At 71.7% G+C, this 56,409-nt stretch carries 47 protein-coding genes and 1 pseudogene; 28 read left to right on the top strand and 20 right to left on the bottom strand.

The window, feature by feature from the left end; all coding sequences use genetic code 11:
* Positions 1-57 precede the first annotated feature (57 nt).
* Positions 58-1,344 (bottom strand): hypothetical protein, encoded by a 1,287-nt coding sequence (locus tag ACIREE_RS25075; RefSeq protein WP_404156221.1) that lies wholly within the window; start codon positions 1,342-1,344, stop codon positions 58-60.
* Positions 1,345-1,696: 352 nt separating this feature from the next.
* Here ACIREE_RS25075 and ACIREE_RS25070 point away from each other — a divergent pair, with 352 nt between their 5' ends.
* Positions 1,697-4,036, top strand: a complete 2,340-nt coding sequence (locus ACIREE_RS25070) for a GH92 family glycosyl hydrolase (protein WP_404156924.1) — start codon at positions 1,697-1,699, stop codon at positions 4,034-4,036.
* 29 nt (positions 4,037-4,065) lie between these two features.
* Here the strand turns inward: ACIREE_RS25070 and ACIREE_RS25065 are convergent, their stop codons facing one another.
* A complete protein-coding gene (locus tag ACIREE_RS25065) occupies positions 4,066-5,451 on the bottom strand; it encodes an FAD-binding oxidoreductase (protein ID WP_404156218.1) in 1,386 nt (461 codons plus the stop codon).
* A gap of 143 nt (positions 5,452-5,594) precedes the next feature.
* Between ACIREE_RS25065 and ACIREE_RS25060 the strand changes: the two genes are divergently transcribed.
* Positions 5,595-6,464 carry a SigB/SigF/SigG family RNA polymerase sigma factor gene (locus ACIREE_RS25060; protein WP_404156215.1) on the top strand — a complete coding sequence of 290 codons (870 nt, stop codon included), beginning with the start codon at positions 5,595-5,597 and terminating at the stop codon, positions 6,462-6,464.
* A gap of 34 nt (positions 6,465-6,498) precedes the next feature.
* Here ACIREE_RS25060 and ACIREE_RS25055 read toward each other — a convergent pair whose 3' ends face one another.
* On the bottom strand, positions 6,499-6,948 hold the full coding sequence (locus tag ACIREE_RS25055; protein ID WP_404156212.1) for an ATP-binding protein: 450 nt from the start codon (positions 6,946-6,948) through the stop codon (positions 6,499-6,501).
* Positions 6,949-7,110: 162 nt separating this feature from the next.
* On the opposite strand from ACIREE_RS25055, the gene ACIREE_RS25050 reads away from it, so the two are divergent.
* Both ACIREE_RS25050 and ACIREE_RS25045 read left to right on the top strand, forming a co-directional pair.
* Positions 7,111-9,066 carry a hypothetical protein gene (locus ACIREE_RS25050; protein ID WP_404156209.1) on the top strand — a complete coding sequence of 652 codons (1,956 nt, stop codon included), beginning with the start codon at positions 7,111-7,113 and terminating at the stop codon, positions 9,064-9,066.
* Positions 9,067-9,680: 614 nt separating this feature from the next.
* A complete protein-coding gene (locus ACIREE_RS25045) occupies positions 9,681-11,054 on the top strand; it encodes a cryptochrome/photolyase family protein (protein ID WP_404156206.1) in 1,374 nt (457 codons plus the stop codon).
* On the opposite strand, the gene ACIREE_RS25040 is transcribed toward ACIREE_RS25045, so the two are convergent.
* Positions 11,029-12,027, bottom strand: a complete 999-nt coding sequence (locus ACIREE_RS25040) for a MerR family transcriptional regulator (RefSeq protein ID WP_404156203.1) — start codon at positions 12,025-12,027, stop codon at positions 11,029-11,031. The two genes, ACIREE_RS25045 and ACIREE_RS25040, sit on opposite strands and share 26 nt — an antisense overlap.
* Positions 12,028-12,183: 156 nt before the next feature.
* On the opposite strand from ACIREE_RS25040, the gene ACIREE_RS25035 reads away from it, so the two are divergent.
* On the top strand, positions 12,184-12,801 hold the full coding sequence (locus tag ACIREE_RS25035; RefSeq protein WP_404156200.1) for an RNA polymerase sigma factor: 618 nt from the start codon (positions 12,184-12,186) through the stop codon (positions 12,799-12,801).
* A 171-nt stretch (positions 12,802-12,972) separates the two neighbouring features.
* Positions 12,973-14,205 carry a GNAT family N-acetyltransferase gene (locus ACIREE_RS25030; protein ID WP_404156197.1) on the top strand — a complete coding sequence of 411 codons (1,233 nt, stop codon included), beginning with the start codon at positions 12,973-12,975 and terminating at the stop codon, positions 14,203-14,205.
* A 38-nt stretch (positions 14,206-14,243) separates the two neighbouring features.
* Here ACIREE_RS25030 and ACIREE_RS25025 read toward each other — a convergent pair whose 3' ends face one another.
* From ACIREE_RS25025 to ACIREE_RS25010, 4 genes are all read right to left on the bottom strand, one after another.
* Positions 14,244-14,612, bottom strand: coding sequence for a peptidase inhibitor family I36 protein (locus tag ACIREE_RS25025; protein WP_404156195.1), 369 nt, complete (start codon positions 14,610-14,612; stop codon positions 14,244-14,246).
* Between the two features lie 46 nt (positions 14,613-14,658).
* Positions 14,659-15,177: a hypothetical protein gene (locus tag ACIREE_RS25020; protein ID WP_404156192.1), complete on the bottom strand. Its 519-nt coding sequence runs from the start codon at positions 15,175-15,177 to the stop codon at positions 14,659-14,661.
* A gap of 5 nt (positions 15,178-15,182) precedes the next feature.
* Positions 15,183-15,542, bottom strand: coding sequence for a hypothetical protein (locus tag ACIREE_RS25015; protein ID WP_404156190.1), 360 nt, complete (start codon positions 15,540-15,542; stop codon positions 15,183-15,185).
* A 104-nt stretch (positions 15,543-15,646) separates the two neighbouring features.
* The gene (locus ACIREE_RS25010; protein ID WP_404156187.1) at positions 15,647-16,060 is read right to left on the bottom strand and encodes a hypothetical protein; all 414 of its coding nucleotides are present in this window, start codon (positions 16,058-16,060) and stop codon (positions 15,647-15,649) included.
* A 256-nt stretch (positions 16,061-16,316) separates the two neighbouring features.
* Here ACIREE_RS25010 and ACIREE_RS25005 point away from each other — a divergent pair, with 256 nt between their 5' ends.
* The 4 genes from ACIREE_RS25005 (at position 16,317) to ACIREE_RS24990 (ending at position 20,558) form a co-directional block, all read left to right on the top strand.
* Positions 16,317-16,817, top strand: a complete 501-nt coding sequence (locus ACIREE_RS25005; RefSeq protein ID WP_404156184.1) for a DinB family protein — start codon at positions 16,317-16,319, stop codon at positions 16,815-16,817.
* Between the two features lie 186 nt (positions 16,818-17,003).
* A complete protein-coding gene (locus ACIREE_RS25000; RefSeq protein WP_404156181.1) occupies positions 17,004-18,713 on the top strand; it encodes a chitinase in 1,710 nt (569 codons plus the stop codon).
* Between the two features lie 145 nt (positions 18,714-18,858).
* Positions 18,859-19,491 (top strand): HD domain-containing protein, encoded by a 633-nt coding sequence (locus tag ACIREE_RS24995; RefSeq protein ID WP_404156921.1) that lies wholly within the window; start codon positions 18,859-18,861, stop codon positions 19,489-19,491.
* Entirely contained in the window at positions 19,488-20,558 is a 1,071-nt protein-coding gene (locus tag ACIREE_RS24990) for a GlxA family transcriptional regulator (protein WP_404156179.1), read from the top strand. Before ACIREE_RS24995 ends, ACIREE_RS24990 begins: the two co-directional genes overlap by 4 nt.
* Here ACIREE_RS24990 and ACIREE_RS24985 read toward each other — a convergent pair.
* Both ACIREE_RS24985 and ACIREE_RS24980 read right to left on the bottom strand, forming a co-directional pair.
* A complete protein-coding gene (locus tag ACIREE_RS24985; protein ID WP_404156176.1) occupies positions 20,545-20,985 on the bottom strand; it encodes an OsmC family protein in 441 nt (146 codons plus the stop codon). The two genes, ACIREE_RS24990 and ACIREE_RS24985, sit on opposite strands and share 14 nt — an antisense overlap.
* 64 nt (positions 20,986-21,049) lie before the next feature.
* Positions 21,050-21,835 (bottom strand): GntR family transcriptional regulator, encoded by a 786-nt coding sequence (locus tag ACIREE_RS24980; protein ID WP_404156173.1) that lies wholly within the window; start codon positions 21,833-21,835, stop codon positions 21,050-21,052.
* Here ACIREE_RS24980 and ACIREE_RS24975 point away from each other — a divergent pair.
* Together ACIREE_RS24975 and ACIREE_RS24970 are read left to right on the top strand one after the other, a co-directional pair.
* Positions 21,788-22,486: pseudogene (locus ACIREE_RS24975) on the top strand (family 20 glycosylhydrolase); the annotation flags it as partial. The gene ACIREE_RS24980 and the pseudogene ACIREE_RS24975 sit on opposite strands and share 48 nt — an antisense overlap.
* Positions 22,483-23,922, top strand: coding sequence for a cellulose binding domain-containing protein (locus tag ACIREE_RS24970; protein ID WP_404156170.1), 1,440 nt, complete (start codon positions 22,483-22,485; stop codon positions 23,920-23,922). The pseudogene ACIREE_RS24975 and the gene ACIREE_RS24970, both read left to right, overlap by 4 nt.
* A gap of 293 nt (positions 23,923-24,215) precedes the next feature.
* Here the strand turns inward: ACIREE_RS24970 and ACIREE_RS24965 are convergent, their stop codons facing one another.
* From ACIREE_RS24965 to ACIREE_RS24955, 3 genes are all read right to left on the bottom strand, one after another.
* Complete coding sequence (locus ACIREE_RS24965) at positions 24,216-24,710, bottom strand: cupin domain-containing protein (protein ID WP_404156167.1); 495 nt, start codon at positions 24,708-24,710, stop codon at positions 24,216-24,218.
* Positions 24,711-24,733: 23 nt separating this feature from the next.
* Positions 24,734-26,290, bottom strand: a complete 1,557-nt coding sequence (gene murJ, locus ACIREE_RS24960; protein ID WP_404156918.1) for a murein biosynthesis integral membrane protein MurJ — start codon at positions 26,288-26,290, stop codon at positions 24,734-24,736.
* Between the two features lie 71 nt (positions 26,291-26,361).
* Positions 26,362-27,159 carry an alpha/beta fold hydrolase gene (locus tag ACIREE_RS24955; RefSeq protein ID WP_404156164.1) on the bottom strand — a complete coding sequence of 266 codons (798 nt, stop codon included), beginning with the start codon at positions 27,157-27,159 and terminating at the stop codon, positions 26,362-26,364.
* A 186-nt stretch (positions 27,160-27,345) separates the two neighbouring features.
* Here ACIREE_RS24955 and ACIREE_RS24950 point away from each other — a divergent pair, with 186 nt between their 5' ends.
* From ACIREE_RS24950 to pgm, 4 genes are all read left to right on the top strand, one after another.
* The gene (locus ACIREE_RS24950) at positions 27,346-31,659 is read left to right on the top strand and encodes a discoidin domain-containing protein (RefSeq protein ID WP_404156161.1); all 4,314 of its coding nucleotides are present in this window, start codon (positions 27,346-27,348) and stop codon (positions 31,657-31,659) included.
* A 167-nt stretch (positions 31,660-31,826) separates the two neighbouring features.
* Positions 31,827-32,861 (top strand): aldo/keto reductase, encoded by a 1,035-nt coding sequence (locus ACIREE_RS24945; protein WP_404156158.1) that lies wholly within the window; start codon positions 31,827-31,829, stop codon positions 32,859-32,861.
* A 76-nt stretch (positions 32,862-32,937) separates the two neighbouring features.
* A complete protein-coding gene (locus tag ACIREE_RS24940) occupies positions 32,938-33,690 on the top strand; it encodes a Clp protease N-terminal domain-containing protein (protein ID WP_404156155.1) in 753 nt (250 codons plus the stop codon).
* A 107-nt stretch (positions 33,691-33,797) separates the two neighbouring features.
* A complete protein-coding gene (gene pgm, locus ACIREE_RS24935) occupies positions 33,798-35,420 on the top strand; it encodes a phosphoglucomutase (alpha-D-glucose-1,6-bisphosphate-dependent) (RefSeq protein WP_404156152.1) in 1,623 nt (540 codons plus the stop codon).
* On the opposite strand, the gene ACIREE_RS24930 is transcribed toward pgm, so the two are convergent.
* Both ACIREE_RS24930 and ACIREE_RS24925 read right to left on the bottom strand, forming a co-directional pair.
* The gene (locus tag ACIREE_RS24930; RefSeq protein WP_404156149.1) at positions 35,413-36,096 is read right to left on the bottom strand and encodes a phosphonatase-like hydrolase; all 684 of its coding nucleotides are present in this window, start codon (positions 36,094-36,096) and stop codon (positions 35,413-35,415) included. The genes pgm and ACIREE_RS24930 overlap by 8 nt on opposite strands.
* A complete protein-coding gene (locus tag ACIREE_RS24925; RefSeq protein ID WP_404156147.1) occupies positions 36,093-36,884 on the bottom strand; it encodes a GntR family transcriptional regulator in 792 nt (263 codons plus the stop codon). Before ACIREE_RS24925 ends, ACIREE_RS24930 begins: the two co-directional genes overlap by 4 nt.
* A gap of 126 nt (positions 36,885-37,010) precedes the next feature.
* Here ACIREE_RS24925 and ACIREE_RS24920 point away from each other — a divergent pair, with 126 nt between their 5' ends.
* Positions 37,011-38,186 (top strand): TIGR03364 family FAD-dependent oxidoreductase, encoded by a 1,176-nt coding sequence (locus ACIREE_RS24920; protein WP_404156144.1) that lies wholly within the window; start codon positions 37,011-37,013, stop codon positions 38,184-38,186.
* Positions 38,187-38,269: 83 nt separating this feature from the next.
* Here ACIREE_RS24920 and ACIREE_RS24915 read toward each other — a convergent pair whose 3' ends face one another.
* Entirely contained in the window at positions 38,270-39,142 is an 873-nt protein-coding gene (locus ACIREE_RS24915) for a phosphotransferase (protein WP_404156141.1), read from the bottom strand.
* A 333-nt stretch (positions 39,143-39,475) separates the two neighbouring features.
* Between ACIREE_RS24915 and asnB the strand changes: the two genes are divergently transcribed.
* Together asnB and ACIREE_RS24905 are read left to right on the top strand one after the other, a co-directional pair.
* Positions 39,476-41,317, top strand: coding sequence for an asparagine synthase (glutamine-hydrolyzing) (gene asnB / locus ACIREE_RS24910; protein WP_404156138.1), 1,842 nt, complete (start codon positions 39,476-39,478; stop codon positions 41,315-41,317).
* A gap of 126 nt (positions 41,318-41,443) precedes the next feature.
* Positions 41,444-41,833: a VOC family protein gene (locus ACIREE_RS24905; RefSeq protein WP_404156135.1), complete on the top strand. Its 390-nt coding sequence runs from the start codon at positions 41,444-41,446 to the stop codon at positions 41,831-41,833.
* An 88-nt stretch (positions 41,834-41,921) separates the two neighbouring features.
* Here the strand turns inward: ACIREE_RS24905 and ACIREE_RS24900 are convergent, their stop codons facing one another.
* Together ACIREE_RS24900 and ACIREE_RS24895 are read right to left on the bottom strand one after the other, a co-directional pair.
* On the bottom strand, positions 41,922-42,158 hold the full coding sequence (locus tag ACIREE_RS24900; protein WP_404156132.1) for a hypothetical protein: 237 nt from the start codon (positions 42,156-42,158) through the stop codon (positions 41,922-41,924).
* 211 nt (positions 42,159-42,369) lie between these two features.
* On the bottom strand, positions 42,370-45,570 hold the full coding sequence (locus ACIREE_RS24895) for a cytochrome P450 (protein ID WP_404156129.1): 3,201 nt from the start codon (positions 45,568-45,570) through the stop codon (positions 42,370-42,372).
* Positions 45,571-45,799: 229 nt separating this feature from the next.
* Between ACIREE_RS24895 and ACIREE_RS24890 the strand changes: the two genes are divergently transcribed.
* The 3 genes from ACIREE_RS24890 to ACIREE_RS24880 all read left to right on the top strand — a co-directional run bounded on the left by ACIREE_RS24890 (position 45,800) and on the right by ACIREE_RS24880 (position 48,809).
* Positions 45,800-46,432, top strand: coding sequence for a PAS domain-containing protein (locus ACIREE_RS24890; protein ID WP_404156915.1), 633 nt, complete (start codon positions 45,800-45,802; stop codon positions 46,430-46,432).
* Positions 46,433-46,645: 213 nt separating this feature from the next.
* Positions 46,646-47,617 carry a glutathione S-transferase family protein gene (locus ACIREE_RS24885; RefSeq protein ID WP_404156127.1) on the top strand — a complete coding sequence of 324 codons (972 nt, stop codon included), beginning with the start codon at positions 46,646-46,648 and terminating at the stop codon, positions 47,615-47,617.
* Between the two features lie 37 nt (positions 47,618-47,654).
* Positions 47,655-48,809: a dihydrofolate reductase family protein gene (locus tag ACIREE_RS24880; RefSeq protein WP_404156124.1), complete on the top strand. Its 1,155-nt coding sequence runs from the start codon at positions 47,655-47,657 to the stop codon at positions 48,807-48,809.
* Here the strand turns inward: ACIREE_RS24880 and ACIREE_RS24875 are convergent.
* Positions 48,806-49,738, bottom strand: a complete 933-nt coding sequence (locus ACIREE_RS24875; RefSeq protein WP_404156121.1) for a DMT family transporter — start codon at positions 49,736-49,738, stop codon at positions 48,806-48,808. The two genes, ACIREE_RS24880 and ACIREE_RS24875, sit on opposite strands and share 4 nt — an antisense overlap.
* Positions 49,739-49,834: 96 nt before the next feature.
* On the opposite strand from ACIREE_RS24875, the gene ACIREE_RS24870 reads away from it, so the two are divergent.
* The 4 genes from ACIREE_RS24870 to ACIREE_RS24855 all read left to right on the top strand — a co-directional run bounded on the left by ACIREE_RS24870 (position 49,835) and on the right by ACIREE_RS24855 (position 53,697).
* Positions 49,835-50,485: a TetR/AcrR family transcriptional regulator gene (locus ACIREE_RS24870; protein ID WP_404156119.1), complete on the top strand. Its 651-nt coding sequence runs from the start codon at positions 49,835-49,837 to the stop codon at positions 50,483-50,485.
* Positions 50,482-50,916: a protein phosphatase gene (locus tag ACIREE_RS24865; protein ID WP_404156117.1), complete on the top strand. Its 435-nt coding sequence runs from the start codon at positions 50,482-50,484 to the stop codon at positions 50,914-50,916. Before ACIREE_RS24870 ends, ACIREE_RS24865 begins: the two co-directional genes overlap by 4 nt.
* A 162-nt stretch (positions 50,917-51,078) precedes the next feature.
* Positions 51,079-53,004, top strand: a complete 1,926-nt coding sequence (gene otr(A) / locus ACIREE_RS24860) for a tetracycline resistance ribosomal protection protein Otr(A) (protein ID WP_404156114.1) — start codon at positions 51,079-51,081, stop codon at positions 53,002-53,004.
* A 48-nt stretch (positions 53,005-53,052) separates the two neighbouring features.
* Complete coding sequence (locus ACIREE_RS24855; RefSeq protein WP_404156111.1) at positions 53,053-53,697, top strand: DUF4230 domain-containing protein; 645 nt, start codon at positions 53,053-53,055, stop codon at positions 53,695-53,697.
* Positions 53,698-53,730: 33 nt separating this feature from the next.
* On the opposite strand, the gene ACIREE_RS24850 is transcribed toward ACIREE_RS24855, so the two are convergent.
* Entirely contained in the window at positions 53,731-54,564 is an 834-nt protein-coding gene (locus ACIREE_RS24850; protein ID WP_404156109.1) for a putative protein N(5)-glutamine methyltransferase, read from the bottom strand.
* A gap of 241 nt (positions 54,565-54,805) precedes the next feature.
* On the opposite strand from ACIREE_RS24850, the gene ACIREE_RS24845 reads away from it, so the two are divergent.
* On the top strand, positions 54,806-55,369 hold the full coding sequence (locus ACIREE_RS24845) for a methylated-DNA--[protein]-cysteine S-methyltransferase (protein WP_404156106.1): 564 nt from the start codon (positions 54,806-54,808) through the stop codon (positions 55,367-55,369).
* A 14-nt stretch (positions 55,370-55,383) separates the two neighbouring features.
* On the top strand, positions 55,384-56,124 hold the full coding sequence (locus tag ACIREE_RS24840; RefSeq protein WP_404156103.1) for a 2OG-Fe(II) oxygenase: 741 nt from the start codon (positions 55,384-55,386) through the stop codon (positions 56,122-56,124).
* Positions 56,125-56,409: the final 285 nt, after the last annotated feature.

Genomic DNA, 56,409 nt, shown 5'->3' with positions numbered 1-56,409 from the left:
CCGCCGCGTCGGCGTCCGCCGCGTCGGCGCCTGCTGTCGCCTACCGACGATCTTGCCTCACTTCGCGTGGTGCCCGCGGCTGACCTTCGCCTGCTTCTTCTCGGGGCGCAGGAACGCCGACCAGCCTCCCGGCGGCCGCTCCCCCACCTCCAGACCGCGCAGTTTGGCGAGGACGGCGGGGTCCTGCGCGTCGAGCCAGTCGACGAACTGCCGGAAAGAGACGAGCCGTACGTCCTTCTTGTCGGCGACCCGCTTGAGTGTCTCCTCGACGGCGTCCATGTAGATGCCGCCGTTCCACTCCTCGAAGTGGTTGCCGATGAAGAACGGGGCCCGGTTCGTCTCGTAGGCGCGTCGGAAGCCGGTCAGATAGGACTGCGTGGCCTGGGTGCGCCAGCCCGGGTAGTTGTAGGACGGCGCCCTCGTCGAGTTCCGCGACTGGTTGGCGAGGATGTTGTAGTCCATCGACAGGACCTCGAAGCGGTGACCGGGGAACGGGATGCCCTGTAGGGGAAGATCCCATACGCCTTGCTTCTTGTCCGGCCAGCGCTGCAGGCCGCCGGGTGACGACGCGTCGTAACGCCAGCCGAGTTCCCGGGCGACCGGCAGCAGGTTCTCCTGGCCGAGCAGGCAGGGCGTACGGCCGCCGATGAGTTCCTGGTCGTAGTCGAAGGGCAGCGAGGGGTGATCGTGCCAACCGGTGTTGCTGCGCCAGGTCTTGACGAACGCCTGGGCCTGCTCGATCTCGCTGCGCCAGTGCGCCGGGCTCCAGTTGCCGACGGACCCGGAGCCGCCGCAGAAGTGCCCGTTGAAGTGCGTGCCGATCTCGTGGCCCTCCAGCCAGGCCTGATGGACGTACTTCAGGGTCTCCTTGACGTGTCCGTCGGTCAGGTAGCCGATGTCGGAGGCGCCGACCGGATTGTTCGGCGGGCGGTACAGGCGCTTCTTCGATTCGGGCAGGAGGTAGAGGCCCGACAGGAAGAAGGTCATGTGGGCGTTGTGCTCGCGGGCCAGTTCCAGGAAGCGGGGGAACAGGCCGTTGCCGACCTCTCCCGCGCCGTCCCACGAGAAGATCACGAACTGTGGTGGCCGCTGGCCGACTTCGAGCGGGTCGGGGGCCCCGGGCTGGTGGGGCTGTTTGCCCGTGTACGCGGTCGAACCGTCGCCGATCAGCCGGGGCGCGGCCTTCTTCGGCGGCCCCGCGGGCCGGCCCTCGTGCCGGCCGGGGCCCGCCGGGGGCAGGCCCTCCTCGTCGCCGCTGCCGCAGCCCGCGAGGGTCGTGGCCGCGGCGCCCAAGCCGATCCCTAGCCCCAGGCGTGCGGCGCCTCTGCGGCTGATTCCACTCATGAGCATCCCAACCCGCGCCGGGTGAGGGCGCGTTGTGTGTCCCCCCTCAAGGACAGCGACCTTCGCACCGTAAGACCGATAAACGGACAAATCACACATTTGGTTCGGCGTGCCGCGGAAAAGGCTCACCGAGGGCCGGCCACGAGCCGGGGCCGGGCCCCGGGCTTCATCAGGCGTTCACCACGGATGCGTCCGGCGGCGTTCCCCGCGGCGGCTCAACGATCTACGCTCGGCGGCGCCTTGACGGCATCTGTTCCGACTCCGAAAGGTCCGCTACGTGTTCGACGTCCTGTCCAGACCCGCGGTGCTGTTGCGCCGCACCGGAGCGCTCGGCCTGGCGACCGCGCTCGCCATGACGCTGCCCGGGCCGCTCGCCTCGGCCGCGGCGCCCGCCACCCGGCCCACCGCGTCCGTCGACCCGCTGATCGGCTCGACGAACGGCGGCAACACCTACCCGGGTGCCACCCGCCCGTACGGCATGATCGCGTGGTCCCCGACCAGCACCACCGGCGACCAGACGAGCACCGGCGCCGCGAACGGCTACGAGTACAACGCCAAGCGGATCCGCGGCCTGAGCCTCACCCACGTCAACGGCGCGGGCTGCAATCCCGGCGCCGCGGGCGACGTGCCGATCATGCCGTTCGTCGGGGATGTCACCTCCTCGCCGTCGGCCGACACCAAGGACGCGGTGTACGCGTCGAACTTCTCGCACGCGAACGAGCGCGCGGTGCCCGGCCGCTACACCCTGGGGCTCGACTCCGGCGCGTCGGCCGATCTGTCGGTGAGCCGCCGCGCGGGCGTCGCCGACTTCGCCTTCCCCGCCGACCAGCAGGCCTCGCTGCTGTTCCGCGTCTCCAACTCGCTCAACGGCAGCGAGGACGCGCACATAGACATCGACCGCGCGCACCGCAAGGTCACCGGCTGGGTGCTGACCGGCGCGTTCTGCGGGCGCCGTGCCAACGGCGGCGTCAACAACCGCAAGAGCTACTACAAGCTGTACTTCAGCGCCTCCTTCGACCGCGCCTTCTCCTCGTACGGGACCTGGCGGGACGCCACCCTCTCCCCCGGCTCCACCAGCGCGGGCGGCGGCGAGGGGTACGCGACCGGCGCCGACCGCGCGGGACGTGGTTCCGGTGGCTACGTCGGCTTCGACACGGGCTCTGACAACGATGTCCATATGCGGCTCGGCATCTCGTACGTGTCTCTCGCGGGCGCCGAGACGAATCTGCGCAAGGAGATCGCGCCCCGGGCGAGCGTCGACGACGTGGCGGCCCAGGCGAGCCGGGACTGGGACCGGGAGCTGAGCTCCGTGCGGACCGGCGGCGGCAGCGACGCCCAGCGCACCGCCTTCTACACGGCGCTCTACCACTCCCTCATGCAGCCGAACATCATCAGCGACACCGACGGCCGCTACCCCGGCATGGACGGCAGGCCCCACCGCCTGGCGCGCGGGCAGGAGGCGCAGTACAGCAACTTCTCGGGCTGGGACCAGTACCGGGCCCAGATCCAGCTGCTCGCCCTGCTGAAACCGAAGGTCGCCGGGGACTTCGCGCAGTCGCTCTACAACTTCTCGGAACAGAACGACGGCGTCTGGGACCGCTGGGTGCACGTCAACGGCGCGACGCACGTGATGACCGGCGACCCGACGGCGGCGACGCTCGCGACGTTCTACGCGATGGGCGTGCGCGACTTCGACTACGAAGGCGCCTTCGACTCGCTGGCCCGGCAGGCCACCGAGCCGCGTGACGACGGCCTCTCCGACGCGGGTTGCCCCGGCCAGTGCGAGGGCCAACGACCCAACCTGGCCCAGTACTTGAGCTCCCACTACGCGGCGCAGGATGCCTGCCACTGCTGGGGCGGCGCCGCCGAGACGCTGGAGGACTCGGTCGCCGACGCCGCACTGGGCTCCTGGGCGAAGCTGCTCGGCCGCGACGAGCAGGCCGCCTACTTCACCGAGCGCGGGACGTGGTGGCGCAACGTCTTCAACCCGGACACCGGTTACATCCAGGCGCGCAATCTGGACGGCTCGTGGGTGACCCCGTTCAATCCGGGCAGCGACCTCGGATTCGCGCAGGGCACCAGCGCCACGTACACCTGGATGGTGCCGCAGGACGTGCAGGGCCTCGCCGACGCGATGGGCGGCCGACAGGCGGCGGCGACCCGGCTCGACGGGTTCTTCCACAAGGCGGACGGCTCCTGGTCGGTGAAGGGCGGCGACGCGCTGCGCTACGACCCGACGAACGAGCCCGGCATCCACGCGCCGTGGCTCTACAACGCGCTCGGGCAGCCGTGGAAGACGCAGGCCACCGTGCGCGAGATCGTCACTTCCGTGTACGGGACCGGGCCCGCGGGGCTGCCCGGCAACGACGATCTCGGCACCATGTCGGCCTGGTACGTCTTCTCCGCGCTCGGCCTGTACCCGAAGGCCCCGGGCAGCGCCGATCTGCTGCTCGGCGCGCCGCTGTTCCCGCACGCCGTGGTGGACCGGCCCGGACGCGCCGACATCGTCGTCGACGCGCCCGCGGCCGATGCCACGCACGCGTACGTCGCCGGGGTGCGGCTCGACGGCCGGAACCACCCGCGGTCGTGGACGGACGCGGGCCTGCTGCGCCGCGGCGGCACGCTCGCGTACCGGCTCGTCGACCAGCCGGACACGAGGTGGGCCACCGATCCTGCGGGCCTGCCGCGCTGACCTGACCCGGCGACGGGCCCCGGGGAAGGTCAGTCCTCGCCGACGACCTTCCCCGGGTTGAACAGGTCCAGCGGGTCGAGCGTCTGCTTCACCGCACGCTGCATCGAGCAGACGGCGGGGCCCAGTTCGCTGCGCATGCCACCGCGCTTGAGCAGGCCGACGCCGTGCTCGCCGGTCACGGTGCCGCCCGCGGCGATCGCGGCCTGGAGGAGCTCTTCGAAGGCGGCCTGCGCGGCGACGCGGGCCGCCTCGTCACCGGGCTCGGTGATCAGCAGCGGGTGCAGGTTGCCGTCCCCCGCGTGCGCGATGGTGGCGATGCGCACCCCGTGCCGGCGACCGATGTCCTCGATGGTGGCGAGCATCTGGGGCACGGCCGAGCGGGGCACGCAGAGGTCCTCGGTGAGAACGGGGCCGAGCCGTTCGAGCGCGGGGTAGGCGAGGCGTCGTACGTCGAAGAGGGCCTCGGCCTCGACGGCGTCGGTGGACTGCTCGGCCCAGAGCGCCCCGGCCTCCTGGAAGGCGGCGGCCACCGCCGCGGCCTCGACGGCCCCCGCGTCGCCCGCGGCGTCGATCCTGGCGAGCAGCATGGCCTCGGCGCCCGGCTCGATGCCCAGGTGCTTCCAGTCCTCGACGGCCTCCATGCAGGCGCGGTCGAGGAGTTCGAGAGCGGCGGGGGCGAGGCCGCGGCGGGTGACGAGGGCGACCGCCGCGCCCGCGGCGACCAGGCTGTCGAAGGCGCCGACGATCGTGCGCGGTTCCGCGACCGGCGCGGGCCGCAGCCGCAGGGTGATCTCCGTGATGACGCCGAAGGTGCCTTCGGAGCCGACGAACAGGCTCGTCAGGTCGTAACCGCTGACACCCTTCGTGGTGCGCCGGCCGAGGCGGACGCGGCTGCCGTACTCACCCGCCGGGCCGCCCATGACGACCTCCAGGCCGAGGACGTAGTCGCGGGTGACGCCGTACTTGAGGCAGCACAGGCCGCCCGCGTTCGTCGACACGTTGCCGCCGATGGTGGACCAGGGGGCGCTGGCCGGGTCCGGCGGGTACCACAGGCCGTGCTCGGCGACGGCGGCCTTCAGGTCGTTGTTCACGACGCCGGGCTGGACCACGGCGAGCAGGTTCTCGGTGTCGATCTCCAGGATGCGGTTCATCCGGGAGACGTCGAGAACGACGCAGCCGTCGACCGCGTTGGCGCCGCCGGAGAGGCCGGTGCCCGCGCCGCGCGTGACGACGGAGATCCGCCGCGCCGCGCACGCCCGCACCACCGCCTGCACCTCTTCGGCGGAGCCGGCCCTGACCGCCGCGAGCGGCCGGCCGGCGGGCGCCCACTCGGCGTCGTCGCGGCCGAGCGACGCGAGCACGTCCGCGTCGGTGACGAGGGTGCTGCCCGGGAGCGCGTCCACCAGTTCGCGCACCGTACCTGCTGTTTCTGCCGTGTTGATGTCGTACCTCCAGAACAACTCTGCATGACCGGGCAGTTCGCGGGTAACTGCCGGACACCATGATGGAACAGGGCTGTGCGCCGTCGCACGGCGCGGGAGGGACGGTGGAGTCCACCATGAGCGGGACGGACGTCACTGCGGACAGGACCCGGACCACAGATGGGGAGATTTCGCTTCACCACATCCCGGACCCCAGTCGAGTGGCGCCGCTGGACGCACGGGAACTCTCCCGGCACTTCTTCCGGCGGCTCGCCGAACTCGAAGAGGGGACCGAGGAGTACCAGTACACGCGTAACACCCTGATCGAGATGAACATGTCGCTGGTCCGCTTCGCGGCGGGCCGTTTCCGCCACCGCGGCGACGACATGGAGGACATCGTCCAGGTCGGCATGATCGGCCTGATCAAGGCGATCGACCGGTTCGAGATCTCGCGCGAGGTCGAGTTCACGTCGTTCGTGCTGCCGTACGTCACCGGCGAGATCAAGCGATTCTTCCGCGACACCAGCTGGGCCGTGCACGTGCCGCGGCGTCTGCAGGAGCTCCGGCTCGAACTGGCCAAGGCGCGCGACGAACTCCGCACCCGCCTTGACCGCGACCCGACGACCGCCGAGCTGGCCACGCTCCTCGACCTGCCGGAGTCCGAGGTGGTGGAGGCGCAGCTGGCCTCGAACGGGTACACGTCCGCGTCGCTGGACGCGGCCCTGACCACCGACAACGGTCAGGACGGCGAGTCGGTGCTCGCCGACTTCATCGGGGTGGAGGACGAGGCGATGGAGCTGGTGGAGGACTTCCACGTGCTCGCCCCGCTCGTGGCGCAGCTGCCCGAGCGCGACCGCCGGCTGCTGCATCTGCGGTTCGTGGAGGAGCTGACCCAGGGGGAGATCGGCGAGCGGCTCGGCTACTCGCAGATGCACGTCTCACGGCTCATCAAGCAGCTCATCGCCCGGCTGAAGTCCGGCATGCTCGCGGACACGGACCCGGTCTAGGTAGCGGGTCGACCGAAGAAAACCGGGGCCGTCCTCACACCGAGAGGGTGAGGACGGCCTTGACGCGTTTGCCGACCGGCACCCGTTCGACGGTGACCTCGGCGAGTACGTCCACGATCTCCAGGCCGTGCCCGCCGATCCGGGCCGGGTCCCGCGGGTAGCGCAGCGGGACCGCGGCGCTGCTGTCGTAGACGGTGACGATGATCTGCCGCGCCGACCCCTCCAGCTCCAGGACGTAGGGCCCCGCACTGTGCCGGTCCGCGTTGGTGACCAGCTCGCTGACGACGAGGAGCACATCGCCCGCGGCCCTGCGGTCGATGGGGACGCACCACTCCTGGTTCAGCTGGGCCAGGAACGTCTCCGCGAAAGCCCGGGCCTGCGCTATGCAGCCCGCCTCTCCGGAATAGTGCGTCACCCGCCGCAGGGGCTCGACAGGCGTGTCGAAGCCGATTGGGATCACTGCCCCGCCCAAATACTCGATCATCCGCGTCTCTCTCGACCGGGCCTGTGTCGGTCAGACCCCCGCAGGCATGCTGATACCCCGACTCGCGCGGAGCAGTCCTGCCGATTCGTGATGTGACTGTCACACGGTCCGGTCGTTTGAAGAGCGAAGCACACGACGCCCTTCGACGCGGGAGACCCGACCATGCCGACCCTTCGCCGCGGCCGCCCGGCCCTGCGCACCCGGATAGCCGCCGACCGGGCCGAGGCCGCCCTCGTCGAGCAGTACACCGCGCTCGTCCGCCTCGCCTACCTGACACTTCCCGCCGCTCTGTCCCGGCACCGCCGGGTGCTGATGGCGCACGCGGCGGCCCAGCGCGCGCTTCCCGGGGCGCGGCCGACCCGCGTGCCGGGCCCGCGGGCGGCGGGAGACGGCCCCGGCGGCGCGGAGGACGCCCTGCGGGTGCGGGTGCTGCGGGCCGCTCTGGCCGGGGCGCACCGCCCCTCCGGCTGGCCCGCGGCGCTGCCGCCGCCCCGGGCGCTGCTGCCGCGGTTGCCCATGGTGTGGGGGCTGCGCCTGTTCCCGCGGGCCGGCGGCGCCGAGGAGATCGCCCTCGGGCAGGCGCTGGCGGGGGCGTCGGCGCCGGCCAGGGCCGCGTTCGTGCTCCGCCGGGTCGACGGCTTCTCCGCCGGGCGCGCCGCCGCCCTGCTGGGCGCGGCCGGGGTCAGGGACCCCGAGGACGTCGTCCGGGACGCCGCGGGCCTGGACGCCGGGGCAGGACCGGCCGCCGAGGCGCTGCTGCGCTCCCAGGAGTTCGACGCCTGCTCGGTGCAGACGCGGCCCACGGATCTGATCCGGCGCACCCGGCGCAGGCGGCTCGCCTGGGCTCTGGGCGCTCTCGCCGTGATCACGGCGGGCGTGCTGACCGTCCCGGGCGGCGGCTCCGGCGAGCATCCGGCGGTCCGGGCGAGCGCGACGGCCGCGGGGGGCCTCGACGCCGCCCGCCTTTCGCACGCGGCGCCCGACGAGTGGGCCGACACCTCCCGGGTCGACTTCACGGTGTGGCCCGCGCGGGGCTCCCGGACCGGCGACGAGGCGCTGCTGGCGCGGGCGCTGGATTCCTGGGCGGCGCCCTCGGACGCGGTCGCGGTGACGACGACGCCGGGCACTCCGCAGGACGCGCCGCCGCGCACGCCCCAACTGCTGTTCGCCGGAGACGTCGACGGCCAGGGTGTGGTGCTGCTGACCGACGGCGACCGACTGGCCCGTTACGCCGACCCCGTCGGCGGCGGACGTGCCTCGCTCGATCTGGCCCGCGTCGACGACGCCGATGTGACCACCGCGGCCGCGGTGGTGCTGTCCCGCGGCTCCGGCACCGCCCGCTATCTGTTCGCGCCCTGGGTCACGGAGGCGACCAGGCGTGATCTGCTGCGGCCCGACACTCCGGCCCGGCCGCTGCACGTGTCCGAGGACGGTGTGACCGACGCCGTGCCGGTCGCTCCGCCGGGGGGTTGTGCCCGGCGTCCGGTGCTGCAGCTGCGCTCCTCCGCACGGATCGTGGAGCACCACGCGTTCCTGGTCGTGGATCTCGGCGGGCTCTCGCCGGTGCATCTGACGTACACCCCGCTGCCGGGCCACGGCACGCCGCCGCCCCGCCAGCCGCGTGAGGCGACCAGCAGTCAGGCCCTGCTGGCGTGGGCGCGTACCGCCTGCGGACTCGAGCCGTGGCGCGGCGGGGCGGTGCGCGCCGTGAACGCGTGGGACTTCGCCGAGCAGCAGTTGCCGGAGGGGGGCGGCCGCGCGGTGTGGTCGTGCGCCCGTGCCTCGACCTGGCGCGGGCCGGGTGACGTGGCCCTGCTGCTGCGTGCGCCCGCCTCGTCCGCCACCGCACCTGCCCGGGTGGTCGGCCGGGCGGAGTCCACCGCCGCCTGCAGCCGGTTCGGGCAGCACGTGGTGGCCTCCTCGCGGTGGAGGTCGCCGAAGGGCCACTGGTATCTCGTGGCGGCCGGCAGCCGTGCGGTCACCCGGATCTCCGTGAGCGGCGCGGTCGACACCGCCCGCCCCGGCCGCACGCTGGCCGTGCGGGCACCCGAGCGGGGCACGGTGCGGGTGACGGCGCGGCTGGACAACGGGGAGCGGCTCCCGGAGGTCGGTTCCTGACGGCGCTGCCGCCGGCTGCCGGGGCCTGACAGCACCCGGACAGGACTGAGCCCCCCGTCCGTGCGGACGGGGGGCTCAGTGTGGGGCTCGTCGGCCCGCCGCGCTGCCCGGGCGCCGGCCGATGCCCGGGTCAGGCGGGTACGTCACCTTCCCCGCCGACCACCAGGAACGCGTCCGAATCCAGGTCCATCACTACCTTCGCGGACCGTCCCTGAGCGCGTAGCCGAGCGGCGTACTCCTCCGCCGGCCAGGACCCGCGGGGCGCCCCCGCCGAGAACCGTCGCAACACCTTCGCCTGCATATCGCGGCACCTCCTACACCCGTCGACCCGCACGGACGGTCCACGCCCGGTGACCGTCCGTCGTCCCTGTGCTGCGCTTGCCCGCTTCCGGGGAGACCATGCACGGGATGCCCCGCCGTGGCCCGGAATGCATGCATCCGTGCACGTCCCGGGGCCGGAAGGTTCGGAAGGGAGGAACGGGCGGCTGACCGCGATCGGCTGTGCGCCTCCCCCTCCGTCCATCGCAGTCCCACGAGTTCCGTCGAGTTCCGTCGAGTTCCCTTGATTTCTCGCGAGTTCCCTTGAGTCCCTCGTAGCAGCCGGGAGTAAGTCTGTGCGCGTCCGTGTCGTCCTGTTCACCGCCGACCTGCGAGTCCACGATCATCCGCCGCTGCGAGCCGCCCTGAACGCCTCCGACGCGGTGGTGCCGCTGTTCGTCCGGGACACCGGGATCGCCGCGGCCGGATTCCTGGTGCCGAACCGGGAAGCGTTCCTCGCCGACTGCCTGCGCGATCTCGACGCGCAACTGCGGCAGCGCGGCGGGCGGCTCGTGGTCCGCTCCGGGGACGTGGCGGAGGAGGTCGCGAAGGTGGTGACCGAGACGGACGCGTGCGCGGTGCATCTCGCGGGCGACGTGAGCGCCTACGCCCACCGCCGTGAGGAACGGTTGCGGACCGCACTGCACGGCATCGGCTGCGAAGTGGTCTCCCACGACGCGGTGGTGACCTGCGTGCCGCCCGGCGCGGTCACCCCCGCGGCCAAGGACCACTTCGCCGTGTTCACGCCGTATCACCGGCAGTGGGCCCGGCAGCACCTGCGGACCGTGGGCCGGGCGCCCCGGGCCGTCACGGTTCCCGACGGGGTCCGCTCCGAGCCGCTGCCCGAACGCGCTGCCGTCCCCCGTCTGTCACCGGATCTCGCCGAGGGCGGCGAGCGGGCCGGCCGGGCGCGTCTCACCGCGTGGCTGCGGTCGGGGATCGCCGGGTACGAGGACCGGCACGACGACATGGCGGGCGACGCGACGTCCCGGCTCTCCCCCGACCTGCACTTCGGCACGGTCAGCCCGGTCGAGGCGGTCCAGCGGGCCCGGGCCGCGGGCGGCCCCGGCGCCGAGGCGTTCGTACGGCAACTGGCCTGGCGGGACTTCCACCGTCAGGTGCTGGCCGCCCGCCCGGCCGCCGCGCACGAGGACTACCGCGGCAAGCACGACCTCTGGCGCTCGGAGAGATCCGCGGGCCGGGAGATCGAGGCGTGGCGACAGGGGCGTACGGGATATCCGGTGGTCGACGCGGCGATGCGGCAGCTGCGCCACGAGGGGTGGATGCACAACCGGGCCCGCCTCCTGACCGCGAGTTTCCTCACCAAGACGCTGTACGTCGACTGGAGGGTCGGCGCCCGGCACTTCCTGGACCTCCTGGTGGACGGGGACATCGCGAACAACCAGATGAACTGGCAGTGGATGGCGGGTACCGGCACGGACAGCCGGCCCAACCGGGTGCTGAATCCGGTGACGCAGGCCAAGCGGTACGACCCGGACGGAGCGTATGTACGGCGCTGGGTGCCGGAGTTGGCGGGTCTGAAGGGCGCCGCGGTGCACGAACCGTGGAAGCTGACGGGCGAGGACAGGGCCGCGTACGACTATCCGGATCCGCTGCTCGAACTCTCCGACGGACTGGCCCGGTTCAAGCGGGCTCGCGGTCTGGGGTGAGCTCGGGGTAGAGCCGCTCGATGCGGCTCAGCGCCTCGGGCAGCGTCGTCGGGCGCAGCGCGCCGCGCACCGTGTGTCCTGCCCAGCCGGGGCCGCCGAGCATCACGGCGGGCCCGCCGCGGGCGCCGCGCACCCCCCACCTGGCCTCGGCGAGGTGCCGGGCGAGGGGCAGGCTCGCGGTCGACCGGGCCTGCGCCCACAGCACGATGACGCGCGGCCCTGTGCGGCGCACGGCCGCCGAGACCGCCTCGACGGGGACGGCCGCCCCGAACATCCGCTGCGGCAGCCCCAGTTCGTCGAGGGCCGCGCTGAGCGCCTCCAGGGGCAGCGAGTGCTGTTCGGCCGGTACGCAGGCCAGGACGAGCGGCGGTACGGCCGCGGTGACGGGCGCGATGACGCCGCGGTGCAGGGTGCGTGAGATGTGGCAGGACAGGAGGTGCTCGACCTCGACGTAGCGGTCCCCCGCCTCCTCCCATTTGCGTCCGATCGCGTGCAGCACCGGCACCATCACGTCCTGCCAGGCGCCGACGAGGCCGTGCCGGGCCACCGCTTCGGTCAGCAGGTCCCGCACGGCGGGCGCGTCGAGGCGGGTGGCGGCGCGCGCCAGACCACGGCGCTGCCGTTCGAGCGTGGCCTCCGAAGCCGGGCCCTGCGCGCGGCGGCGCGGCTGCGGGACGGCGGCGACGGGGCGACCGGTGTCCTGGCGTTTGCGGGCCAGGTGTGCGGCCTCGGCGGGTGGCAGGCCTGTCGCGGTGAGGCGGCACATCTCCTCGACGGCCGCGACGTCCTGCGCCGACCAGCGCCGGTGGTGTCCCTCGGCGCGCTGGGCGGGACCGAGCCCGTAGCGGCGGTCCCAGGTGCGCAGGGTCGTCGGTGACACTCCCAGGCGCCGGGCGAGGGCGCCGGTGGTGACCCCCGGCTCCGCCGCCGCCACGCCGTACCCGTTCCGCAAGGTGTCCCGGTCCTCGTCCATCGGCTCACGATACGACGCACAAACGGTGCGAGTTGCCGGTCGACCGCGCGGGTTCACAGGATGACCGGTCCGTGGACGGGAACGCGGTCCATCCGTCCGGTTTCCGTTCGGGAAACGCCAAGTTCGGGCCTGCGTAGAGGAGTTGACGAGACACCGATGAGCACAGCGGTCCGCCCGGATACGCGCGGTGCGCACGAGTCGCCCGAGAAGGGGGCGCGGGCCGACGCGGCGCACCTGGCCGATCTGTACCGGTGCTGGGCACCTCTGGTACTCCGGCTGGCCCGGCGGGCGCTCGGTGACGGCCGTGACGCGGAGGACATCACGCAGCAGGTGTTTCTCGCCGCGTGGCGCGGGCGGGCCGGTTACCGGCCCGAACTCGGCACCGATGCCGCCTGGTTGACGGGAATCACCAGGCACCACATCGCGGACGCGCTCGCTTCGCGCACTCGCCGGGCGGCCCTGCTCGAAGGCGCGGCCGCCGGGCGCACGGTGGCGGTGGAGGAGACGGAGGCCGCGCTCGACCGGGTGCTGGTGGCCCAGGAGCTGGCGCGGCTGCCGGTGCCGCAGCGCACGGTCCTGTGGCTCGCGTTCTACGAGGACCTGACGCAGCCGCAGATCGCGGACCGCACCGGATGGCCGCTGGGCACGGTCAAGTCTCATGCGCGGCGCGGGATGGGGCGGCTGCGTGCGCGGCTGTGGGAGTACGGCAGGAATCGAGGCCGGGGTGCATCCGTACGAGAGCGTGCGCCTGAAGCACTGGACAGCCCCGTGTGAACCGGTGACGCGCTCTCGAGGCCGTGCAGGCGGCCCGGACCCCGCTGTCTGCACGGTCTCGCCGGAGTCGGCGTCACCGGGGCCTGTCTCTGTGGGCGGCGTCCGCGCGGCGCCGCCCACGGAGGCACCCCCGCGGGCGCGGGGAGCGGCTCCCGGTTAGGGTCTGTGATCATGAATGCCCGATCCGTCCAGATCCGTGAACTTCCCGAGTCCGACATCGAGCGTGCCCTCGCGCTCGCCTACCTGGTCTTCCACGAATCGCCGGCGGACGACCGGCGCAAGCACCACCGCGAGACGCTGGCCGGTTTCCTGCGCATCGGTGCCTACGACGGGGACGACCTGGTCGGGTTCGCCGCGGCGCACCCCTTCTCGGTGTCCGTGCCGGGCGGCGGTGAACTCTCCTGCCCCGGCCTGACGTTCGTGTCGGTGGCGCCGACGCACCGCCGTCGCGGTGTGCTCTCCGGGATGATGGCCGAGTTGTTCGCCCGCTGCGCGGGGCAGGGCGCGCCCCTCGTCGCGCTGTGGGCGTCGGAGGCGTCGATCTACGGCCGGTTCGGCTTCGGCCCCGGCACCTACGGCGCAACCGTGGAGATCGACTCGCGGCGCCCGCTCGCGCTGCGCCTCGCGCCCGACTCCCGCCCCCTGCGCCTGGTCGACCCGGAGTCCGCGCCCGCGCTGCTCGCCCCGTACTTCGAGGAGACCCGTGCGCACCGGGCGGGCCGGCTGGCGCGTACGGAGGCCTGGTGGCGCGAGGAGTTGCTGGTCGAGAAGGACGAGGGCGACAGCGGGATGTCGCCACCGCGGATCGTGGCACTGGGCGATCCGCTCGCCGGGTACGCGATCTACCGCACCAAGTCGGGCGGCGAGGACACGCACACCGCGGGTCTCGTCCGGGTCGACGACCTCGAGGCCGACGGCCCCGAGGAGGCGGCCGCGCTGTGGAGCTATCTGACCGCGATCGATCTGACCGGCAAGGTGCGGGCCTGGGGCCGTCCGGTGGATGATTCGCTGCTGCTGTTCGCGGCGGACCGGGACCAGGTGCGGGTGACGGAGTCGTCCCCGTCGTTGTGGGTGCGGCTCGTCGACGTGCGGGCAGCGCTGGCGGCCCGCTCGTGGGCGGCGCCCGTGGACGTGGCGCTCGCGATCCGCGACGAACAGGTGCCGGCGAACGCGGGCACGTTCCGGCTCATCGCGTCGCCGGACGGGTTCTCCTACGCGCCGACCTCGGACGCCCCCGATCTGACGCTGGAGGCGCGCGACCTGGCCACGGTCTACATGGGCGCGACGTCCGTGCGGTCTTTGGTGCGGGCGGGTGTGGCAGGCGAGCACAAGCAGGACGCGGCGTCGATGCTCGACGCCGCGCTGTACACGGATCTGCTGCCGCACACGGTCGACGGATTCTGAGGGCCTGTTTCTTTGAATCCGCCTGAGGTGCGGCGGGTTCAGCAGCTCATCTTCCAGGTGTGGGAGTCGCCGCTGTCGTTGCCCCAGGAGTTGGACGGGATCTCCTGTCCCGGGGCGAGACAGACGGTGCCGAACCCGATCCAGCCCTTGTTCTCGTAGACCTGGACGTGGTCCTTCACTCCGGGGCCCGAGATGCCGTGGTTGGCCCAGGAGGAGTCCTCGTCCTGGATTCCGGGCTCCCAGTCGCCGTCGTCGCCGGACCAGTTCCAGCGCTGGCCCGAGTAGTTGGCGTCGGTCCAGGCGCAGAAGTCGCCGCTCGGGCACTGGGCGGCGTACGCGGTCGTGGTGACCGCTGCGCCGCCGAGGGCGATGACGGCGGCGGTGAGCAGGGCGAGCGAGTGCTTCACGGTGAGGGGTCTCCTTGTGGTGTGGGTCGGGGTCGGGGTGGCGGTGTCAGCGGGGCCCGTGGTCGCGCAGCAGCGTTGCGGACTCATGGAGCGCGTGGGCCCGCAGCCGGCGCCATTCGGTGATCTCGGTGCGGTGCCGCGCGCGCACGGAGGCGAGGCTGCGGTCCCGGTAGGCGGCTTCGGGTCGGAGGTTGTTGACGACGGTCGACACCTCGAACCAGCGCTTCTCGTCCCCATAGAGAGTGCGCTGGGCCGCGGCGAGGCAGCCGTCGGTGTGGGCGCGTACGGGGATGCCGCTCGCGAGGGTCAGGGACAGTTCGGCCGGCGGGCGTCCGAACAGCGCACCGGCGACACGCTCCTGTTCGGCGGTGTTCACGCCTCGCTGTCCTGGCCGGGGAGGGGTGAGTCCCTGGCGGGTGAGGCAGCGGTCGGTGAGCTCCTGCTGTGCCGCTCTGATGGTGTCGTCGGGCGAGAGGGCGGGCCGGGCGGGCTGGCGTACGCACCCGGTGAGCAGGAGCAGGCCCGTCACCAGGGCGAGCCCCCACGATCGTGGTCGCGCGCGCACGCCCGTCAGCCCTGCTCGCATCCCATCTTGTTGTCGCTGACCCCGTCGATCTTCTGCGCCCACTCCCAGTTCTCGGAGTAGTCGTCGCGCCGGATCTCGCGGTACAGGCAGTTGGAGGTGGTGTAGCTGATGGCGTAGACGCTGTCCCCTACACGAGAGTCGAAGGAGTAGGCGTGACGCTGTGTGCCGTTCTCCGCCTCGGCGTAGCCGGGGGGTGCGTAGCACCAGGCCTGGCCGTGCTGGCCCGGTTCGGTCCAGAAGCAGACCTGCCCGGGTCCTGCGGCTGCCCGGGCGCCGGTGGCGGCGGGCACCAGGGCGGCCGCGGCGGCGAGAAGGGTGAGGGTGAATGCGGATGTGCGTTTCATTGTGGCGGCCTCGATGTGGTCGTCATTACTGTGCGTGACCACACTCCCCAGGCGCCCGCGAGGGCATTCCCCGCTTCACCCGTGTCGGTTACTAGTCATACCTGTCATACGGACGCGTGCGCCGGGGCGTGCGCGGCCCTGCGGGCCATGCGCAGGGCGTCCACGGACTCGGCGAGGAGTTCGTACTCGGTGGTCTCGTCGCGGGTGGCGACGCGGACGAGCCGGCCGCCCGCCAACTCCTCGGCGATGCGGTCCTGTTGGGCCGTGTCGGCGCACCAGGCGCGCAGTTGGCCGGGCACGTCCGGGGTGTCGTCACCCAGCGGCATCAGGGCGCCCTCGGGCAGGTGCGGGAGGCCGGGGCGGGGGTCGAGGCGTTCGGCGATCCAGGTGGCCCGATCGCGTAACCACCACAGGGCGAGCGGCAGGGTGGGTGCGCGATAGGTGCCGAGCGGAACTCCGACGAGCCGTCCACCGCAGATTCCGTATGCGGTGACGTGGCACAGGAATTCGTCGTGCACGATCTCCCCCATTGCCCGGTGCCATTGATCACTGACCGGTCCGGTTATTGATCAGCGATCGACCCACCTGCGGAGGAATTCAAGATCGTCGATCTTCCGCAGGTCCGCGTGGGCCGTATTCGATCAAAATTCAACCGTCCCACCTGTCGAGTATCGGCACTTCGGACGCGCTGTCACCATGCTTTTTGCGCCAGTCTCCTGGCATATTCCGGCGCTCCGTTGGCCGAAATCCGCGTGGTCGACGAAACTGCACCTCATGCGCATCCATGACGTACTCATCGACGGCTACGGCCGCATTCAGGAAGAAGTGCACGCGGTGGTCGAGGGCCTTTCCCCCGATGATCTCCATACGCGGCCCGGCGACGGCGCGAATTCCATCGCCTGGCTGATCTGGCATCTCACGCGCGTACAGGACGACCACGTCGCCGACGCGGCGGGCACCGAACAGGTCTGGCTCGGACAAGGCTGGGCCGACCGCTTCGGACTGCCGCTGCCCGCGTCGGACACCGGCTACGGCCATACCTCGAAACAGGTCGGCCAGGTGCAGGTCGAATCCGGCGACCTGCTCGTCGGTTACTACGACGCGGTGCACGAGCAGACGCTGGGCTTCCTCGGCGACCTGAAGGACGCCGCGCTCGACCGCATCGTGGACGAGAACTGGGACCCGCCCGTGACGCTGGGCGCACGGCTCGTCAGCGTCCTGTCGGACGATCTCCAGCACGTGGGACAGGCCGCCTACGTACGCGGGCTGCTCTGACGGCTCGGAGGCTTTTCTCCGACACGGCGCTGAACTCCTGGTTCAGCGCCGTTCGCGCGTCCGGGGACCGAGGGAAACCGCAGCGCGCCAAAGGTCTTGACAACTCGATTGGTCTGGACCAGCTTTGGCGCACAGCGGTGGCCACCGTTCACTTTCAGCCCTCACCTCTCCCCCGGAGGCATCCCCGTGGACCGTGCACGTCATGGCAGACCCGGCGCCCGCCGCTGGCTCGGCGGCGCACTCGCCGTCACTTCGGCCGCGGCGCTCGGCGTCACCGCGCTCGCCGCTCCCGCGCAGGCCGCGGACGTCAACGTCGCCAAGAACGCCGGCTTCGAGTCGGACCTGAGCAACTGGACCTGCACCGCGGGCAGCGGCGCGGCCGTCTCGTCCCCCGTGCACGGTGGCACCAAGGCCCTGAAGGGCACACCGGCGGGCCAGGACAACGCCCAGTGCACCCAGACCGTCGCGGTCAAGCCCAACTCGACGTACACGCTGAGCAGTTGGGTGCAGGGCGGCTACGCCTACCTCGGCGCGAGCGGCACCGGTACCACCGATGTCTCCACCTGGACGCCGGGCAGCTCGTCCTGGCAGCAGCTCACCACCAGTTTCAAGACAGGCGCGAACACGACGTCGGTGACGATCTACACGCACGGCTGGTACGGGCAGAGCCCCTACTACGTGGACGACGTGAACGTCTTCGGGCCCGACGGGGGCGGCGGCAGCGACCCGGTGGTGATACCGGCCGTGCCGGCGGGCCTCGCCGCGGGCGCGACCACCTCGACCTCCGTCGACCTGTCCTGGACCCCGGTCTCCACGGCGTCCGGCTACAACGTCTACCGGGACGGCACGAAGGTCGCGTCCGTCACGGGGTCATCGGCGAGCGTCACGGGGCTCACGGCCAACACCGCTTACAGCTTCCAGGTCAGTGCGACGAACGCGGCCGGTGAGTCCGCCAAGTCGGCGGCGGTGACCGCCAGAACGGCCACGTCCGGCGGCGGCGGGGGCGGCGGCGCCGTGCCCAAGCACGCGCTGACCGGGTACTGGCAGAACTTCGACAACGGCGCGACCGTACAGAAGCTGCGGGACGTGTCGTCGCAGTACGACATCATCGCGGTGTCGTTCGCCGACGCCACGACCACGCAGGGGCAGATCACCTTCAACCTCGACCCGGCCGTCGGCTACGCCTCCGCCGCCGACTTCAAGGCGGACATCACCGCCAAGCACGCGGCGGGCAAGTCCGTGGTCCTCTCCATCGGCGGCGAGAAGGGCAGCATCTCGGTCAACAGCGACGCGTCGGCGACCGCGTTCGCGAACAGCGCGTACGCGCTGATGCAGGAGTACGGTTTCGACGGCGTCGACATCGACCTGGAGAACGGCCTCAACTCGACGTACATGACGAAGGCGCTGCGCCAGCTGTCCGCCAAGGCCGGCTCGAAGCTGGTGCTCACGATGGCACCGCAGACCATCGACATGCAGTCCACGTCGGGCGAGTACTTCAAGACCGCGCTGAACGTGAAGGACATCCTCACCGTCGTCAACATGCAGTACTACAACAGCGGTTCGATGCTGGGCTGCGACGGCAAGGTCTACAGCCAGGGTTCGGTGGACTTCCTCACCGCGCTCGCCTGCATCCAGCTGGAGGGCGGTCTCGACCCGGCGCAGGTCGGTCTCGGCGTCCCGGCCTCCACGCGCGGGGCGGGCAGCGGCTACGTGGCCCCGTCGGTCGTGAACAACGCGCTCGACTGCCTGGCCCGCGGCACGAGCTGCGGTTCCTTCAAGCCCGCGCGGACCTATCCGGGGCTGCGCGGCGCGATGACCTGGTCGACGAACTGGGACGCGACGGCCGGCAGCGCCTGGTCGAACGCGGTCGGGCCCAAGGTGCACAGCCTGCCGTAGCGCGGCCGTGTCCGTATCTGTGGGACACCTGACCCCACAGCCATGGCGCCCGCCTCCACGGAGGCGGAAGCTGAGAAGTGCCGCCGGACGATCCGGCGGCACTTCATGGCGAAAGGCCCAGGTGGGCGCGGTGCAGAAGGACACGATGACGGTCGCGGGCGTGCGGGTGCCCGACACGAAACTGGCGCGCGAGGCGGACCAGCTGGTGCGTGACACGACGAGCGAGCTGATCTACCACCACTCGCGGCGCGTCTACTTCTTCGGGGCGTTGCAGGGCCGCAACCGCGATCTGTCCTACGACCCCGAACTGCTCTACGTGGGAGCTCTCTTCCACGATCTGGGGCTGTCCGAGCGGTTTCACGACAGCGGCCGGCGCTTCGAGGTGGACAGCGCCGACGAGGCCCGCCGCTTCCTCACCGCCCGGGGCGTCCCCGAGGACAGCGTCCGCCGGGTGTGGACGGCGATCGCGCTGCACACGACGCCGGGTGTCCCCGCGTTCATGGAGCCCGAGGTGGCCCTGGTGACGGCGGGCGTCGAGTACGACGTGCTCGGCATCGGCTTCGACGACGTGGCGCGGGCCGACCGGGCGGACATCGTGTCCCTGCATCCGAGGCCCGACTTCAAGCGGCGCATCCTGCGGGCCTTCACGGACGGTGTGGCGCCGAAGCCGGAGACGACGTTCGGGAACGTGAAGGCCGACGTCCTCGCCCACTACGTGCCGGGCTTCGAGCGGGGCGACTTCGTGCGGACGATCCTCGACTCGAAGTGGGAGCAGTGAGCGCACCCGCCTCCGCACCCGCCTCTCAGGTCGTCGCGATCGTCGCCTTCGACCAGGTGCAACTCCTCGACGTGACCGGCCCGGCCGAGGTCCTCACCACCGCCAATCTGCACGGCGGGGCCTATGACATACGCATCGTCTCGCCGGACGGCGCCGACGTGCGGACGTCGTCGGGGGTGCGGGTCGGCGTCGACGGTGATGGCGACGCGGTGCCGCCGCGCGTGGGCACCGTCCTGGTGCCGGGGCGCTCCGACTGGCGGCGGGCCGTGCACGACGCGGAGCTGATCGCTTTCACCTCCCGCCTTGCCGGCCGGGCCCGGCGGGTGGCGTCCGTCTGCGCGGGGGCGTTCCTGCTGGCGGAGGCGGGTGTCCTCGACGGTCGCCGCGCGGCGACGCACTGGCGGCTCGCGCCGGAGCTCGCGGCTGCCTACCCGGCGGTCACGGTCGAGGACGACCCGGTGTTCGTCCGGGACGGCTCCGTGATCACCTCGGCGGGGGTGACGGCGGGCATCGATCTGGCGCTCGCGCTGGTCGAGGAGGACCACGGCGCCGACGTGGCCCGGGACGTCGCGCGTGAGCTGGTGGTGTTCATGGCCAGGCCGGGCGGTCAGTCGCAGTTCAGCGCGCGGCTCGGCCCGGTGTCGGCCCGGCATCCCGCGGTGCGCGCGGCGATGGACGCGGTCGCCTGCGATCCGGGCGCCGCGTCGGACCTGGACGCCGTGGCGCGCGCGGCCGGGGTGAGCGCCCGGCATCTGACGCGGCTGTTCCGCGCGGAGACGGGGATGACGCCGGGGCAGTACGTCGAGTCGGTGCGTCTGGAGGCGGCGCGGGCCCTGCTCGAAGGGGGCGCCGAGCCGGTGGAATCGGTCGCCGGGTCGGCCGGGTTCGGTTCGTCGGAGTCCATGCGCCGGGCGTTCCAGCACTCCCTCGGGGTCGCGCCGTCGGAGTACCGGGCTCGGTTCCGTACGACGGGGGCGGGGCGCTCTGAGCGGCCTCGCGGGGCGAGAGCCGGTCGGAGCGCCCTGCCCGCGGGCCTGCCCCGCGCGCCGGCTCTCAGCCGCCCATGAAGAGCATCGTGCCGTCGGGGCCCAGCGCCTCGACGCGCGCGCCGTGTTCGACGGTGCGGCTGACCGTGCAGTACTTCTCGTGGGTGAGGCGGATGCCGCGTTCGAGCAGTTCGGCGGTCCGGGTGTCGCCTTCGGGCAGGGCGAGTTCGTAGGAGACGCGGACGGCGCCGACCCGGCCGTCGTCCTCGGGCCGGGAGACCGACTCGACGACGATGCGCAGCGCGTCGTGTTCGGCGGTGCGTGCGGTGCGGTCGACGACGAGGCCGCCGCACCCACCGAGCGCGGCGAGGAGGAGTTCGACGGGGGTGAACGAAGGCTGGGCGTCCGCGGCGTCGGCGGGGGCGATCCGGACCTCGGCCCCGCGGTCGTTGCGGGCGGTCCAGTCGCGTTCGCCGTTGCGGACGGTTTCGATGCGGTAGTCGGCCATGGCCGAACCGTAACCAGGTCCCGCGCCCGCGCCGCGCAGGCGGCCCCGGAGTTCGGAGCGAGTGTCAGGGTCCTTGTTGCACATCGCCCCGGGTCGTGGAGGCGACGGTGTCGCGGTGCGCGAAGTCGCCGGGCGGGATGCCCGGATGGTGCCCGGCGGACGGCGCGGTGGTGGTCGCGGCCGGGCCGAGGGTGAGGCGGGAGACGATCCGGTAGCGGTCCCCCCGGTACAGCGAGTGGACGTATTCGACGGGCCGCCCGGCCGTGTCCGAGGTGAGCCGCTCGAAGAGCAGCGCCGGGGAGAGCTCGGGGACGCCGAGGAGGTCGGCCTCGGCCCGGGTGACGACGGTCGGCTCGATGGCCTGGACGGCTTCGCGGACGTGTACGTCGTGGTGCGTCCGCAAATGTGCGTACAGGTCGCCGCTCTCCAGCTCCTGGGCGCTCAGCCCCGGGACCAGATCGGCGCGGATGTGCAGGTGCTCGATGGCCATCGGCGCCCCGTCGACGAGGCGCAGCCGGGCCACGTAGACGATCATCGCGGCGGGTGAGAGGCGCAGCTTGCGGCCGACCCGGGCACCCGCCTGGATGGTGGTGAACTCCAGGATCCGGCTCGTCCAGGCGCCGGCGGCCTGCGGCACCGTCAACGCCTGTTCCTGCGCGACGAGTTCCTGGGTGATCTTCTGCGGGGCGACGAACATCCCGCGGCCGTGTTCGCGGACGAGAAGACCGGTGGCGACGAGTTCGTCGACGGCCGCGCGCAGCGTGGGCCGGGAGACGCCGAGGCGGGCGCAGAGCGTGCGGTCTGCCGCACGGTGCTCGACGAGGTCCTCGACGTGTTCCCGTCGCCGCATGTGCACATCGGCGGCGACGAGTGCCCCACCACGGAGTGGGCGGCGAGCCCGGCGGCGCGGGCGCGGGCCGCCGCCGAGGGGCTGGCCGACACGGCCGCGCTGCGCGGCTGGTTCCTGGCCCGCATCGGGGAGCACCTGGTCGGGCGCGGGCGCATCCCCACGGCGTGGGCGGAGACCGGCGAGGGGCTGCCGCCGCACTTCACGGTCATGACGTGGCGCGACCCGGAGCACACCCGCATCGCGCTCGAGCGCGGGCACCCGGTGATCAGCGGTCAGCACCGCGCGAGCTACCTCGACTACGCGCAGTCGTACGCCCCGGACGAGCCGCAGGCGCAGCCGGGCCCGGTGGTCGACCTGCGTGCGGTCCACGGCCACGAACCGCCGGACGGCGCCGGCCCGGCCGGCCGGCTCCTCGGGATGCAGGCGCAGTTGTGGACCGAGTTCGCCCCGACCGCCGGGCACGTCGACCGGCTGGCCTTCCCCCGGCTGTGCGCGTTCGCCGACCGCGCCTGGCACGGCTCCCCGTCCTGGCCCGGCTTCCGTGAGCGGCTCGCCGCGCATCTGCCCCGGCTCGCCGCACTCGGTGTGCGGCACGGGCCGCTCGACCCGCACGTCCCCGTCCCCCACCGTTCCGGAAAGGAACCGTCATGAGGAAGAGCGTCGCGAAAAGAACGACCGTCACCAGATCGGCCACGTGTGCCGTCGCCGTCGTGCTCGGCTGCGCGGGCCTCTTCGCGCTCCCGGCGAGTGCTTCCGCGGCCGCGGGTGATCTGACGGTGCAGTACCACACGGGCAGCACCGGCAGTGATCAGGCCGAGCCGTGGCTGAAGGTCCGCAACTCCGGCGGTGCGAGCGTTCCGCTCAGCGGAGTCAAGGTCCGCTACTACTTCAAGTCGGATTCCGCGAGCACGAGTTACCGCTTCGCCTGCTCGTGGGCCGTGAAGGGGTGCTCCAACGTCACCGGCACGTTCGGCACCCTCGCTCGTCCGACCGCGACCGCCGACCGGTATCTGGAGGTCGGCTTCACGTCCGGCGCCGGATCCCTCGCGGCGGGCGCGGACACGGGCGATCTGCAGTTGCGCTTCTACCGCTCCGACTGGCAGTCGTTGAACCAGGCCGACGACTACTCGTTCGGCGCGGCGCAGTCGGGTTACGCGAACTGGTCGAAGGTCACCGCTCAGCTCAATGGCGCCGTCGTGTGGGGCACGGCTCCCGCTGGCAACGATCCGACCGACCCCACGGACCCGACCGACCCGACGGACCCGACCGGTCCGGGCGCCGGTACCTCGCTCTTCGACGACTTCAACTACACCTCGTCCAGCGACCCGAAGATCGCGGCGAACGGCTGGAGCGTGCGCTCCAACTCGGGCGGCCCCGGTGTGCCGGGCGCGACCTGGGCGCCGGAGAAAGTGACGTTCCCGTCCTCGGGCGGCAACTCCGTGATGAACCTGGAGACATCGACGGCGGGGACCGGTGAGAGCACGAAACAGACCGAAGTCCTCACCAAGGCCCTCAAGTTCAGGAACGGGACGTACGCGGCACGCGTCAAGTTCAGCGACGCGCCCAAGAGCGGCCCCGACGGGGACCACCTGGTACAGACGTTCTTCACCATCAACGACCTCAAGGCGCCGATGGCGGACGACTACTCCGAGTACGACTTCGAGTATCTGCCGAACGGGGGCTGGGGCGAGCCGTCGAACATCCTGTACACCACGTCCTGGGAGACCTACAACCCGGACCCGTGGCAGGCGGTGAACCAGCACACGGAGGGCCGACAGAGCTACGCGGGCTGGCACGACCTGGTGCTCACCATCGACAACAGCACCATCCGGTACTACATCGACGGGCAGCTGTTCGGTACGCACGACGCCGCGTATCTGCCGGAGCGGGGGATGTCGATCAACTTCAACCAGTGGCTGATCGACCTGGCCGGTCAGACGAGCACCAGCCCGCGCGCGTACGACCAGCAGGTCGACTACGTGCTGCACGTCAAGGATCAGGTGCTCACGCCGGCGCAGGTGGCGGCGAAGGTAGCCGCCTACCGTTCGGCAGGCACCACGTTCGAGGACACTGTTCCCGCGTCCTGACTCCGGTGTTCAACGAAGGGCCCTGACGGGGGTCGGGGAGTCCGCACGCCCCACACGCGCGGACTCCCCCGGTGGTGCTTCCCCTCCCAGGCCGGCCACCGCGGGAGTCGGCGGCCGCCTGGCGCAGAGTCTGCCGTGGGCGGGACGGGAACTCATCCCGCACCCCCCTCTTTCGGTAACATTGTGTGTTGAATCAGTGGCGAGAAGTGACGGAAGCGGAAGGCCAACTCCCTTGCAGGAGGCCGATATCGAGGGTGCGGAACCCGCCGTCTGGCGTGATCCCGCGCTCTCAACTACGGCCGGAAGTCTTTCCCTGGCAAGCGCTCTCCGCACCGGGCGCAAAAGCGCGCGTCGGCGCCCTCGGCGGCCCGGCCGCACTCCGCGCAGACGCGGGGCAGCAGACACGGCGCCTCGCCGCCCTCGGCGGTCACCGCGGTGGCGGCCCGGCCGATCGTCATGCCGGGCCTCCTGCGGTGTGCCGTGATGTAGACGAGGCCGTCGTCTCCCGCACTGACGGCGCGCCGCTCGCCGCGCGGCACGAACACCAGGGTGCCGGGCGCCAACTCCTCCTCCGTGCCTGCCCGGTGGAGGGTGCCGCGCCCCTCGGCGACGACGAGCAGCACGTCGAGGTCGTTCTCGACGTACGCCTCACCCCGGGCGCCGGGCCGTACGCGGACCACGTTGGCGTCGAGTTGCCGGGCCGCGCCCTCCAGGCGCCACAACGCCCCGGTCGCGGCCGGGTCGGCCGCCTTCAGGAGCTGTGCGAGCAGGACGTGGGCAGCGGGCATGGCAATCGTTCCTTCGTCGTGGGTCAGGCGAACGGCAGCCTACGCACTTCGGCGATGCGCAGCAGCCTGGCCAGGACGAGGAAGCCGGCCGCCATGGCGAGGGTGCCGGCGGCGAGCGCGACCGCGGTCCCGGCGACCGAGGTACCTGCCGGGCCTGCGCAGGCCCGGGCCGCGAGCCATCCGAGGCCGGCGGCGATCCCGGCGGCGGCGACCAGTTTCCCGTAGCTGCCCAGAAGGCGGCGTCCGTCCAGACGCCCGTCGAGCCGGCGCCGCAGCCGCCGCGCGGTCAGCAACAGTCCGATCCCGTACGAGAGGGCGTAGGCGGCGGCCATGCCGGTGACGGCCCAGCGGGCGGGGAGCAGCCAGTGACAGGCGCAGGCCAGCGCGATGTTGAGCGCGCCGATCCAGACGGCGGTGACGAACGGGGTACGGGTGTCCTCGAACGCGTAGAAGCCGCGCAGCATCAGGTACTGCGCGGAGAACGGGATCAGGCCGAGTCCGAACGCCTGCAGCATGTGGCCGAGCGGTCCCGGGTCGGCGGCGCCGTGTCCGAACAGCAGCGTGGCGATCTGTGGGCCGAGCGCGAGGAAGAGGAAGGCGGCGGGCACGATCACGGCGCCGGTCGCGCGCAGCGCGCGGGACAGGTCGGCGCGCACGTCGTCGACGCGGCCCTCGACTGCGGCCGCACTGATGCGGGGCAGGAGGGCGGTGACGAGGGAGACGGTGACGATGGACTGGGGCAGCAGCCAGATGGTCTGGGCGTAGGAGTAGGCGGTGTAGCCGACGCCGGAGTGCGGCAGGGCCGCGTCGGCGGAGTTCGCGAAGTGGGTGACGACGGCGAGCCCGGCCTGGTTCGCGAGGACGAACAGGAGGGTCCACCGGGCGGCCCGGATGCTCCCGCCGAGGCCGGTGCCCTTCCAGTCGAAGCGGGGGCGCGGCCGGAACCCGGCGGCCCGCGCGAAGGGGATCAGCGCGAGGGCCTGCACCGCGATGCCACAGGTGGTGCCGATACCGAGGAGGCGGACCTGGGTCATGGTGACGTCGGCGACGTTGTCGGGCACCGCCATGAGGGTGAGGTAGGCGGCGAACATGGCGATGAGGACAACATTGTTGAGGACCGGCGTCCACATCATGGCGCCGAACTTGCCGCGTGCGTTCAGGACTTGTCCGACCATGGCGAACAGTCCGTAGAAGAAGATCTGCGGCAGCAGGAACCGGGCGAACACGACGGTGAGCTCGAACGCGGCGTGCCGGTCGGGCGTGTCGTTCAGATAGATGCCGACGATCTGCGGAGCCGCCCACACGGCGAGGGCGGTGCCGATACCGAGGACGCACACGACGAGGGTGACGAGGCGCTGCTCGTAGGCGCGGCCCCCGTCGGCGTGCTCGGCACGGGCGCGCACCAGCTGGGGCACCAGGACCGAGTTGAGGGCGCCGCCGATGAGCAGGGTGTACAGGCTGGTGGGGACGGTGTTCGCGGTGTTGTACGTGCTCGCGTAGAGGCCGGTGCCGAGTGCGGCGGCCTGGAGGACCTGGCGGATCAGGCCGGTGGCGCGGGAGACGAGCGTGCCGATGGCCATGAGGAACGAGGACCGGGCGAGTGACGTGCTCCGCGGCTCGGAGTGGTGCTCGGATATGCGGGCGGTCCCGGTCAACGTGCCGTCTCCTTCGTTGCGTTCAGGAAATCGATGACCGGGGGCGTCGCGTCGTCCGCGAACTCCTCGAAGTAGGCGTGTCGGCCGCCCGGGATCAGCAGGAGGCGTGCGTCGGGGATGCGCTCGGCGAGGAGCGGCGCGTTGGCGGTGGGGTTGAAGTCGTCGTCGGTGCCGTGCACGACGAGGGTCGGCGCGGTGATGCGGGGCAGCGCGTCCCAGGCGTCGTGCCGGGCGCTGGCCCGCAGGTGGCGGCGGCGGGCGTGCGCGGGCATCGCGGGGTCGCCGAGGGTGGCGAACGGCCCCTGGTGCGTCGCGGCGTAGGCGGGCGTGTACATCAGGTCGAGCAGGGCGGCGCGGGAGACGGCCGGGTCCGGGTCGGCGAGCGCCTTGCGGACGGCGGGGCCGCGCTCGACGCCGTGCGGCGCGCCCGGTGACGTACAGCCGAGAACCAGGCGGTCGACGCGCGCGGCGTGGTCGGCGGCGAGCCACTGGGCGACGCGGCCGCCCATCGAGGTGCCGTACACGTGGGCGCGGTCGATGCCCGCGTGGTCGAGCACGGCGACGACGTCGCGGGCGAAGTTCTCGGTGCTGTACGTGTCCGTGTCGGGCCGGTCGCTGTCGCCGGTGCCGCGCCAGTCGATGACGACCGTCGTGAAGGCCGTGGCGAAGCGGTCGAGCACCGGGTCCCACCAGCGGTGGCTGTTCGACTGACCGGCCAGGAGGAGCAACGGGGCCCCGCTGCCGCGGACTTGGTAATGGAGCGCGACGCCGTCGGCCGCCTGTGCGTGGGACATGGTCCACGATTCTCCCCCATCGCAACTCCCTCTGTTCAAACGGTGGACTCCGCGACAGCACTCTGCAATTCTCCAACAACTGAACGCAATAAATTGATGTTGATCCCTCAGGTCGCTCGCTCACCACTCACTTCACTGCACAACGGGTGCTCTTCACTGCACGCCGGATGCAGGGACAGGGGCAGCATGATCGGACAGTCATCGCTCAGATCCAGATGGCGGGGCAGAAGACGGGGCCTCGCGGTCGCCTTCCTCGCGCTCGCCCTGGCGTTCCTCGGCCTCCCGGCACTCTCGGCAGGTGCCGCGGGCGGCCCGAACCTCGCGGCGGGCGCCGCGGCGAAGGCGAGCAGCGCGAACGCGGAGTACGGCGCGGCGAACGTGACCGACGGCAACGCCTCGACGTACTGGGAGAGTTCGGGCTCCGGCCTGCCGCAGTGGGTGCAGGCCGACCTGGGCTCTACGGCCCGCGTCGACGAGGTGGTGCTGCGCCTCCCGGGTTCCTGGGAGAGCCGGAACCAGACCCTTTCCGTGCAGGGCAGCGCGGACGGCACCTCGTTCGACACCCTGAAGTCGTCGGCGTCGTACACCTTCGCTCCTGGGTCGGGGAACACGGTGACGGTGTCGTTCGCGGCGACACAGACCCGCTTCGTACGGGTCGTGGTGAGCGCCAACTCCGTTTGGCAGGCGGCACAGTTGTCGGAGCTGGAGGTGCACGGCACGGCGGATTCCTCGGTGAACCTGGCCCGCGGCAAGACGTTCACGGCGAGCTCCACCACGCAGACGTACACGGCGGCGAACGCCGGTGACGGTGACATCGCCAGCTACTGGGAGTCCAAGAACGACGCGCTGCCGCAGTGGGTCCAGGTGGACCTGGGCGCGTCGGTGCGGGTGAACCGGGTGGTGCTGCGGCTGCCGTCCGGCTGGGAGACCAGGACCCAGACGCTCACGGTGCGCGGCAGCACGAACGGTGCGGACTTCCAGGATCTGGTCGCCTCGAAGGCCTACGAGTTCAGCGCGTCGGCCGGGCAGTCGCAGACGCTGTCGTTCGACACGGTCACGACGCGGTACGTGCGGGTCCTCGTCACCGCGAACACGCGCCAACCGGCCGGTCAACTCTCCGAGTTGGAGGTCTTCGGGCCGACGACCGGCGACACCGAGGCGCCCGGCGCGCCCAGCGGGCTCGCCTACACCGAGCCCGCGACCGGCTCGATCAAGCTGACCTGGAAGGCGGCCTCGGACAATGTGAAGGTCACCGGCTACGACATCTACGCGAACGGGACGCTGCGCGCGTCGGTCGGCGGCGACACGCTCACCTACACCGACACCCAGCCGGCATCTGCGTCGCTCACGTACTTCGTGCGCGCCAAGGACGCCGCCGGGAACCAGTCCGCGAACTCCGGCTCGGTGACGCGCACGGGCGACTCGGGCGACACGCAGGCGCCGACCGCACCCGGGAACCTGGCCTTCACCGAGGCGACCAAGGGCCAGGTCAAGCTGACCTGGCAGGCGTCGACCGACAATGTGAAGGTCACGGCCTACGACCTCTACGCGAACGGGGCCGTACTCAAGTCCCTTGCTGGTGACGTCACTTCGTACACCGACACGCAGCCCGCGTCCGCGACGGTGACCTACACGGTGCGCGCCAAGGACGCGGCGGGCAATCAGTCGGCGAACAGCAATGCCGTGACGCGCAACGGCTCCACGACCGTCACCGCCAACCTGGCCGCGGGCAAGCCGATCACGGCGTCGTCCTCCACGTTCACGTACGTCGCGGAGAACGCGGTCGACGATCAGACCAGCACGTACTGGGAAGGCGGCGGGGGCAGCTACCCGAACACGCTGACCGTGAAGCTGGGCGCGAACGCGGATGTCTCCTCGCTCGTCCTGAAGCTGAACCCGGACGCCGCGTGGTCCACCCGCACCCAGAAGATCGAGGTGCAGGGCCGCGAGCAGAAGGCGTCGGGCTTCTCGACGCTGGTCGCGGCGAAGGACTACACGTTCAACCCGTCCAGCGGGAACAGCGTGACGGTGCCGGTGACCGCGCGGGTCGCGGACGTCCGTCTCGTCTTCACCGCCAACTCGGGTGCCCCGGCCGGTCAGTTGGCCGAGTTCCAGGTGCTGGGCGAGCCCGCACCCAACCCCGACCTCCAGGTCACGGGCATCACATCGCAGCCCGCCTCTCCGGTGGAGTCCGACAAGATCACCCTGTCGGCGACCGTGCGCAACGCGGGCAGTGAGGCGAGCACCGCGACCGACCTGGACTTCAAGCTCGGCTCGGACAAGGTCGGTTCCGCGTCCGTGGGCGCGCTCGCGGCCGGGGCGACAGCGACCGTCAGCGCGGACATCGGAACGCGCGACGCGGGAACGTACCAGGTCGGCGCGGTCGTCGACCCGGGCGACAAGGTCGTCGAGCGCGACGAGAACAACAACGCCTACACCAGCCCCACGGGTCTCGTCGTCAAGCCGGTGACCAGCGCCGACCTCGTGGCCTCGCCCGTGTCCTGGTCGCCGAGCGCGCCGGGCGAGGGCGACACGGTCACCTTCTCGGCGGCCCTCAAGAACCAGGGAAATCAGGCGAGTTCGTCGGGCGGTCACGGCATCACGCTCACCGTCACCGACTCCGGCGGCACGGTCGTCAAGACGCTCACCGGGTCCTACGACGGATCGATCGCGGCCGGTGCCACGACCGCTCCGGTCAAGCTCGGCACCTGGACAGCGGGCAAGGGCAAGTTCACGGTGAAGACCGTGATCGCCGCCGACGCGAACGAGCTGCCGGTCAAACGCGACAACAACACGTCGTCGCAGCCGCTCTTCGTCGGGCGCGGCGCGAGCATGCCGTACGACACCTACGAGGCGGAGGACGGCTCGGTCGGCGGCGGCGCGAAGGTGCTCGGACCCAACCGCACGGTCGGCGATCTCGCGGGCGAGGCCTCGGGCCGCAAGGCCGTGACCCTCGACAGCACCGGCTCGTACGTCGAGTTCACCACCAAGGCGCCGACGAACACGCTCGTCACCCGCTTCTCGATACCGGACGCGGCGGGCGGCGGCGGCAGGAACTCGACGCTCAACGTCTACGTCGACGGCAAGTACCTCAAGGCCATCGACCTGACGTCGAAGTACGCGTGGCTGTACGGAGCGGAGACCGGGCCCGGCAACGCGCCGAGCGCGGGCGCGCCCCGGCACATCTACGACGAGGCGAACCTGTTGCTCGGCCAGACCGTGCCGCAGGGCAGCAGGATCCGGCTGCAGAAGGACGCCGCGAACGACACCACGTACGCGATCGACTTCGTGAGCCTGGAGCAGGCGACCGCGCTGCCCAACCCGGATCCGGCGACGTACGCCGTGCCGACCGGTTTCTCGCAGCAGGCCGTGCAGGACGCGCTCGACAAGGTGCGGATGGACACGACGGGCAAGCTCGTCGGGGTGTATCTGCCGGCCGGTGACTACGAGACGTCCAACAAGTTCCAGGTGTACGGGAAGGCGGTGAAGGTGGTCGGCGCCGGGCCGTGGTTCACCCGGTTCCACACGCCGTCGTCGCAGGAGAACACGGACGCCGGGTTCCGCGCGGAGGCGACAGCCAACGGGTCGACTTTCGGGCACTTCTCGTTCTTCGGGAACTACACGTCGCGCATCGACGGCCCCGGCAAGGTCTTCGACTTCTCCAACGTCGCGGACATCACCATCGACGACGTGTGGAACGAGCACACGGTGTGCCTGTACTGGGGCGCCAACACCGACCGTGTCACCATCAAGAACTCCCGGATCCGTGACACGTTCGCCGACGGCGTCAACATGACGAACGGCTCGACGGACAGCCACGTCGTGAACAACGAGTCCCGGGCGACAGGCGACGACAGCTTCGCCCTGTTCTCGGCGATCGACTCGGGCGGTGCGGACGAGAAGAACAACGTGTTCGAGAACCTGACGTCACTGCTCACGTGGCGGGCGGCGGGCATCGCCGTGTACGGCGGGTACGACAACACGTTCCGCAACATCCTCGTCGCGGACACGCTCGTCTACTCCGGAGTCACCATCAGCTCCCTGGACTTCGGGTATCCCATGAACGGGTTCGGCACCGGCCCGACCGCCCTGGAGAACACCTCGGTCATCCGCTCCGGAGGCCATTTCTGGAACGGGCAGACGTTCCCGGGAATCTGGATGTTCTCCGCGTCGAAGGTGTTCCAGGGCATCCGGGTCAACGACGTCGACATCGTGGACCCGACGTACAGCGGGATCATGTTCCAGACCAACTACGTAGGAGGGCAGCCGCAGTTCCCGATCAAGGACACGATCCTGACGGACGTCACCATCTCGGGCGCGCACAAGAGCGGCGACGCGTACGACGCCAAGTCCGGCTTCGGACTGTGGGCGAACGAGATGCCGGAGTCGGGCCAGGGCCCGGCGGTCGGTGAAGTCACCTTCCACAACCTGAAGTTGAGCGACAACGCGGTGGACATCCGGAACACGACGTCCACGTTCAAGATCAACGTGCAGCCGTAGTACGCAGCACCGCACCAGGGGTGGCCGGGCGACATGCCCGGCCACCCTTCGCGCTGCGTCGACGCGCGCCGACTTAAAGGAACTGAGGTTCCCTTACGTGCCGATCCCCTGCTACAGTCACGTCACACGCTAAAGGAACCACGGACCCGTTTACGTAGGAGATCGCCATGGAGTACCGCCAGTTGGGGACATCCGGCCTGAAGGTCCCCGCGCTCAGCTTCGGAGCCGGGACGTTCGGAGGGCGGGGGCCCCTGTTCTCCGCCTGGGGCAACACCGGGATCGACGAGGCCCGGCGCATGGTCGACCTGAGCCTCGATGCCGGGGTCACCATGTTCGACACCGCCGACGTCTACTCGGACGGAGCCTCCGAGGAAGTACTGGGCGCGGCGCTCAAGGGCCGCCGCGACCAGGCACTGATCTCGACCAAGGCGGCGCTGCCGACCGGCGAGGGACCGTACGACGCCGGGGTCTCGCGCTCACGCCTGATCAGGGCGACCGAGGCGGCACTGCGCCGCCTCGACACGGACTACATCGACCTGTTCCAGCTGCACGCCTACGACGCGGGCACGCCGATGGAAGAGGTGCTGTCGACGCTCGACGACCTCGTCAAGGCGGGCAAGATCCGCTACACCGGCGTCTCCAACTACTCGGGCTGGCAGCTGATGAAGGGGCTCGCCGAGTCGGAGAAGCGCGGGCGGCCGCGGTTCGCCGCGCATCAGGTGTACTACTCGCTGGCCGGCCGCGACTATGAGTGGGAGCTGATGCCGCTCGGCGTCGACCAGGGCGTGGGCGCCGTGGTGTGGAGCCCGCTCGGCTGGGGCCGGCTGACGGGGAAGATCCGGCGCGGGCAGCCGTTGCCGGCGAACAGTCGGCTGCACGAGACCGCGCAGTTCGGGCCGCCCATCGAGGACGAGCACCTGTACCGGGTCGTCGACGCGCTGGACGAGATCGCCGAGGAGACCGGGAAGGCGATCCCGCAGATCGCCATCAACTGGCTGCTGCGCCGGCCCACCGTCTCCTCGGTGCTCATCGGGGCCCGCAACGAGGAGCAGTTGAAGCAGAACCTGGGCGCCGTCGGCTGGGAGCTGACCCCCGATCAGGTCGCGAGGCTGGACGCGGCGAGCGAGGTCAAGGCGCCCTACCCGTACTACCCGTACCGGATCCAGGACGGCTTCCGGCAGCTGAATCCGCCCACCGTCTGAGCGAGCACAGAAAGCAGCGCGAACCGGGTGTCAACCCGACGTTGACACCCAGTCGCTGTCAACCTACGGTTGCCTCATGACGCATCCCGTAGGCGCGAACGTCCGTCTCGACGATCTGATCGAGGCCATCAAGAAGGTCCACCCCGACGCGCTCGACCAGCTCCAGGACGCCATGCTCGCGGCGGACCACCTCGGCGATGTCGCCGACCACCTGATCGGTCACTTCGTCGACCAGGCCCGCCGCTCGGGCGCCTCCTGGACGGAGATCGGCAAGAGCATGGGGGTCACCCGGCAGGCCGCGCAGAAGCGGTTCGTGCCGAAGGGCTCAGAGAGCGACCTCGACCCGAGCCAGGGCTTCAACCGGTACACCCCGCGTGCCAGGAACGTGGTGGTCTCCGCGCAGAACGAGGCGCGGGCCGCGAAGAGCAGCACGATCGGCACCGCGCACCTCGTCCTCGGCCTGCTGCTCGAGCCGGACAGCCTCGGCGCCGAGGCGATCGTCGCGCAGGACGTGCCGCTCGACACGGTGCGGCAGGCGGCGACGGCGCAGTTCCCCGCGGCCTCCGAGGAGATGCCGGCCCTGGTGCCGTTCGACGCCGAGGCCAAGAAGGCCCTGGAACTCACCTTCCGCGAGGCCCTGCGCCTCGGGCACAACTACATCGGCACCGAGCACGTCCTGCTCGCGCTCCTTGAGCAGGAGAACGGCTCGGGGGTGCTCACCGGACTGGGCATCGACAAGGACAAGGCCGAGGCGCATGTCCTCGCGGCCCTCGCGGCGATCCTCAAGGCGCGCGAGGAGGCGGGCGAAGAAGCCGACGGGGAGGCCTGAACCCCCGCGACGGCGGGTTCGGGCAGCGCCGCTTCGGGCCGGTCCGCGGTGGCTGCCCGAAGCGGCGCCGCCGCTCGTTCCACAGCCGCTGATGGGAGACTGTCTGCATGACTGACCGCTCAGGAACCCCCGCCCGGCCGGACGACCTCGTCGACCTCGACGAGCTGGTCGATGCCTATTACACGAGGGAGCCCGACGTCGCGCGCCCCGAGCAGCGCGTCGTCTTCGGCACGAGTGGCCATCGTGGCTCCAGCCTCGACGGCGCCTTCAACGAGAAGCACATCGCCGCGATCACCCAGGCCATCGTCGAGCACCGCACGGCCGAAGGGATCACGGGTCCCCTGTTCATCGGCCCGGACACGCACGCCCTGTCGAAGCCCGCGCTCAAGACGGCGCTCGGGGTGCTGGCGGCGCACGGCGTACGCGTCATGGCCGACTCCCTCGACGGTTACGTGCCGACGCCCGCGCTCAGCCACGCGATCCTGCGCTGGAACCGCGAGGAGCCGGCCGACCGTGCCGACGGCATCGTCATCACACCGAGCCACAACCCGCCGCGCGACGGCGGCTTCAAGTACAACCCGCCGCACGGCGGCCCCGCCGACTCGGCCACCACGTCGTGGATCGCGCAGCGCGCCAACGAGCTGCTCGAGGACTCGAGTTGGTCGGCGCGCACGGCCGAGTCGCCGGCCCCGGAACCGTACGACTTCCGTGAACGCTACGTCGAGGACCTGAGGAACATCGTCGACGTGGACGCCATCCGGGAGTCGGGCGTACGGATCGGCGCCGATCCGCTGGGCGGCGCGAGCGTCGACTACTGGGCGCGGATCGCCGAGATGTACGAGCTGAACCTCACCGTGGTCAACCCGGCGGTCGACCCGACCTGGCGCTTCATGACGCTGGACTGGGACGGCAAGATCCGGATGGACCCGTCGTCGGCGCCCGCGATGGCGTCGGTGCTCGCGCGCCGCCACGACTACGATCTGCTCACGGGCAACGACGCGGACGCGGACCGGCACGGCATCGTCACGCCGGACGCGGGGCTGATGAACCCGAACCACTATCTGGCCGTCGCCATCCACTATCTGTTCTCGCACCGGCCGCGCTGGTCGGCGTCGGCGGCGGTCGGCAAGACGCTCGTGTCGAGCGCCGTCATCGACCGGGTCGCCGCCTCGCTCGGCCGCGATCTGGTGGAAGTACCCGTCGGATTCAAGTGGTTCGTGCCGGGCCTGGTCGACGGCTCGGTGGCGTTCGGCGGTGAGGAGAGCGCCGGGGCGAGCTTCGTGCGCAAGGACGGCAGCGTCTGGACGACCGACAAGGACGGCATCCTGCTCGCCCTGCTGGCCGCCGAGATCCTGGCGGTGACCGGGAAGACCCCGTCCGTGTACTACGCCGAACTCGCCGCGGAGTACGGGGCGTCGGGCGCCGCGTACGCGCGGATCGACGCGAAGGCGACGAAGGAGCAGAAGGCGCGGCTCGCGCGGCTGACGGGGGACGCGATCACCGCGGACACCCTCGCCGGGGAGCCGATCACCGCCCGGCTGAGCGAGGCTCCCGGCAACGGTGCGGCGATCGGCGGCGTCAAGGTGACCACGGAGAACGCGTGGTTCGCGGCGCGGCCGAGCGGCACGGAGGACGTGTACAAGATCTACGCCGAGTCGTTCCGCGGGGCCGAGCATCTCGCGCAGGTGCAGAGCGAGGCACAGGCGATCGTGGACGCGGCGCTCAGCTGACGGTCTCCGCAAGACCCGGGATGTCCGCGACCGAGTTCACCACGTAGGTGTGCGGGTGGGGTTCGAGCTGCTCGCGGGTCAACTGGCCCGTGAGCACGCCCACGACGACACCCGCTCCCGCGTTCGTCCCTGCCTCCAGGTCCACAATGGTGTCCCCGGCGACGAGCACCGTGCGCACGTCGTCGACGCCGCACTTCTCCATCGCCCGGTGGATCATGTACGGCGCGGGCCGGCCGCGGCGTACGTCGTCGGAGGTGACGACGGCGTCGAGATTGCCGCCCTCGCCGGTGGACCAGCCGAGCGAGGCGAGCAGCGGAAGCGCCACGTCGTCGCTGAAGCCGGTGGTCAGGGCGATCTTGACGCCGCGGGCGCGCAACTCCTCAAGTGCCTTGTCGGCGTGGACGATCGGCTGCGGTGGCACGTCCTCGTAGCGCTTCTTGAGGAACGTACGGAAGGCGGTGTACTGCCGCTCGACCAGGTCGGCGTCGGGGGCACCGCCGCCGATGCGGACGAGGGCCGCGATGGCCTCGCGCTTGTCGGTGCCCATCCAGGTCTGGAGGTCGGCGGTGGTGACGGTGACTCCGGTCGATTCGACGGCGTGGCGCAGTGCTTCGTACACGGCGCCGTGCTCCTCGATCGTCGTGCCTGCCATGTCGAAGACGGCGAGTTCAATCACTGAGGTTCCTTGACGGTGGGGAGGGGCGGAGCGCTGTCGGAGTGGTCGCGACCGGCGACGGTGCGGCCCCCGACGGTGTTCTCGATGGTGAAGGTGGCCATGGACGGCAGATAGCGGTCGTCCGCGAACTCCACGGGTGAACCGTCACCGGTGAACGCCAACCGCCTTACACGCAACAGGGGTTGGCCCTCTGCCGTGTTCAGGAGGTCGGCATCGGCGCGGTCCGCGGCGATGGCGTCGATGGTGTGGCGCGCGTGGTGCAGGTCGACACCGCGGGAGGTGAGTGCCTCGTAGACGGAGCCCGCGTCGGGGTCGACCGCGAACAGGTGGAGGCCCACGTCGAGGACGAACGAGGAGCGCTCGATCATGGCGGGCACCCCGTCCAGTTGCCGCAGCCGCACCAGGTCGACGACCGGGGCGCCCTCGTCGAGGCCGAGGCGTGCCGCGGTGTCGGGCGTCGCGCGGCGGCGGGCGACCTCGACCGTGAACTGTCCCGGGGTGCGCCCGATGGAGTGCGCCCACTGCGTGAACGACATGAGGGAGGCGAAGGGCTGGGACGGCGTGACGCGGCGGGCGACCGGCGGTCTGCCGCGGCCGCCGACGAGGTGCCCCTCCGCGCGCAGCTGCGCGAGGGCCTGGCGGACCGGACCGCGCGAGGTGCCGAACTCCTCGCAGAGCCGGCCCTCGCTCGGCACGGGGTGCCCCTCGGGCCACTCCCCCGCCTCGATCCGCCGCCGGAACTCCGCTCCGAGCCGCTGGTGGAGCGGCCCGTCCTCAGTTGTCTTCACAAGTCGAGTCTCGCAGCCCCGGGTCGTACAGGACAAGGCCCACCTGGCTGCCCATCCGGTAAACATCCGGAAAACTTGTATAGACAGCTCTTGCGAGAGTCGATCTCCACTCCGCAGGGTGGTGGCATGAGCATCGCCACCGCACCACCTCTCCCCGTCACCCTGCCGCGTGACCACAGCGACCTCGTCGTGGTCGGCGCCGGCATCGTCGGTCTCGCGCACGCCGTCGAGGCGGTGCGGCGGGGCCTGCGCGTCACGGTGGTCGAGCGGGATCTGCGGCCGGTGGGCGCGTCCGTGCGGAACTTCGGGCACTGCTGCGTCACCGCGCAACGCGGTGAGCTGCTCGACCTCGCGACCCGCTCGCGCACGGGCTGGCTGGACGCCGCGGCGCGGGCCGGACTGTGGGCGCCGGAGGCGGGCGCGCTCGTAGTGGCGCGGTCGGCGACGGAACTCGCGGTCCTGGAGGAGCTGCGGGACGAGCGCGGCGCCGACGCGGTGCGGCTGCGCACGCGGGACGAGGTGGGTGACGCGCTCGGCAGGACCGCGGACGAGCGCGGCGATCTGGCCGGGGGCGCGCTGCTGCCGGCCGATCTGCGGGTGAACCCGCGGGAGGCGGCGCCCCGGCTCGCCGAGTGGCTCGCGGAGCAGCCCGGCGCGAGCGTCGTGTGGGGCACGAACGTGACCGGCGTCGAGTCCGGCACCGTGCACACCAGTCGCGGCCCGGTCCACGGCGACCAGATCCTGCTCTGCGTCGGGCACGACCTGGACCGCCTGTACCCGCGGGAGGCGGAGGCGCACGGCATCGAGCGCTGCCGTCTGTCGATGGCCCGCGTCGAGGCGCCCACCGCCTTCAGGACCGACGCCGCGGTCCTGACCGCCACGTCCATGCTGCGCTACGACGCCTTCACCGCGACCCCGTCGGCGCCCGCACTGCGGGCCGAAGTCAGCGGCCACAGCGCGGAGTTGCTCGACGTCGTGGCCAACGTGATGTTCACCAGGATGCCCGACGGATCGGTCCTGGTCGGCGACTCGCACTCGTACGACGCGACGGAGATCCCGTTCCAGGACGAGGCGGTGTCCGCGCTGCTGCTGCGCGAGGTCGCACGGGTCCTCGGGGTACGGGAGGTGCGGGTGACCGAGCGCTGGCAGGGCGTGTACGCGAGCAGCGCGCGCGGGCCGCTGCTCGTCCGGGACGTGGCGCCGGGGGTGCGGGCGCTGTCGGTGACGTCGGGGGTCGGGATGACGCTGTCGTTCGGTCTGGCCGCCGCGACGTTCGACGGGTCACTGCGCGCGACGGCATGAGTCAGGTCCCTCTCGGCCCGGAACACACTCCGAGCCCGGGCACACGTACCGCGGCGGGACGGTCCGTCCGGCGCGGGCGCGGGTCAGCCGAGGCGCCGCTCGGCGAGGTCGAGCCAGTGCCGCACCTCGTCAGGGGTGAAGTGCCGCACCGCCCAGTCCGTCATGCGCAGACTCATGTGGGCCCAGGCCGGCCCGAGCACGTCGGCGGGCAGGGCGTCGAGCAGCGCGTCGAGCCGTTCGACGACGCCGGGGCCGCTTTGCCGCCCGGGGGCGTGCAGGCCGAAGCGCAGGGTGACCAGGTCGAGTCGACGGTCGCCGCGGGCCGCGCCGTCCCAGTCGACGACTCCGGTGATCCGGCCGTCGACGTGCAGCAGGTTGCCGGGGTGGAAGTCGAGGTGCAGGGCGTCGTCGCCCCGTAGGACGTCGGGATGCCGGGCGCCGACGTCACGGACGCGGCGCTCCAGCTCCGCCGTGCGGCGGCTGTGGCGGCGGAGCGGTTCGTGGAGGCAGAAGCCGGGGCCGTCCCGTGTCAGATACAGCCGCGCGGACGGAACCCCGGGGTGGGCCTTGAGGGCGCCCGCTTGCAGGTCGTTCAGCGCGAGGACCTGGTCGAGGCCGTCCTCGTCCATGAGATGTATCGGCGCTCCCGGCAGCAACTCCTGTACGTGGACGACGGCATGGCCGACCTGGGCGGTCAACTCCGTCGCCGGGCAGGGGTAGCCGGCCCCCCGTAGCGCCTCGCACACCGCGAGCGGGCCGCTCTCCAGGTCGGAGCGGGCCGTCCGCGGGCGCCACTTGAGGACGGATCGGCGCCCGTGGGCCCACCGCACGTAGGCCGCGCCGACCTGGCCGCCGGAGCACGGGCCCTCGACGGTCAGCCGCACCCCCGTCCGTTCGTACAGCGCGTCGGTGAGGTGGTCGGCGTCGAGACGTTCCGCGCGTTCCCAGGAATTCATCCGGCGATGATGCCAGCAACATTGATCAAACCTTTGCCGATGGCCGGATCGCACTGGTCGCCCGAGGCAACTTACGCCAACACCCCCTGCCCTACGGGGGATTTGCAAAGGGAATCATTCCGGTCGGCCGGTGGCCACGCGGCCGAAACCTTTCGGATGGCGTCGCTTCCCGCGTTACGGCCACGTTGACCGGCCCGCCGCCATGACACACGCTCGACATATAGATGCCGTGTACAACCGACTCGGCCCCGGCCCCCACCACGCCTGCTTCCGCGCAGGCCGGCGGGGCCCCGTCCGGCTGCCCACGGCGGAACGTGAAGCAGGAGGAAACGTATGTGTGGCATCACCGGCTGGATCTCCTTCGACCGTGACCTGCAGGTCTCGGCCGACACATTGGATGCGATGACGCAGACAATGGAATGCCGCGGTCCCGACGACCGCGGCACCTGGATCGAGGGACCCGCGGCGCTCGGTCACCGCAGGCTCGCCATCATCGATCTGCCGGGCGGCCGACAGCCCATGACCGCGACGACACCGAGCGGCACGGTCGCTCTCGTGTACTCGGGAGAGACCTACAACTACACCGAGTTGCGCGCCGAACTCATAGGCCTGGGCCATGAGTTCAGGACCGACTCGGACACCGAGGTGGTGCTGCGCGGCTACCTCGAATGGGGCGAGGACCTTCCCGAGCGGCTCAACGGAATGTACGCGTTCGCCGTGTGGGACGGGCGCGTGGGCAAGCTGCTCATGATCCGCGACCGGATGGGCATCAAGCCGTTCTACTTCTACCCGACCGCGGACGGCGTGCTGTTCGGCTCCGAGCCCAAGGCGATCCTCGCGAACCCGCTCGCCAAGGCCCGCGTCACCCTGGACGGACTCCGCGAGTTGTTCACGTTCGTGAAGACTCCGGGACACGCGGTGTGGGACGGGATGCACGAGGTCGAGCCGGGCACGGTCGTCACCGTCGACCGGTCCGGGCTGCGCAGCCACGCCTACTGGACGCTCAAGACGCGGGCGCACACCGACGACCGGGACACGACCATCGCCACGGTGCGCGGCCTGCTCGACGACATCGTGCGCCGCCAGCTGGTCTCGGACGTGCCGCGCTGCACGCTCCTGTCGGGCGGTCTCGACTCGTCGGCGATGACGGCGATCGCGGCGCAGCAGCTGGCCGAGCGGGGCGAGACCGTACGCAGCTTCGCGGTCGACTTCGTCGGGCAGGCGGAGAACTTCGTCGCGGACGAGCTGCGCAGCACGCCCGACACCCCGTTCGTGCACGACGTGGCGGAGTCGGCCGGGACCGAGCACCGCGACATCGTGCTCGACTCGCAGGCGCTGGCCGACCCGGAGGTACGGGCCAAGGTGATCCGGGCCCGTGACATCCCGGCCGGCTTCGGCGACCTGGACGCCTCGCTGTATCTCCTCTTCCGCGCCATCCGCGAGCACTCCACGGTCGCGCTGTCCGGCGAGTCGGCGGACGAGGTGTTCGGCGGCTATCTGCAGTTCTTCGACGAGGAGGCGCGCAACGCCGACACGTTCCCCTGGCTGGTGCGGATGGGCGATCACTTCGGCGACGACGCGGATGTGCTCCGCCCCGAGCTCACCAAGCGTCTCGACCTGGCCGGCTATGTCGCCGACAGTTACTCGACCGCGATCAGCGACATCGAGCGCCTCGACGGGGAGAGCGACTTCGAGTACCGGATGCGGCGCATCTGCCACCTCCACCTGACCCGGTTCGTGCGGGTGCTCCTCGACCGCAAGGACCGGGCGAGCATGGCGGTCGGGCTGGAGGTGCGGGTGCCGTTCTGCGACCACCGGCTCGTCGAGTACGTGTACAACACGCCCTGGGCGCTGAAGTCGTTCGACGGCCGCGAGAAGAGCCTGCTGCGCGAGGCGACCGCGGACGTGCTGCCGCAGTCGGTGTACGACCGGGTCAAGAGCCCGTACCCGTCGACGCAGGACCCGAAGTACGCGGTCGCGCTGCAGGACCACGCCAAGGAACTGCTCGCCCTTCCCTCGCACCGTGTCTTCGAAATCGTCGACCGCGAGCGCGTGGCCCGCGCGGCGAACCGTGACGCGCCCCAGATCACCCAGGCCTCCCGCCGCGGCCTGGAACGCACCCTGGACCTGGCTCTGTGGCTGGACATGTACGACCCGGAACTGGTGCTGGACTGACGACGGCCGGTTTCCCGACTGGCGGGCCGCCCCGCGCCATGCCTACTATCCGCGGCAGCATCGCGTGCCGGTCACCGTCCGGGTGAGGCATGGAGGTGCCGGAGTTGCCTTCTGGAGGCAACCATCGTGTCGGTCCAGCTGAACCACACCATCGTGCACGCCCGGGACAACCGGGAATCCGCCGAGTTCCTCGCGCACATCCTGGGACTCGACGTCGGGGCCGAATGGGGCCCGTTCGTCGCACTCGACCTCAGTAACGGTGTGACCTTGGACTTCGCGTCCAACCCCGCCGAGTCCATCGTCACCCAGCACTACGCCTTCCTCGTCACCGAGGAGGAGTTCGACGGCATCTTCCAGCGCATCAAGGATGCCGGTATCACGTACTACGCCGATCCGCACGGCAAGCAGCCGGGCGAGATCAACCGTCACGACGGCGGTCGTGGCGTGTACTTCAAGGATCCGGTGAACCACGGCATGGAGGTCATCACCCGCCCCTACGGGAGCGGCGACAACTGAGACACCGGGTGGTGGGGTCGCGTCGCCGACGCGGCCCCACTCGGTGCGCCCGTCTCCGCGTGCCTGTACCGAGCGGAACGTCGTGTGTTCAACGGAACTTCGTCGCATGGAGCACGAGGTACACGGTTCCTACGATCGATGCCAGGGCCCCCAGCACGCCAAGGCCCAGGGCCGTCCGCCGCGCCGGGCGGCAGACCAGTTCGGCGTCCTCCGGGCGGACGCTCCCCGAGCAGGGCAGCGCCGCGAGCCCATAGGTCACCAGACCGGCCGTACCGAGCGTCAGGCCGAGTCCGAGCCACGTCACACCCGCGGACAAAGGGGACATGCGTCTGATTCTGCCGCCGCTTCGGCGATCTCGCTATCCCGGCGGAGTTCCAGCGGAAATCCACCGGACGGCCGACCGCCATCGCGCGGCCCTTGGGCCGACTGCCGCGACTGCCACGACTGCCACGCACGGTGACCGGTGACGGAGCGTACGGTTCGGGCCCTCGGCCGGGTGCGGTACCCGGTCGAGGTAGCGAGCATCGCTTGCGGGATCAGCCGCCGTACACGTCCTCCACGTAGCGCCCGTCGGTGACGAGCGCGGCCAGCCACTGTTCGGCGGCGGCCTCGTCGGCCCCGGGGGCGTGTTGGCGGTACAGGTCACGGAACGCGGCGCGCACGCCCGGGGCCATCCGGGAGCCGTCCCCGCACACGTACACGCGGGCGCCGGCGCCCAGCAGCTCCCAGAGTTCCTTGCCTTCGGCGGCGATGCGGTGCTGCACGAAGGCGTGCCCGTCGACGGGAGCCTCGCTGAAGACCGGCCGCAGGGAGATCGCCCCGGCGGCATCGGCGACGCGCAGTTCGTCGGCGTGCAGGAGGTCCCGGTCCGGATGGTCGCAGCCGAAGTAGACGAGCGCGGGCGGGAATTGGCCGCCCGAGGTCGCAAGGTCGAGCCGGTCGGCGATGGCGCCGCGGAACGGCGCGAGACCCGTGCCCGCCGCGATCATGACGACCGGCTCGGGCGTGTCGTGCCGGATGCGGAAGGCGTCACGGCACGGCTGGACGCGGCCCAGCACGGTGTCGCCCGGACGCGCTCCGGCCAAGTGGGCGGAGCCGGTACCCCGGTAGCGCCCGCTGCCGGAAGCGGCGGCCGCGTCGAGGACGGAGACCATCAGGTCCACGTGTCCTGGCCGCACGGCGGGGCTGGAGGAGACGGAGTAGTGGCGGGGCTTCAACGGCGGAAGCAGGTCGAGGAGTTGGGTCCAGGTGAGGACGCCGCGCAGGGCCGGGTGGCCCTCGACGAGCTCGACGAACGTGCGGGGATCGTCGGCGGGCAGCGCCGCCAGCGCGGCGGCCTCGGGCGGGCAGGGGTTCGCCGCCGCGAGTACGGCGACCTGCGCGGGGGTGGGCCGGTGCTGCAACTCGACGTGCTGGGACAGGAGTTCCCTGGCCGTCAGGGGGCGGTCGACGGCGAGGCCGTCACGGCGCGGCCGGTCGGTGCGGATGTCCAGCACGGTGTCCGGGTCGACGCCGAGCGCGCGTACCGCGCGGTCGACGAGGGCGGGTTCGTGCGCGGGCAGCACGCTGAGATGGTCGCCGGTCCGGTAGGTGGCCCCGGCCGGCAGCGCGAGCCGCAGGAACCGCTTGACGCGCGGGTGGCCAGGGGCCGTGAGGTCGTACGTCTCGGTGACGGTCAGCGGGGCGAGCCCGTGCCGGGCGGCGGCCGCGTCCAGGGGGCCGCCGGTGATCTCGCGGATCGCGTACGCGGCCGTGGGCGCGGGCGCGGGCGCCGCGTCGGTGGCGTCGGGGTCGCCGTACCGCTCCAGAAGGGCGGCGCGCAGGCCCGCGGTGAAGGTGCGCACGGTGCCGTTCAGGTCGCCGGACGCGTCGGCGGCGGCGCGCTCGCACAGCCGCTCGGCGCCGAGCGCGGCGAGCCGGTCGTCGATGCGGGTGGGGACGTGCTGGTAGGTGGCGGCCCAGTTGCGGTCGCCGACGCCGAGCACGGCGTGCACCGCGCCGTCGAGGGAGCCGTCCGCGGCCCGGTCGAGCGCGGCGACGAACTGCCGCGCGTCGTCGGTCGGTTGCCCGTTGTAGGAGGCGGCGACGACGATCACCGGCTGATCGGTGGGCAGCTTCTCGGCATAGGTGTCGAGGGGGGCGACATCGGTCGCGCAGCCGAGGGCGGCGGCCTCGTCGGCGAGCTGGGCGGCGAGGTCCCGGCAGGTGCCGTAGTTGCTGCCGTGCAGGAACAGGGCGCGGGTCCCGGGCCGGACCCGTACCGGCAACTCCCTTGCATCCACGGCCTGTTCGGGAGCCGAGACGTGGCCCGGCAGCGAAGAGTGGCGGTGGTCGGCAGGGGTTCGCGGGGCGAGGGTCAGGGTGAAACCGTCCGGCTTCATGGTGAGGGTCTCCTTCACCGTGAGCCGGTAGTCGGCGTGGTCGAGCAGCCGGTAGCGGTGCACCAGCATCGCCAGCAGCATGGTGGCCTCGTGGAGCGCGAACTGCCGCCCGATGCAGGCGCGTTCACCGGTGCCGAAGGGCTTGAAGGCGTGCGGCGAGCGGGCCGCCTCGGCGTCGGGCGTGAACCGGTTCGGGTCGAAGCGTTCCGGGTTGTCGCCCCACACCGGCTGCCGGTGCAGCATCGGGGCCAGCACGGACACTCCCTGTCCCGCACGCACGGGGACGCGTCCGCCGAGCAGCGTGTCCTCGCGGGCCTCCCTGCTGAACGCGGCGGCCGTGGGCCACAGCCGCAACGCCTCGTTGAGGACCTGGCGGGTGTAGGTGAGGCGGCCGACCTCGTCGAAGTCCGGCTCGGGGTCGGCGGTGTCCCCCCACAGGTCGTCGACCTCGCGGCGGACGAGGTCGAGGACGGCCGGGTTCTTGGCGAGGTAGTACAGGGCGAAGGACATCGCGCCGGACGTCGTCTCGTGCCCGGCGATCAGGAACGTGATGACCTGGTTGCGGATGTTGGCGGTGTCCAGCGTCGCGCCGTCCCGCGGGTGTGCGGCGGTCAGCATCAGGCCGAGCAGGTCGTCGGTGTGCTGTTCGCCGCCGCTCTGCCTGGCGGTGATGACGCCGTCGACGACCTGCGCGAGGTAGTCGGCGTCGGTGCGGAAGGCGGCGTCGGCCGCCGCGTGATCGCCGCCCGGGGTGCGGGCGAGGCGTTTCATGCTCCATTCCAGGCAGCGCACCATCGACTCGACGAACGGGTGCGGTTCGGCGCTCGCGAACGACCCGAAGTCGTAGCCGAATCCGGCCAGTCCGATGGTGTCGAGCGTCATCCGCGTCATGTCGCCGGGCACGTCCACGGGCCGGCCGTCGTGGGCGGCGCGGTCCCAGGTGTCGATGAGGCGGCGCGCCACCCGGTACATCACCGGGTGGTAGCCGCGCATCGAGCCGAGCGCGAAGGCGGGCATCAGGATGTCGTGGGCGCGGGCCCAGTTCGGCTCGTCGTTGTACGCCGTGAACAGGCCGTCGGCGGTGAAGGCGCGGACGTTCTCCAGGGCGGGCCCGATGTGCTTGGTGAAGCGGGTCTCGTCGGCGAGTTCGGTGACGAGGTCGAGGTCGGCGACGAACAGGGCGTCGCGGCCGTGCAGGCGGCGCACCAGGACCGGGCCGTGCTCCCGCATCAGGCCCATGACCTGTTGCAGCGGGGCCGGACCTGGCCCGGCGGCGGAGATGTCGACGAGCGGAACCCCATCAACAGGGGAGCCAGGGAGGACGGCGGGCGCCGGGAGCAGCGTGGGGTGCGGCATGGTGCGGCAACAGCCTTTCGCGGGTGGGGGGATCGGCGCTTCCAGCTTGCTCCCGCTCCCCCGCTGCTCGGCGCCACCGCACTACATGATTGTGTAGTGACCGAGAGCATGCCGGGCTTGTGCGCGATGCGCGGTGGGTTCATGGCCGACGGGACCAGGGCCACAGAGGCAACCAGAGCCACGGGGAAGGAGTGGAACGGTGGACGCGGTGGTGTGGCGCAATCGCGCCATGGTTCTCTTCGACCGCATTCCGATGCCGGTCGCCGTGTGCGATCCGTACGGAGTGGTGCGCCTGGCGAACGCCGCGCTCGCCGCCGAGTGGGGTACGACGCCTGGCCGGCTCAAGGGCCGGGAGCTGCTGATGATGTTCGCGCCGCGCGACGGGACGCAGGTCGACCGACTCGTCGAGGCGCTGAAGCTGCGGCGCCGCTCGCGCTATGCCGTGGCCGTGACGTGGCAGGGCGCCGACGGGACGGACCGCAGCGGGGAGCTGATGGTCGACCCGGTGAGCGAGGCCCCGAACGCGCTGCCCGATCTGCTGGTGATGTTGCGGGTGACGGGCGTGGCCGCGCCGCGTCCGGCGCCCGCCCCGGCGCCGCTGCATCCGAACGAGGAGCGGATCCTCGCGCTGCTCGCCGCGGGCGCGACGACGGCGCGGGCGGCACGCGAGACGGGCCTGACGACGGATGGCGTCACCTATCACCTGCGGCGCCTGTCCCAGCGGTGGGGCGCGGCCAACCGCACCGAACTGGTCGCCCGCGCCTATGCGTTGGGGATTCTGGAGCCAGGGGTGTGGCCGCCTCAGGTCGGGTCGTCCGGGCCCGGCACGGGCGCGCCCGAGGGGAATCCGGCCGCGGTGTAGGCGTCTTCGTACAGCTCCTTCCACGGCACGCTCGCCCCGCATGTCCGGGTCGATGGAGAAGCGGAGCACCGCCCCGGGACGCAACTCCTCGGCTGCTCCGGGCGTCTCACCGGCCACTGACAAACTACCCGCGACTCGGTGGTGCGCGGCATGATTCGCGGGCAGGCTCGTCACCGTGGCCCGCGCAGGGCCCCGGATCTGGAGGGAAACCCCGTGAACGGCAACGACTCGCTCGGCAAGAGGAAATTCAAGCGGTCCCGCAGTCACTTCGCCGACCGCATCACGGCCGACGGGCAAGACGGCTGGCCCGTTGAGGCGGGCCGCTACCGTCTCGTCGTCAGCCTCGCCTGTCCGTGGGCGAGCCGCGCTCTGGTGGTGCGGCGGCTGCTCGGCCTGGAGGACGCCTTGTCCCTGGCGGTCACCGACCCGATCCAGGACGACCGCAGCTGGCGCTTCACGCTCGACCCGGACGACCGCGACCCGGTCCTCGGCATCCGGTATCTCAGCGAGGCGTACGACGCCCGCGAGACGGGCTACCCGGGCGGTGTCAGCGTGCCCGCGATCGTCGACGTACCGACGGGCAAGCTCGTCACGAACGACTTCCCGCAGCTCACCCTCGACCTGATGACCGAGTGGACGGCGCTGCACAGGGCCGGCGCGCCCGACCTCTACCCCGAGCCGCTGCGCGACGAGATCGACGCGGTGATGGAGGACGTGTACCGGGACGTGAACAACGGCGTGTACCGGGCCGGGTTCGCCGCGAAGCAGAGCGATTACGAGGACGCGTACCGGGATGTGTTCGCGCGCCTGGACGCGTTGTCCGAGCGGCTCGCCGGGCAGCGCTATCTCGTCGGCGACACGATCACGGAGGCGGACATCCGGCTGTTCACGACGCTGGTCCGCTTCGACGCCGTCTACCACGGCCATTTCAAGTGCAACCGCAACAAACTGACCGAGGATCCGGTGCTGTGGGCGTACACGCGGGATCTGTTCCAGACGCCCGGCTTCGGCGACACCGTGGACTTCGACCACATCAAGCGTCACTACTACGAGGTGCACACGGGCATCAATCCGACCGCGATCGTGCCGCTGGGTCCTGACCTTTCGGGCTGGGAGACGCCGCACGGCCGGGAGCGGCTCGGCGGGCGGCCGTTCGGTGACGGGACGCCGCCCGCGCCTCGGTAGGGTCGGTGCCTACGTCCCGCCCGGTCACGGAGTCGCCATGTCCCGCCCTTACGTGCTGTTGTCCGCCGCCGTCTCGCTCGACGGCTGCCTCGATGACACCGGGCCCGAGCGGCTGCTGCTGTCCGGGCCCGAGGACTTCGAGCGGGTCGACGCGGAGCGCGCGGCGAGCGACGCGATCCTCGTCGGCGCGGGGACGCTGCGCGCGGACCGGCCCAGGCTGCTGGTCAACTCCGCCGAGCGGCGCGCCCGGCGGGTCGAGGCGGGGCGGCCCGCGTACCCGCTGAAGGTGGCGGTCAGCGGATCAGGCGATCTGGACCCCGGCGCCCCGTTCTGGACCACCGGCGGCGCACGGCTGCTTTACACGACGGACAAGGGCGCCGAGCTCGCGCGGACCCGCCTGGGCGGCGCCGCCGACGTGGTGGCGCTCGGTCCCGCGGTGGAGTGGGCGGCACTGCTCGACGATCTCGGGGCGCGGGGCGTGCGCCGGCTGATGGTCGAGGGCGGGGCGCGGGTCCACACGCAGTTGCTGCAGCTGGGGTTCGCGGACGAACTGCGGCTCGCCGCCGCGCCGTTGGTGGTCGGCGAGCCGGACGCGCCCCGGCTGTTCGGCCCCGGCTCGTACCCGGGCGGGCCGCGCGGCCGGATGCGGGTCCTGGACACGGAGCGGGTCGGCGATGTGATCGTGACGCGGTACGCGCCGACCGTGCCCGGCACCGCGGACGCGGCGACGGCGGCCGACCGGCACTGGCTGCGAACGGCCTGCGAACTGGCCGCGGACTGCCCGCCGTCGGAGACCGCGTTCAGTGTCGGCGCGGTGATCGTCGCGGCCGACGGATCGGAGCTCGCGCGGGGTCACTCGCGGGAGGCGGGCGACCCGGTCGTGCACGCCGAGGAGGCCGCGCTCGGCAAGCTCGCCCCCGACGATCCGCGCCTCGCGGCCGCCACGGTCTACAGCAGCCTGGAGCCGTGCGCGCGCCGGGCGTCGCGCCCGAAGCCGTGCGCGCGGCTGCTCGTCGACGCGGGCGTGCGGCGCGTGGTGACGGCGTGGCGGGAGCCGGACACGTTCGTGCCGGGCGCCGACGGGATCGGGGTGCTGGCCGGGGCGGGCGTCGTCGTCGCGGAGGTACCTGAGCTGACCGAGGCGGCCATGCGTCCCAACCGGCACCTGGTCACGGGGACCGGCCAGGCTTAGCGGCTTGGGCTGTGGCGCGGTCGGGACGGCGCTGCGCCGCCCGCTTCCACGGTCTGGCGCTGCCGTGTGCCGCTGCCCCGTACGACCACGACGGCGGTGAGCCCGAGTGCGAGTCCGAGGGCGGTGCGCACGCTGAACGGCTCGTCGAACATGAGCGCTCCCCACACCGCGGTCACGGGTGCCATCAGGAACATCAGGGCGTTGACCTGGGTCAGCCCACGCCGGCGCAGCACGATCCAGTAGAGGCCGTAGCCGCCGAACGTGGAGAGGCCGACCAGCCAGGCGATCGCGAGCCAGAAGGACGGCGCGGTGGGCGGCGCCGCTCCGCCGGCCGCGACGGCGAGGACCGTGAAAACGACGGCGCTCGTGGCGCAGTGCACGGTCAGGGCGGCCATCGGCTCGACGCGCGTGGGCGAGCGGCTCTCCACGAACGTGGCCGCCACCAGCGCCAGCATGCCGAGGAAGGGGATCAGGTACGCCCACCCGGCGACGCCGCTGACGGCTGCCGCGTCGGCCGTGGTGACGACGACGACCCCGGCCGCCCCCAGGCACAGTCCGAGCCACTGCCGTGCGCTGACGTACTGCCGCAGCAGTGGTCCGGCGAGCGCGCCCGCGACGAGCGGCTGGGTGCCGTCGATGAGGGCGGTGGTGCCACTGGAGACGCCGAGCTGGATGGCGTAGTAGACGGTCAGCAGATAGCCGCTCTGCGACAGCGCGCCGACGACGATCTGGCGTCCGATGTCGCGCGAGGTCAGGCCGCGCCACCAGCGCCGCCCGGCTGTCGCGGCGACGGCCCCGAGGACCAGTGCGAGCGGCAGGAACCGCCACATCAGCGTGGTCACGGCGCTCGCCTCACCGGCGCCGAGTTTGGCGCCGATGAAGCCGGAGCTCCAGGTCAGGACGAATCCGAGGGACAGAAGGATGTTCATCGCGCGGGCACCGCCTCAGCAGGAAGACAGGACAGACAGGATAGGTATACAGATCGGTCTACTGGCTCCACTATACAGATCGGTTTACTCTGGAGTATGCGCACCTCGCCGACCCCGGCCCCTACGGCTCCTGTCCCGTCGACCCCCGCTCCGACGACCGTCGATCCGGACCGCCCCGACCTCACCCCGGCCGCACGCCGCGTCCTGGAGACCGCGTCGCGGCTGTTCTACGAGCGCGGCATCCATGCCGTCGGGGTCGATCTGATCGCGGCCGAGGCGGGCGTCACGAAGAAGACGCTCTACGACCGGTTCGGCTCCAAGGAGCGCATCGTCGTCGACTACCTGGCCACGCGGGACGCGCGCTGGCGGGCCTTCCTCGCCGCGCACCACGACCCGGCCGAACTCACCCCGGTCGAGAGGGTCCTGGCCGTCTTCGACGCCTCGAAGGAATGGATGGCGGCGCACAGCGGCAAGGGCTGCAGCATGGTGAACGCGCATGCCGAGATCAGCGATCCGGCCCATCCCGCCTACGCCGTGATCACCGGGCAGAAGCAGTGGATGCTGGAGCTGTTCACCCGGCTCGCCGAGGACGTGTCGCCGGACGCTGCAAGGGAATTGGGCCGCTCGCTGATGCTGCTGCACGAGGGCACGCTGGTCTCGGACGGACTCGATGTGTTCCCGGACGCGTTCGGTCGGGCGCGGCGCCTTGCGGCATTCCTGCTCTCCGCCGCACGGGAGGCGTCATGACCTGGGAGCCGGGCGGCCCCGGCGTCCTGCTCCTCCCGTCGGGCCGGCTCGTGCGCGGCCGGGGGCTGCGCGATCCGCTGCCGCCGGGCCCGACGGCGACGTACGGCGTCCACCTCCTCGGCCGGCAGCCCCCGCCCGTGGACTGGGAGTCGACCTGGCTGCGCTGGCCGGATTTTTGGCTGCCGGCCGATGCCGAGCGGACGCGTGCCGTACTGCGCGAGGCGTGGCGCAGGTCCGCCGACGAGCGGGTGGAGGTGGCGTGCGGGGGCGGCCGGGGCCGGACCGGGACCGCGCTCGCCTGCCTCGCCGTCCTGGACGGGGTACCGCCCGCCGAGGCCGTCGCGTACGTGCGTCGCGCCTACGACCGGCACGCCGTGGAGACGCCCTGGCAGAAGCGGTACGTACGCCGGTTCGCTCCGCCCGGAAATTGAGTTGCGCCCGGCGGTGACGCGCTGCGCACCATAGGCCGGTCACAGTCCTCATAGGCAGGGGCGGGTCACCGCACTCGCCGGTTCAGGAGACCCGAATGCGCCGATTCCTCGAAGCAGTTCAGCGACCCCGCCGGACCACAGCTTTCGAGGACTCGACCTTCCATGCAGACCCCGCAGGTACGCACGACCCTGAACATCGGCATTCTCGCCCACGTCGACGCCGGTAAGACCAGCCTCACCGAGCGGCTCCTGTTCGACACGGGCGCCATCGACCGGCTCGGCAGCGTCGACGGTGGGGACACCCGCACCGACACCGGCGCGATCGAGCGGCAGCGCGGCATCACGATCCGCTCGGCCGTCGCCGCGCTCCGCGTCGGGGAGACCCAGATCAACCTCATCGACACCCCGGGCCACTCCGACTTCATCGCCGAGGTCGAACGCGCCCTCGACATGCTCGACGGGGCGGTCCTGCTGATCTCCGCCGTCGAGGGGGTGCAGGCGCAGACGCGCGTGCTGCTCAAGACGCTGCGCCGGCTCGGGCTGCCCACGCTCGTGTTCGTCAACAAGATCGACCGGGCGGGCGCGCGCACCGTCCCGCTGCTCGACGACATCCGCCGCCGGCTCACCCCGCACGTGGTGCCCCTGACGGACGTGCGGCACGCGGGCACCTCACGCGCCGGCGTCACGGCCCGGGCGCTCGACGACCCGGCGGTGCGGGACGAGGCCGCCCGGACCCTCGCGGAGGTCGACGACACGATCCTGGCCGCGTTGGTGGACGGACCGCCCCCGAGCTCCGGCGAGGTACGCGACGCACTGGTGCGGCGGACCCGCGACGGCTCCCTCCACCCCGTGCTGTTCGGCTCGGCGATCGGCGGCCAGGGCGTCCCCCAACTGCTCGATGCGGTACGGACGTTCATTCCCTCCACCGCGAAACCCGGGGCGGAGTCGGGGCGCCCCACCGGCACGGTGTTCGCGGTACGACGCGGTCCCGTGGGCGAGCGCATCGGCTATCTGCGCCTGTACGAGGGTGAGGTGAGGGCGCGTCAGAAGGTGACGTTCCTGCGGCGCGACGCCGAGGGCGGCACGGAGCCGGTCGCCGGTCGGCTCACCGGGATCCGGGTCGTCGGCTCCGGGGACGACGACACCGTCGGGCCCGGCCAGATCGCCGAGGTGCGCGGCACGGCCGGGATCCGCGTGGGCGACCGGCTCGGTGAACTCCACGGCGCCCAGGCCCGGTTCGCGCCGCCGACACTGGAGACGCTGGCCCGCGCGGTCCGCCCCGGGCAGGGCGCCGCGCTCCGCTCGGCCCTGCTCGAACTCGCCGACCAGGACCCGCTGATCCACGCCCGCCCGGAACCCGACGGCAGCACGGCACTCCTGCTCTACGGAGAGGTGCAGAAGGAGGTCCTGGGAGCCACCCTGGTGCAGGAGTTCGGCATCGAGGCGGCGTTCGAGCCGAGCCGGATCCGCTGCGTGGAGCGTCCCGCGGGCACGGGCGAGGCGGTCGAGGAGATGGGCCACCGCAGCACGACAGGACTGCCCGCGACCGTCGGTCTGCGGATCGAACCGGGGCCGGGCGGCTCGGGCCGCGTCTTCTCGTACGAGACCGAACTGGGCGCGCTCCCCCGGGCGTTCCACCAGGCCGTCGAGGACTCGGTGCACGCCACCCTGGCGCGGGGCGGGCCGCACGGCTGGCCCGTGACGGACTGCCAAGTGACGCTGATCCGCTCCGGGTTCGACTCCCCGGTGAGCGTGGCGGGCGATTTCCGGACCGTGACCGCGCTCGTGGCCCGGGAGGCCCTGCGGCGGGCAGGGACCCGGGTCTTCGAGCCGGTGCACTCCTTCGAGGTGGAGGTGCCCCTGGACTCGCTCGCTCCGGTCGCCGCCCAACTGGCCGCGTTGGGCGCTGAGTTCGGGGAGACGACGGGCGGCCGGGAGGCATGGCTGATCTCGGGGGAACTGACGGCACGCAGGGTGCGGGAGATGGAGCTGGCCCTGCCGGGGCTCACGCGCGGCGAGGGGGTCTGGTGGTCGCGTGTGTCTGGCGATCGCCCGTTCCGCGGTTCCGGGGCGCTTCCGAAGGCGTGATCAATCGATACGGTGGAATGAGGCCTCCTAGGGAAGGAGGTTTCCGTCATGACGTCGAGGACTGTGCCACTGCCCCGTTGGGCGAAGCTCCTGGGTGTACTCGTCGTGGTGCTGGTACTCGTCTTCACCGGGCTGCGGCTGCTGCACCGGCTGGACGACGTGTTCGGTACCGAGACGCACGACCGGTCGGGGCCCGCGCTGCTCAAGTCCGTGCGGGACATGAGCCGTTACGACGCCGCGTCGGGGAACTTCCAGGTCGTGGTCGACCTGGAGAAGGACACCAAGTACCTCCCGGACGCCATCCGGGGGACCCGGACCCTCTACATCGGGGCGGGCAGCGTCGAGGCGTACGTGGATCTCGGGAAGGTCGGGTCCGGGGACGTGCGGGTGAACGACGAGCGGACGTCGGCGACGCTCAAGCTGCCCCATGCCCGCCTGGGGACTCCCGCACTGGACACCGACCGGTCCTACGCCGTGTCGAAGCAGCGGGGTCTCCTCGACCGGCTCGGCGACCTGTTCTCGGACAATCCCAACGACGAGCGGGCCGTGCGCAAGCTGGCCGCCCGGCACATCGGGGAGGCCGCTCGGGACAGCGGGCTCACCGAACGCGCCGAGCGCAACACGACCAGCATGCTGCAAGGCCTGCTGCGCTCCCTGGGGTTCAAGGACGTGAAGGTGTCCTACGCGACGTGAGCCCCGCGTTCCGCCAGAGGCGGCGAACGCACCTCAAGTACGCGTCGCGATGATCACCGTGGCGTAGAGGTCGTCGTCCTGTCTCACCCGTGGCCGCAGACCGGCGGAGCGTACGGCCGCCTCTGCGGCCGCGGCCTGCCGTTCACTGGTCTCCACGAACAGCCGGCCGCCCGGCGCCAGCCACCGCCGTGCTCCGGCGGCGACCCGGCGCAGCACGTCGAGGCCGTCGGCGCCGCCGTCGAGGGCCATGCGCCGCTCGTGGTCGCGGGCCTCGGGCGGCAGCAGCGGCACGTCGCCCGTGGGGACGTACGGGCCGTTCGCGATGAGGATGTCGACCCGGCCCGCCAGCTCCACGGGGAGCGGTTCGTACAGGTCGCCCTCGTAGACCTCTCCCCCGAGCGGCTCGATGTTGCGCCGGGCGCACCGCACCGCGGCCGGGTCGAGGTCCGCCGCGAGCAGCCGCGCGGGGCGCCGGTCGGCGAGCACGGCGGCGACCGCGCCGGTGCCGCAGCACAGGTCGACGACGACGGCGTCGGGCGGTGTGCAGGCCCGCGCCTGCCGGGCCAGGAACTCGGTGCGGCGACGCGGCACGAAGACACCGGGGTCGACCGCGACGCGCAACCCGCAGAACTCGGCCCATCCCACGACGTGTTCGAGGGGAAGGCCGGCGGCGCGGCGCTCGACCATCGCGGTCAGCTCGGCCGTGTCCCGGGCGCTGGCGAACAGGACGCGCGCCTCGTCCTCGGCGAAGACACAGCCGGCTCGGCGCAGGGTCGTGACGACCGACGCAGGGTCGGTGGGAAGAGCGGAAGGCGGCTCGGCAGGGAGCGGGGAGGACGGGGAGAGGGGCGACGGGGGAAGCGACATGGCTGATGTATGACCTCTCGGGAAGCCGATGGGGCTCCCGGGCGTCGAACGGCCGCCGTCCCGCTCAGTGCGCGCGGACGGTGCGTACGACAGGAGAAGGGAGCTCCCGACCTGACACAGCAGTGATCGGACTCACCTCCTCGGTCCCTCGTGGCTCTCTTGGGCCCGGTCACACTACCGCACAGGACTCCGCGTCCGATTCCCGCCAGCATGCTCTCGCGCACGCGAGCAGTCTTGAGGCATGCAGCAGACATCCGGCCCCGCAGCAGGGGCCTTCCCCGAAGAGGCCACCCTCCTGTACGCGACGCTGTCCGGGCCGCTGGGCGACATGGTGGCCGTCGGCGAGGAGTCGGCGCGGGCGCCCGGCGGGACGGCGCTGGTCTCCCTGTCCCTGCCGGGGCGGCGCCGCGCCGCCGTCCGCGAGGAGTGGCGGCACGCGCCGGACGCCTTCACAGCGCTGGCCGAGCAATTGGACGCCTACTTCGACGGGCGGCGCACCGGCTTCGACCTCGCTTTCACCCCGTACGGCGACGCCTTCGAGCGCCGTGTGTGGAGCGCCCTGGAGGCGATCCCGTACGGCACCACGACGACGTACGGAGCCCTGGCCGGGCACCTCGGAGTTCCGCGTGGCGCGGTGCGTGACCTCGGTGCCGCGATCGGTCGCAACCCGCTCCTGATCGTGCGCCCCTGCCACCGGGTCATCGGCGCCGACGGAACCCTCAAGGGGTACGCCGCCGGTGTGGCCAGGAAGGAGCAGTTGCTCGTTCTCGAAGGCGCCCTGCCCGCACAGCTTCCCCTTTCGTGACAGGAACGCATCCCATGACCAGCACCCACACGAGCAGGCCTGTCGGCACGGCGCAGGACCGGCTCGACGGCCTCGACTGGGCCGAGCTCGCCGGAGAGCTGGACGCGTCCGGCAGCGCCCTGACCTCACGGCCGGTGCTCACCCCGGCCGAGTGCAGGTCCGTCGCCGCGCTCTATGACGACGTGGCCCGCTTCCGGTCGACCGTCGACATGGCCCGCTACCGGTTCGGCCAGGGCCAGTACCGCTACTTCGAGCACCCGTTGCCCGATCTCGTCCAGGAGATGCGCGCCGCGTTCTATCCGCGGCTGCTGCCGATCGCGCGGTCCTGGGCGCGGCGCCTGAACCGGCCCGCGCCCTGGCCGGACGCGCTCGACGCCTGGCTGGAGCGGTGTCACGCGGCGGGCCAGCGGCGGCCGACGCCGATCCTGCTGCGTTACGGTCCTGGCGACTGGAACGCGCTGCACCGTGATCTGTACGGCGAGTTGGTCTTCCCGCTGCAGGTCGTGATCGGTCTGGACGAGCCGGGCGCGGATTATCGCGGCGGCGAGTTCCTGATGACCGAGCAGCGGCCTCGCGCGCAGTCGCGCGGTTTCGCCACGACGCTCTCGCAGGGGCACGCGCTGGTGTTCACGACGCGGGACCGGCCGGTGCGCTCGGTGCGCGGCTGGGCGAACGGCCCCATGCGGCACGGCGTGAGCACGGTCCGCTCGGGCCGCCGGCACACGCTGGGGCTCGTCTTCCACGACGCCGAGTGAGCGCCGCCGCTGTTCCTAGGGCCTGTCTGACAATTCCCGTCGTTGCCCGGAGGGCGGCCCCGCGGCGTCTGGTGCGTGCTCTCGGCGTGCCGGGTGCAAGGCCTCGTACTGGACGTACTTGGCCTTGCGCCCGGTGCGGCGAGAGTGCGTGCCAGGCGTCGCGGGGCAGACGGGAATTGTCAGACAGGCCCTAGTGTCCCGCGCCGGAGATCCGTTGGCAGAAGCGGGCGAGTGAGTCGAGGATTTCTTCGGCTGTTTTGGTCCAGGTGAACGGGGTCGGTTTCT

It is taken from the genome of Streptomyces sp. NPDC102467 (assembly GCF_044765445.1).
Lineage (GTDB): Bacteria > Actinomycetota > Actinomycetes > Streptomycetales > Streptomycetaceae > Streptomyces.
The sequence above is the reverse complement of the archived record's forward strand: the minus strand, read 5'-3'. Positions and strand labels throughout refer to the sequence as shown.

Excerpts from the sequence above, each read along its gene's own strand:
- ACIREE_RS24970 (WP_404156170.1), top strand. The coding sequence starts at position 22,483 with ATGAGGAAGAGCGTCGCGAAAAGAACGACCGTCACCAGATCGGCCACG.
- ACIREE_RS24965 (WP_404156167.1), bottom strand. The coding sequence starts at position 24,710 with ATGCCCGCTGCCCACGTCCTGCTCGCACAGCTCCTGAAGGCGGCCGAC.
- ACIREE_RS25035 (WP_404156200.1), top strand. The coding sequence starts at position 12,184 with ATGAGCACAGCGGTCCGCCCGGATACGCGCGGTGCGCACGAGTCGCCC.
- ACIREE_RS24915 (WP_404156141.1), bottom strand. The coding sequence starts at position 39,142 with ATGAATTCCTGGGAACGCGCGGAACGTCTCGACGCCGACCACCTCACC.
- ACIREE_RS25075 (WP_404156221.1), bottom strand. The coding sequence starts at position 1,344 with ATGAGTGGAATCAGCCGCAGAGGCGCCGCACGCCTGGGGCTAGGGATC.
- ACIREE_RS24955 (WP_404156164.1), bottom strand. The coding sequence starts at position 27,159 with ATGTCCCACGCACAGGCGGCCGACGGCGTCGCGCTCCATTACCAAGTC.
- ACIREE_RS24865 (WP_404156117.1), top strand. The coding sequence starts at position 50,482 with ATGACCTGGGAGCCGGGCGGCCCCGGCGTCCTGCTCCTCCCGTCGGGC.
- ACIREE_RS24940 (WP_404156155.1), top strand. The coding sequence starts at position 32,938 with ATGACGCATCCCGTAGGCGCGAACGTCCGTCTCGACGATCTGATCGAG.
- ACIREE_RS24855 (WP_404156111.1), top strand. The coding sequence starts at position 53,053 with ATGACGTCGAGGACTGTGCCACTGCCCCGTTGGGCGAAGCTCCTGGGT.
- ACIREE_RS24875 (WP_404156121.1), bottom strand. The coding sequence starts at position 49,738 with ATGAACATCCTTCTGTCCCTCGGATTCGTCCTGACCTGGAGCTCCGGC.
- ACIREE_RS25040 (WP_404156203.1), bottom strand. The coding sequence starts at position 12,027 with ATGGACGAGGACCGGGACACCTTGCGGAACGGGTACGGCGTGGCGGCG.
- ACIREE_RS24840 (WP_404156103.1), top strand. The coding sequence starts at position 55,384 with ATGACCAGCACCCACACGAGCAGGCCTGTCGGCACGGCGCAGGACCGG.
- ACIREE_RS24945 (WP_404156158.1), top strand. The coding sequence starts at position 31,827 with ATGGAGTACCGCCAGTTGGGGACATCCGGCCTGAAGGTCCCCGCGCTC.
- pgm (WP_404156152.1), top strand. The coding sequence starts at position 33,798 with ATGACTGACCGCTCAGGAACCCCCGCCCGGCCGGACGACCTCGTCGAC.
- ACIREE_RS24890 (WP_404156915.1), top strand. The coding sequence starts at position 45,800 with ATGGTTCTCTTCGACCGCATTCCGATGCCGGTCGCCGTGTGCGATCCG.
- ACIREE_RS24880 (WP_404156124.1), top strand. The coding sequence starts at position 47,655 with ATGTCCCGCCCTTACGTGCTGTTGTCCGCCGCCGTCTCGCTCGACGGC.
- ACIREE_RS24985 (WP_404156176.1), bottom strand. The coding sequence starts at position 20,985 with ATGGCCGACTACCGCATCGAAACCGTCCGCAACGGCGAACGCGACTGG.
- ACIREE_RS24845 (WP_404156106.1), top strand. The coding sequence starts at position 54,806 with ATGCAGCAGACATCCGGCCCCGCAGCAGGGGCCTTCCCCGAAGAGGCC.
- ACIREE_RS25030 (WP_404156197.1), top strand. The coding sequence starts at position 12,973 with ATGAATGCCCGATCCGTCCAGATCCGTGAACTTCCCGAGTCCGACATC.
- ACIREE_RS25015 (WP_404156190.1), bottom strand. The coding sequence starts at position 15,542 with ATGAAACGCACATCCGCATTCACCCTCACCCTTCTCGCCGCCGCGGCC.
- ACIREE_RS24950 (WP_404156161.1), top strand. The coding sequence starts at position 27,346 with ATGATCGGACAGTCATCGCTCAGATCCAGATGGCGGGGCAGAAGACGG.
- ACIREE_RS25060 (WP_404156215.1), top strand. The coding sequence starts at position 5,595 with ATGAGCGGGACGGACGTCACTGCGGACAGGACCCGGACCACAGATGGG.
- ACIREE_RS24850 (WP_404156109.1), bottom strand. The coding sequence starts at position 54,564 with ATGTCGCTTCCCCCGTCGCCCCTCTCCCCGTCCTCCCCGCTCCCTGCC.
- asnB (WP_404156138.1), top strand. The coding sequence starts at position 39,476 with ATGTGTGGCATCACCGGCTGGATCTCCTTCGACCGTGACCTGCAGGTC.
- ACIREE_RS24920 (WP_404156144.1), top strand. The coding sequence starts at position 37,011 with ATGAGCATCGCCACCGCACCACCTCTCCCCGTCACCCTGCCGCGTGAC.
- ACIREE_RS24995 (WP_404156921.1), top strand. The coding sequence starts at position 18,859 with ATGACGGTCGCGGGCGTGCGGGTGCCCGACACGAAACTGGCGCGCGAG.
- ACIREE_RS25070 (WP_404156924.1), top strand. The coding sequence starts at position 1,697 with ATGACGCTGCCCGGGCCGCTCGCCTCGGCCGCGGCGCCCGCCACCCGG.
- ACIREE_RS25050 (WP_404156209.1), top strand. The coding sequence starts at position 7,111 with ATGCCGACCCTTCGCCGCGGCCGCCCGGCCCTGCGCACCCGGATAGCC.
- ACIREE_RS24870 (WP_404156119.1), top strand. The coding sequence starts at position 49,835 with ATGCGCACCTCGCCGACCCCGGCCCCTACGGCTCCTGTCCCGTCGACC.
- ACIREE_RS24980 (WP_404156173.1), bottom strand. The coding sequence starts at position 21,835 with ATGCGGCGACGGGAACACGTCGAGGACCTCGTCGAGCACCGTGCGGCA.
- ACIREE_RS24900 (WP_404156132.1), bottom strand. The coding sequence starts at position 42,158 with ATGTCCCCTTTGTCCGCGGGTGTGACGTGGCTCGGACTCGGCCTGACG.
- ACIREE_RS25005 (WP_404156184.1), top strand. The coding sequence starts at position 16,317 with ATGCGCATCCATGACGTACTCATCGACGGCTACGGCCGCATTCAGGAA.
- ACIREE_RS24895 (WP_404156129.1), bottom strand. The coding sequence starts at position 45,570 with ATGCCGCACCCCACGCTGCTCCCGGCGCCCGCCGTCCTCCCTGGCTCC.
- murJ (WP_404156918.1), bottom strand. The coding sequence starts at position 26,290 with ATGGCCATCGGCACGCTCGTCTCCCGCGCCACCGGCCTGATCCGCCAG.
- ACIREE_RS25055 (WP_404156212.1), bottom strand. The coding sequence starts at position 6,948 with ATGATCGAGTATTTGGGCGGGGCAGTGATCCCAATCGGCTTCGACACG.